Origin of the sequence: Corynebacterium evansiae, from assembly GCF_027570065.1 — a bacterium.
Lineage (GTDB): Bacteria > Actinomycetota > Actinomycetes > Mycobacteriales > Mycobacteriaceae > Corynebacterium > Corynebacterium evansiae.
Window position 1 is genome coordinate 56521 of sequence record NZ_JAKMUT010000005.1, and the last position, 57671, is coordinate 114191.

52 protein-coding genes and 1 pseudogene (1 of these 53 running past the window's edge) are annotated in these 57671 nt (G+C 62.4%); 14 read left to right on the forward strand and 39 right to left on the reverse strand.

What is annotated here, in order from left to right; genetic code table 11:
- Positions 1–16: 16 nt before the first annotated feature.
- The 7 genes from L8V00_RS06510 to L8V00_RS06540 form a co-directional block, all read right to left on the reverse strand.
- Positions 17–889 carry an HtaA domain-containing protein gene (locus L8V00_RS06510; protein ID WP_269944549.1) on the reverse strand — a complete coding sequence of 291 codons (873 nt, stop codon included), beginning with the start codon at positions 887–889 and terminating at the stop codon, positions 17–19.
- A complete protein-coding gene (locus L8V00_RS06515) occupies positions 886–1560 on the reverse strand; it encodes a biliverdin-producing heme oxygenase (protein WP_011273032.1) in 675 nt (224 codons plus the stop codon). The genes L8V00_RS06510 and L8V00_RS06515 overlap by 4 nt, the downstream gene beginning before the upstream one ends.
- Positions 1561–1640: 80 nt before the next feature.
- Positions 1641–2720 (reverse strand): HtaA domain-containing protein, encoded by a 1080-nt coding sequence (locus L8V00_RS06520; RefSeq protein ID WP_051901674.1) that lies wholly within the window; start codon positions 2718–2720, stop codon positions 1641–1643.
- A gap of 5 nt (positions 2721–2725) precedes the next feature.
- A complete protein-coding gene (locus L8V00_RS06525; RefSeq protein ID WP_011273030.1) occupies positions 2726–3634 on the reverse strand; it encodes a heme ABC transporter ATP-binding protein in 909 nt (302 codons plus the stop codon).
- Complete coding sequence (locus L8V00_RS06530; RefSeq protein WP_011273029.1) at positions 3631–4680, reverse strand: FecCD family ABC transporter permease; 1050 nt, start codon at positions 4678–4680, stop codon at positions 3631–3633. The genes L8V00_RS06525 and L8V00_RS06530 overlap by 4 nt, the downstream gene beginning before the upstream one ends.
- Positions 4664–5755 carry a heme/hemin ABC transporter substrate-binding protein gene (locus tag L8V00_RS06535; RefSeq protein ID WP_035007512.1) on the reverse strand — a complete coding sequence of 364 codons (1092 nt, stop codon included), beginning with the start codon at positions 5753–5755 and terminating at the stop codon, positions 4664–4666. Before L8V00_RS06535 ends, L8V00_RS06530 begins: the two co-directional genes overlap by 17 nt.
- A gap of 48 nt (positions 5756–5803) precedes the next feature.
- Positions 5804–7738: an HtaA domain-containing protein gene (locus L8V00_RS06540; protein ID WP_269944550.1), complete on the reverse strand. Its 1935-nt coding sequence runs from the start codon at positions 7736–7738 to the stop codon at positions 5804–5806.
- Between the two features lie 210 nt (positions 7739–7948).
- Between L8V00_RS06540 and L8V00_RS06545 the strand changes: the two genes are divergently transcribed.
- Positions 7949–8536: a hypothetical protein gene (locus L8V00_RS06545; RefSeq protein ID WP_011273026.1), complete on the forward strand. Its 588-nt coding sequence runs from the start codon at positions 7949–7951 to the stop codon at positions 8534–8536.
- On the opposite strand, the gene cysS is transcribed toward L8V00_RS06545, so the two are convergent.
- Positions 8493–9929: a cysteine--tRNA ligase gene (gene cysS / locus L8V00_RS06550; RefSeq protein WP_269944551.1), complete on the reverse strand. Its 1437-nt coding sequence runs from the start codon at positions 9927–9929 to the stop codon at positions 8493–8495. The genes L8V00_RS06545 and cysS overlap by 44 nt on opposite strands.
- Before the next feature lie 62 nt (positions 9930–9991).
- On the opposite strand from cysS, the gene L8V00_RS06555 reads away from it, so the two are divergent.
- Complete coding sequence (locus tag L8V00_RS06555; protein ID WP_269944552.1) at positions 9992–10810, forward strand: fumarylacetoacetate hydrolase family protein; 819 nt, start codon at positions 9992–9994, stop codon at positions 10808–10810.
- Here the strand turns inward: L8V00_RS06555 and L8V00_RS06560 are convergent.
- The 6 genes from L8V00_RS06560 to L8V00_RS06585 form a co-directional block, all read right to left on the reverse strand.
- Positions 10800–11393: a hypothetical protein gene (locus L8V00_RS06560; RefSeq protein ID WP_269944553.1), complete on the reverse strand. Its 594-nt coding sequence runs from the start codon at positions 11391–11393 to the stop codon at positions 10800–10802. The two genes, L8V00_RS06555 and L8V00_RS06560, sit on opposite strands and share 11 nt — an antisense overlap.
- A complete protein-coding gene (locus L8V00_RS06565) occupies positions 11393–12580 on the reverse strand; it encodes an ABC transporter permease (RefSeq protein ID WP_269944554.1) in 1188 nt (395 codons plus the stop codon). Before L8V00_RS06565 ends, L8V00_RS06560 begins: the two co-directional genes overlap by 1 nt.
- Positions 12567–13298, reverse strand: a complete 732-nt coding sequence (locus L8V00_RS06570) for an ATP-binding cassette domain-containing protein (RefSeq protein WP_049049583.1) — start codon at positions 13296–13298, stop codon at positions 12567–12569. The genes L8V00_RS06565 and L8V00_RS06570 overlap by 14 nt, the downstream gene beginning before the upstream one ends.
- 78 nt (positions 13299–13376) lie before the next feature.
- Entirely contained in the window at positions 13377–13868 is a 492-nt protein-coding gene (gene ispF / locus L8V00_RS06575) for a 2-C-methyl-D-erythritol 2,4-cyclodiphosphate synthase (RefSeq protein ID WP_269944555.1), read from the reverse strand.
- Positions 13869–13921: 53 nt separating this feature from the next.
- Positions 13922–14749 (reverse strand): IspD/TarI family cytidylyltransferase, encoded by an 828-nt coding sequence (locus tag L8V00_RS06580; RefSeq protein WP_269944556.1) that lies wholly within the window; start codon positions 14747–14749, stop codon positions 13922–13924.
- Between the two features lie 14 nt (positions 14750–14763).
- Complete coding sequence (locus tag L8V00_RS06585) at positions 14764–15354, reverse strand: CarD family transcriptional regulator (protein ID WP_269944557.1); 591 nt, start codon at positions 15352–15354, stop codon at positions 14764–14766.
- A 279-nt stretch (positions 15355–15633) separates the two neighbouring features.
- Here L8V00_RS06585 and L8V00_RS06590 point away from each other — a divergent pair, with 279 nt between their 5' ends.
- Positions 15634–16206, forward strand: a complete 573-nt coding sequence (locus L8V00_RS06590; RefSeq protein ID WP_269944558.1) for a hypothetical protein — start codon at positions 15634–15636, stop codon at positions 16204–16206.
- 94 nt (positions 16207–16300) lie between these two features.
- Positions 16301–17737, forward strand: a complete 1437-nt coding sequence (gene radA, locus L8V00_RS06595; protein ID WP_080722697.1) for a DNA repair protein RadA — start codon at positions 16301–16303, stop codon at positions 17735–17737.
- A 24-nt stretch (positions 17738–17761) separates the two neighbouring features.
- Here the strand turns inward: radA and L8V00_RS06600 are convergent, their stop codons facing one another.
- Together L8V00_RS06600 and L8V00_RS06605 are read right to left on the reverse strand one after the other, a co-directional pair.
- A complete protein-coding gene (locus L8V00_RS06600) occupies positions 17762–18475 on the reverse strand; it encodes a hypothetical protein (RefSeq protein WP_269944559.1) in 714 nt (237 codons plus the stop codon).
- Between the two features lie 67 nt (positions 18476–18542).
- Positions 18543–19187, reverse strand: coding sequence for a carbonic anhydrase (locus tag L8V00_RS06605; protein ID WP_034987350.1), 645 nt, complete (start codon positions 19185–19187; stop codon positions 18543–18545).
- Between the two features lie 36 nt (positions 19188–19223).
- Between L8V00_RS06605 and L8V00_RS06610 the strand changes: the two genes are divergently transcribed.
- The 3 genes from L8V00_RS06610 to L8V00_RS06620 all read left to right on the forward strand — a co-directional run bounded on the left by L8V00_RS06610 (position 19224) and on the right by L8V00_RS06620 (position 23238).
- Positions 19224–20273: an HhH-GPD family protein gene (locus L8V00_RS06610; RefSeq protein ID WP_269944560.1), complete on the forward strand. Its 1050-nt coding sequence runs from the start codon at positions 19224–19226 to the stop codon at positions 20271–20273.
- A gap of 82 nt (positions 20274–20355) precedes the next feature.
- Positions 20356–21822, forward strand: coding sequence for a branched-chain amino acid transport system II carrier protein (gene brnQ, locus L8V00_RS06615; RefSeq protein WP_269944561.1), 1467 nt, complete (start codon positions 20356–20358; stop codon positions 21820–21822).
- A 48-nt stretch (positions 21823–21870) separates the two neighbouring features.
- Positions 21871–23238: a lipase family protein gene (locus L8V00_RS06620; protein ID WP_071055972.1), complete on the forward strand. Its 1368-nt coding sequence runs from the start codon at positions 21871–21873 to the stop codon at positions 23236–23238.
- Here the strand turns inward: L8V00_RS06620 and L8V00_RS06625 are convergent, their stop codons facing one another.
- The gene (locus L8V00_RS06625) at positions 23239–25896 is read right to left on the reverse strand and encodes an ATP-dependent Clp protease ATP-binding subunit (RefSeq protein WP_269944562.1); all 2658 of its coding nucleotides are present in this window, start codon (positions 25894–25896) and stop codon (positions 23239–23241) included.
- 471 nt (positions 25897–26367) lie between these two features.
- On the opposite strand from L8V00_RS06625, the gene L8V00_RS06630 reads away from it, so the two are divergent.
- The gene (locus tag L8V00_RS06630) at positions 26368–28131 is read left to right on the forward strand and encodes an AMP-binding protein (protein ID WP_269944563.1); all 1764 of its coding nucleotides are present in this window, start codon (positions 26368–26370) and stop codon (positions 28129–28131) included.
- A gap of 292 nt (positions 28132–28423) precedes the next feature.
- A pseudogene (thiD, locus tag L8V00_RS06635) lies at positions 28424–29239 on the forward strand (bifunctional hydroxymethylpyrimidine kinase/phosphomethylpyrimidine kinase); the annotation flags it as partial.
- 134 nt (positions 29240–29373) lie between these two features.
- Here the strand turns inward: thiD and L8V00_RS06640 are convergent.
- The 3 genes from L8V00_RS06640 to lysS all read right to left on the reverse strand — a co-directional run bounded on the left by L8V00_RS06640 (position 29374) and on the right by lysS (position 33968).
- A complete protein-coding gene (locus tag L8V00_RS06640) occupies positions 29374–30582 on the reverse strand; it encodes an acyl-CoA dehydrogenase family protein (RefSeq protein WP_035004694.1) in 1209 nt (402 codons plus the stop codon).
- A 58-nt stretch (positions 30583–30640) separates the two neighbouring features.
- Positions 30641–32059, reverse strand: a complete 1419-nt coding sequence (locus tag L8V00_RS06645) for an acyl-CoA dehydrogenase family protein (RefSeq protein ID WP_049049742.1) — start codon at positions 32057–32059, stop codon at positions 30641–30643.
- Between the two features lie 301 nt (positions 32060–32360).
- Complete coding sequence (lysS, locus tag L8V00_RS06650; RefSeq protein ID WP_035004699.1) at positions 32361–33968, reverse strand: lysine--tRNA ligase; 1608 nt, start codon at positions 33966–33968, stop codon at positions 32361–32363.
- A 213-nt stretch (positions 33969–34181) separates the two neighbouring features.
- Here lysS and L8V00_RS06655 point away from each other — a divergent pair, with 213 nt between their 5' ends.
- On the forward strand, positions 34182–35429 hold the full coding sequence (locus L8V00_RS06655) for a hypothetical protein (RefSeq protein ID WP_269944564.1): 1248 nt from the start codon (positions 34182–34184) through the stop codon (positions 35427–35429).
- Here L8V00_RS06655 and panD read toward each other — a convergent pair.
- The 18 genes from panD to dacB all read right to left on the reverse strand — a co-directional run bounded on the left by panD (position 35426) and on the right by dacB (position 53070).
- Positions 35426–35842, reverse strand: a complete 417-nt coding sequence (gene panD, locus L8V00_RS06660; RefSeq protein WP_034965414.1) for an aspartate 1-decarboxylase — start codon at positions 35840–35842, stop codon at positions 35426–35428. The genes L8V00_RS06655 and panD overlap by 4 nt on opposite strands.
- Before the next feature lie 134 nt (positions 35843–35976).
- Positions 35977–37251 carry a galactokinase gene (gene galK / locus L8V00_RS06665; RefSeq protein WP_269944565.1) on the reverse strand — a complete coding sequence of 425 codons (1275 nt, stop codon included), beginning with the start codon at positions 37249–37251 and terminating at the stop codon, positions 35977–35979.
- Entirely contained in the window at positions 37241–38392 is a 1152-nt protein-coding gene (gene galT, locus L8V00_RS06670; RefSeq protein WP_035004704.1) for a galactose-1-phosphate uridylyltransferase, read from the reverse strand. The genes galK and galT overlap by 11 nt, the downstream gene beginning before the upstream one ends.
- A 73-nt stretch (positions 38393–38465) precedes the next feature.
- Complete coding sequence (locus tag L8V00_RS06675) at positions 38466–38783, reverse strand: hypothetical protein (protein ID WP_035004705.1); 318 nt, start codon at positions 38781–38783, stop codon at positions 38466–38468.
- Positions 38784–38820: 37 nt separating this feature from the next.
- A complete protein-coding gene (locus L8V00_RS06680) occupies positions 38821–40476 on the reverse strand; it encodes a sodium:solute symporter family protein (RefSeq protein WP_035004706.1) in 1656 nt (551 codons plus the stop codon).
- 151 nt (positions 40477–40627) lie between these two features.
- Positions 40628–41608 carry an aldose 1-epimerase family protein gene (locus tag L8V00_RS06685; protein WP_269944566.1) on the reverse strand — a complete coding sequence of 327 codons (981 nt, stop codon included), beginning with the start codon at positions 41606–41608 and terminating at the stop codon, positions 40628–40630.
- A 24-nt stretch (positions 41609–41632) separates the two neighbouring features.
- The gene (gene panC, locus L8V00_RS06690) at positions 41633–42553 is read right to left on the reverse strand and encodes a pantoate--beta-alanine ligase (RefSeq protein WP_070487259.1); all 921 of its coding nucleotides are present in this window, start codon (positions 42551–42553) and stop codon (positions 41633–41635) included.
- A gap of 5 nt (positions 42554–42558) precedes the next feature.
- Positions 42559–43464: a Rossmann-like and DUF2520 domain-containing protein gene (locus tag L8V00_RS06695; protein WP_071055965.1), complete on the reverse strand. Its 906-nt coding sequence runs from the start codon at positions 43462–43464 to the stop codon at positions 42559–42561.
- A gap of 9 nt (positions 43465–43473) precedes the next feature.
- The gene (locus L8V00_RS06700; protein ID WP_071055964.1) at positions 43474–44559 is read right to left on the reverse strand and encodes a DUF6779 domain-containing protein; all 1086 of its coding nucleotides are present in this window, start codon (positions 44557–44559) and stop codon (positions 43474–43476) included.
- Between the two features lie 10 nt (positions 44560–44569).
- Positions 44570–45064: a DUF3180 domain-containing protein gene (locus L8V00_RS06705; RefSeq protein ID WP_035004713.1), complete on the reverse strand. Its 495-nt coding sequence runs from the start codon at positions 45062–45064 to the stop codon at positions 44570–44572.
- A gap of 11 nt (positions 45065–45075) precedes the next feature.
- On the reverse strand, positions 45076–45678 hold the full coding sequence (folK, locus tag L8V00_RS06710; RefSeq protein ID WP_071055962.1) for a 2-amino-4-hydroxy-6-hydroxymethyldihydropteridine diphosphokinase: 603 nt from the start codon (positions 45676–45678) through the stop codon (positions 45076–45078).
- Positions 45675–46040 carry a dihydroneopterin aldolase gene (gene folB, locus L8V00_RS06715; protein WP_035004717.1) on the reverse strand — a complete coding sequence of 122 codons (366 nt, stop codon included), beginning with the start codon at positions 46038–46040 and terminating at the stop codon, positions 45675–45677. Before folB ends, folK begins: the two co-directional genes overlap by 4 nt.
- Positions 46033–46971 (reverse strand): dihydropteroate synthase, encoded by a 939-nt coding sequence (gene folP / locus L8V00_RS06720; RefSeq protein WP_071055961.1) that lies wholly within the window; start codon positions 46969–46971, stop codon positions 46033–46035. The genes folB and folP overlap by 8 nt, the downstream gene beginning before the upstream one ends.
- Positions 46968–47564 (reverse strand): GTP cyclohydrolase I FolE, encoded by a 597-nt coding sequence (gene folE / locus L8V00_RS06725; protein WP_269944567.1) that lies wholly within the window; start codon positions 47562–47564, stop codon positions 46968–46970. The genes folP and folE overlap by 4 nt, the downstream gene beginning before the upstream one ends.
- The gene (gene ftsH, locus L8V00_RS06730) at positions 47564–49954 is read right to left on the reverse strand and encodes an ATP-dependent zinc metalloprotease FtsH (RefSeq protein WP_269944568.1); all 2391 of its coding nucleotides are present in this window, start codon (positions 49952–49954) and stop codon (positions 47564–47566) included. The genes folE and ftsH overlap by 1 nt, the downstream gene beginning before the upstream one ends.
- Before the next feature lie 68 nt (positions 49955–50022).
- Positions 50023–50604, reverse strand: coding sequence for a hypoxanthine phosphoribosyltransferase (hpt, locus tag L8V00_RS06735; RefSeq protein ID WP_005296857.1), 582 nt, complete (start codon positions 50602–50604; stop codon positions 50023–50025).
- Between the two features lie 105 nt (positions 50605–50709).
- Positions 50710–51732, reverse strand: a complete 1023-nt coding sequence (gene tilS, locus L8V00_RS06740) for a tRNA lysidine(34) synthetase TilS (protein ID WP_269944569.1) — start codon at positions 51730–51732, stop codon at positions 50710–50712.
- Positions 51733–51735: 3 nt separating this feature from the next.
- Entirely contained in the window at positions 51736–53070 is a 1335-nt protein-coding gene (dacB, locus tag L8V00_RS06745) for a D-alanyl-D-alanine carboxypeptidase/D-alanyl-D-alanine endopeptidase (RefSeq protein WP_269944570.1), read from the reverse strand.
- 46 nt (positions 53071–53116) lie between these two features.
- On the opposite strand from dacB, the gene L8V00_RS06750 reads away from it, so the two are divergent.
- Positions 53117–53599, forward strand: coding sequence for an inorganic diphosphatase (locus L8V00_RS06750; RefSeq protein ID WP_049049743.1), 483 nt, complete (start codon positions 53117–53119; stop codon positions 53597–53599).
- Here the strand turns inward: L8V00_RS06750 and L8V00_RS06755 are convergent.
- The gene (locus tag L8V00_RS06755) at positions 53596–56028 is read right to left on the reverse strand and encodes an HAD-IC family P-type ATPase (RefSeq protein WP_269944571.1); all 2433 of its coding nucleotides are present in this window, start codon (positions 56026–56028) and stop codon (positions 53596–53598) included. The genes L8V00_RS06750 and L8V00_RS06755 overlap by 4 nt on opposite strands.
- Positions 56029–56152: 124 nt before the next feature.
- Here L8V00_RS06755 and L8V00_RS06760 point away from each other — a divergent pair, with 124 nt between their 5' ends.
- The 3 genes in view from L8V00_RS06760 to L8V00_RS06770 are tightly spaced (at most 32 nt apart) and all read left to right on the forward strand, a layout consistent with a single transcriptional unit that may run on beyond the window.
- A complete protein-coding gene (locus L8V00_RS06760; protein WP_005296869.1) occupies positions 56153–56464 on the forward strand; it encodes a rhodanese-like domain-containing protein in 312 nt (103 codons plus the stop codon).
- A gap of 32 nt (positions 56465–56496) precedes the next feature.
- Positions 56497–56943, forward strand: coding sequence for a MarR family winged helix-turn-helix transcriptional regulator (locus L8V00_RS06765; RefSeq protein WP_035004727.1), 447 nt, complete (start codon positions 56497–56499; stop codon positions 56941–56943).
- Between the two features lie 7 nt (positions 56944–56950).
- Positions 56951–57671, forward strand: partial view of a Pls/PosA family non-ribosomal peptide synthetase gene (locus L8V00_RS06770; RefSeq protein WP_269944572.1) — the 5' portion only. Its footprint extends 3179 nt past the window's final position; 721 of the gene's 3900 nt are visible here — the first part of the coding sequence; its start codon is at positions 56951–56953; its stop codon lies beyond the right edge, outside the window.

Sequence of the window (57671 nt, forward strand, 5' to 3'; positions counted from 1 at the left end):
GTACGATGCTTTCCTTCTAGGCAGTGATGCCGAAGTTCTTCAAAACTCCTCGCCAATCCACGGGCCCGAAGGCCAGTGCCCCTACCCCAATCACTGCCACAATGGCGGCGATCACACCGGCCGCGATGCCAAGGGACGAGTTTTTGGAACTGCCGCTAGAAGAACCGGAGAATCCGCTTGCACTTCCCTGCAGTTCCTGCGGGGTTACATCTTCTATCTGCTTGCCATCGTCATAGTCCAGCAGCAGGTCAACGTCCGCGCCCTCCAGCTGCTCGCCCTCGTTGTAGCGGAGTAGAGATCTCTGCAATCCGATACCGGCCGTTGTGGGACGGTTCTGGGCAACGAGATCCTTACCCGGATCAATCGGGACTTCCAGGGTGAAGGTCACGATTACTTCATCGTCGCCGCGCTTGTCTAGCTGTGTAGGATCGTTCGCCGTGTTACCGGAAAGGGAGTAGTCCCCAATAAGCGATACCGCCTGACCTGTGACATTCAACTTCAAGTCGAAGTAAGAGACATCCAAAGCTGGCCCGCCGTTCTTACCAAGACCTTTGTATGCGGTCACATGTGCGCTGCCGTCCAGGGCAATCGTGCCATTCCCCTGCGGGTCCAGCTTTGTTTCTTGGGTATTTACTGGGAACACAAACTGGTTTCCCTTAAACTCCGCGCCTCCATCGCCGATGACGGTTCCCCTGGCGATCGGCCCCTGCACATGCTTAAGGAAAGAGGTTTTGATCGGCCAGGCAAAAGCACCGGCTCCTAACACTGGGGCGGACACTTCCTCTGCCTGTGCTACAGGAACCGCCATGCCGCTTAACGCGACGGAACTGACCAGGGCGCTGGCAACGAAGTGGCGGGAATTGGACTTGGACAAGAATGGTGTATTCACGCGCAGACTCCGTAAAGATCTGTGAACAGGGAAAAATTCATACCAAAAGCATCGATGGCTTCCTCAATCAATTCGGAACGCTGCTGTGCTGTGAGTGGCAGGCTATCGAGGCGCTGACGGTAGCTGGTTCGGTACGGAGGGATCTTGCCAATAGCGGAGAAGTCATAGAACTTCAATGCCTCAGGAGCGACATTGTAGAGGTCTGCTACACGTACAGCGATGACCTGACCGCCGGAAATATCCCCGAGGTAGCGGACATAGTGATGAGCGATCACTCGTACAACGTCTTGTTCTCCGAAAGAGTCGAGGCGATCTACATACCGCCGGGTGGCGGGCAGTAGTTCAAGTTGTTCGCGCCAATCGGAGCCGAGGCAATACGTCAGATCGTGTTCCAACGCAGCGCAACGTTGCAGGCGCGGATCGGCAATAACCGACCCGATGGGAGTGCCGGAGACTCTTTCTACAGCGTTCTCTAGAGCGCTGTAGACAAACCAGAGTTGTCCCGAAAGCGCATACACCGCTTGAGCGTCAAGCTCGCCTTTGAAAAGGGTGCTCATGAACTCGGATCCTTCTGCGCGCCCGTGCGCCTCCGCAGTGGCATTGCGCAGTGCCTGAGAGATCGGCTCGGCTGTGTTAAAGCTTGTGTTTGAAAGTGTGGAGGTCGAAGCCATCACGTTATTCCTTTCGAAAGAGTTTCAAGATCCGCGTGGAATCTGGAATTTGTCGCTGAACGAGAAAAGGGAACTCGTTATTAGCGCAAGTTGTGGTGGCGTAGGAATTCATCAATCTTCTTGTGAATGCCATCGAGAGCGCCAGACACGTTGATCGCGTGGCCAATGATCGCCAGCATGCCTAGGATTCCGACCGTGCCAAGAATGTAGTTCCACACCTTTCCGAACTTGCCCAGCGAACCTTGGCCTTGCCCCTGGTCATCCGGGTTGTCTGGGTTGCTCGGGTTGTCCGGGTTGTCTGGGTTGTCCGGGTTGTTGGAGTTGTCCGGGTTGTCTGGGTTGCTCGGGTTGTCCGGGCCAGAACCACCTTCATCATCCGGATTCGGCTCCCCTGGCGTTGCACATTTCTTCTCGGTGGTCAGAGAAACATTGATGTCATCCAGCTCTGGCTTGTAGTCCGCCGAGTAAATGCCCATGAATAGGACGTCTACACCCTCCACAATGTTCTTGTCCCCATCCGTTCCTGGCTTAGGAACGTAGGTCATGCTGCTTGCATCAAGCGTGACAGTGTCCCCGTCAACCTTCCAGTTTCCGTGCCCCTTCGAGAACACGTCCCTGCCGGAAACCTTGTTCTCTTCGATACGGTCCTCAGGCGTATACTCAGTCATGTGCTTGCCAGGCACGTAGTATCCCTCATAGCTAGCGCCGCCCTGAATACTAGCCCCCTCGGCCGTGATGTAAGGGGACTTGAAGTTCGAGTACAAAGCACCATGATGGCCTTCAAAAACGACATCGGACGGCTTGGTGCCGATCTCTGCCTTGGTTACGTTGCCCTCGGAATCGACCTCAATGCTAGATACACTTGGGTCTACCTGGAATTGGAATTGGAAGTCCTTGGATTTCTTGTTGGCAGGATCAGATTCCTTAACCTCACCCTTCGTTTCCCAGCTTCCCTGAGCGATTCTCCCCAGGATGTAGCTGCGGAAGCTCTCCTTCAATCCCCAGTTGAAGGTACCGCCAGTGATAACAGTTTTGCATTCAGGTTTAGCCTGAGATGCGCCCTCCTGTGCCGATGCAACGGGTACGGAAAGTGCAGCAGTGCCCAGGGCGAAGGACATCACAGTGCCAAGCATGGCATTTCGAGTTGACTTAATAGACATGAGAATTACTCCTGATGAATGGATCCTAGGGACTTAGCCCTAGTGAATGGAATGGATTGATATGCAGAAAGCAGTCGAGCTACTGCAGCTGGCGGATCCCTCCGCCGCGGACGAACAGAGACGTCATTATCCGCACTGCGGACAACTTCGATGGGCCAGTCATAAACGCTGGAGAGAATCTCGTCGGTATAGACCGAATCAACCGATCCAGCGGCGGCAATTCGCCCATTCGATAGACAGACGATGTGATCGCAATACGCCGCAGCTGCGTCGAGGTCATGCAACACAATCACCACCGCAGTTCCAACTCTGTGAGCGATCTGCTGCATCAAGCTCAAGACTTGTTCCTGATGACGGATATCCATCGCCGCGGTCGGCTCGTCTAACAACACCACCGGTGTTTGCTGGGCCAAAACTCGGGACAACGCAACCCGAGCACGTTCGCCACCGGAAAGAGTGACGATGTCACGAACTGCCAACGCAGTGGAACCGGTGGCGTCCAGAGCAGCGTCAACAATGAGCTCATCCACACTGCTATCGACTGTCCCTCGCCACGGTCGCCGTCCCATCGCCACAACATCTCGAACAAGAAACTCAAACGCGACTTGGACATCCTGAAGCAACACCGCACGGCGCTGCGCCATTGCCCTTGCATCGGCCCGAGAGGGGTCTAATCCGGCGACGGAAACCACACCCTCAGTAGGTTTAATATCCCCAGACAGCGCGGCGAGCAGCGTCGACTTACCAGCACCATTCGGCCCAATGAGCCCTGTGACCTCGCCGGCACGAGCGACAAAACTAATGTCACTGAGCAACCGCTTGGCGCCAACGTCGACGGTAAGGCCAGATACCTCAATGGCCTTATCGCCGATAGCCATACTGTTAGTAGTCGCATCGCTACCGTGAGCACTCATGCATGAATCCCCTTTCGCATCATTCGGCGCAGCAGAACGAAGAAAGTCGGGCCGCCGACAAGGGCAGTGAAGATGCCAATCGGCAAATCTGCGAATTCAATCAACGTGCGGGCAGCCACATCAGCCAGACCAATCAAGACCGCCCCGCCAAGCGCAGAAGCAGGGATGAGGAGATAATTCTCCGGCCCCATGACCGTTCGCAACAGGTGCGGGATAATCAGCCCTACGAAGCCGATGAGCCCAGCAAAGGCAACTGCACCTGCAGTGAGTACGGTCGCAGCGATGATCACAATCGCTCTCAATTGACTTACATTGATCCCTGTGTGACCAGCGGCTTTCTCACCCAAAGCAAGCACGTCTAGTGCCCCACCCATCCGTAGGGCTACGGCAATTCCAACCATCGTGATCGGCAAAACCGCCCAAACGTGCTTCCACTGGGCACCATTTAGGGATCCCATCTGCCAAAAGATGATCTCTTCCCGACTGGCGGTCGGAGCCAAATAGACCATGAAGGAGATAATTGCTCCACACACGGCATTGACCGCGATACCTGTGAGAACCAGATTGATAACCACAACTCGGCCTTGACTTCGTGCTAGCTGGTAAATCAGGCCAGCGGCAACCAATGCGGAAAGAAAGGCGAAGAACGGAACGGTGAACGTGCCGAAGAAAGCAAGGTTAAAGACGATTGCCAACGCCGCACCAACCCCGGCGCCCGAGGTCACGCCAATAATCGATGGCTCGGCCAGAGGGTTGGCAAACACCGCCTGCATCAATGTTCCAGCCACACCCAAACATGCGCCGACTAGGAACCCCAGCAGGATGCGCGGCAAGCGAATATCCCACACTACGCTGGAGGCCAGACCTGAATGATGGTCTTTCCCCAGCAAGATTGAACCTAAATCCTGCAGTGGCACGTAGTACTGTCCAAGCACGATCGATAGCACCGCAGCAACAAGCATTAGCACCACCAGTGCACCGAAAATCCCTACCCATCGGCGCGTTCGCGCCCGGAGAAACTCGTTCGTATTAACCGTGTGGGTCATATAACGCCTTCGCTGTCCGCAAAAGTGTTTGCCCAGTCATAGGGCCGAACGCCAACGATTGACCATCTGGAATCGTGATTACGCGCCGCTTCTGTCCTGCCGTGGTTTGAGCTATGCCGGGGCGTTTGAGCAGGCCTTCGATCCCTCCGGTGGATTCCAACCCGCCGGTCATCATGATGAACGCATCTGGGTTTAACCTAGCTAGCGACTCCGCATTGGCTGGTTCGATGTAGGAAAGGTTGTTCTCCGTCCCCACGTCAACCGCACCAACGCCCTCGATCAGGTCTTTTGCTCCGGTCCCTTCGCCCATGATGAAGAACACTCCACCATTTCCACGGGCATAAAGGAATGCCACCCGCATCGGTGTAGAGGGCACCATCTTCTTGATGGTCTCTTTATCCAGATCTATTTCCTCGACTGTGCGATCTGCAAGCTTTTCCGCATCCTCCGGGAGGCCCACGACAGCACCGAGCGTGGTGATGTCCTCGGCCACCGAATCGATTGTGCGGGTCGGTTCCATGACCACGGTGGTCACGCCCGCCTGACGAATCTGATCGATAGCGTCCCGTGGTCCGATGGAGTGGTCCACGATGACGATATCCGGCTCCAACGACAACACGGCTTCCACGTTGATGTTGTGCCCACCCTGAGTGACCACTGGCCTGTCGGCCAAGATGTTTTCAGTAGAAGAGACCGTGCGGCCTACAATCCGGTCGGCAAGCCCCAGGCCAGTAAGGGTTTTAGTGTAAGTGCCATACAGGTCTAGAGCCAGAATCCGATCTAGCTTATTAACCTTGACATCGTGGCCGTCTGCGTCGGTCAGCTCCACCGGCAGCTTCGGGGATGGATTCTTGGTCACAGGCTCCACATCCGTGAAGTCCTTGACCTCCGAAACTCCCTCAAAGCTACGGGGGTCCTGCAGATCAGCAGCATTCTTGATGTCGTTTCGCAGAGCAGCATCAGCTTCGGATTCATAGGCGCCCTTAACGCCACACGCAGCGAGGCTGGCCGTGCAGATAAACAACACACAGGTGCGGAACGCTAACCGCACAGTTCGATTAGGAACAATGGACATTAAAACGCGCTTTCTAACTGAACAGTGTTTTGCCATCTAGTAGGCGGATTAAGACGGATTACTTACAACCAGTCGACCGATGCTTCCACCTGCGACGATGACTCCTACGATCAATCCGAGAAGGTAAGAAGTCGGGTTCTCATCCTGGCCCTCAGCCGCAGCAGGCTTAACCTTGAATTTGCTCGATCCGTTTTCGTACCCAGCCGATGATGAATCGCCGTCGACGCCATTGCCGAAACCGTCCTTATTGTCGGCGAGCTTCGCGGCGGCAGCATTGTGCGCGGCAGAAGAACCACCGCCCGATCCACCCGCATTCGATCCAGATGCTGAAGTACCGCCCACTGCGTCGCAGTCACCCTGGCCACCTAGCTGGGCGCTGAAAGATATCGGCGCTAGCTGGGTTCCCGGATCGTAGAATTCAGCGAAAGCTACGGAACCATCCTGGGTCAGCGATACACTCGCCTCTCCGCTTACTGAGTTTTCCGAGACATCAAGGGAACTAAAGCTCAGGTCTCCCAGCACTGTGCGCCCGAAGTCTCGTTTCTCGCCTTCCATGTTTGAAGAACGAACATCGGCAACAAGCCTTCCTGTTCCACCGTTGAACTGGATCTCCGGATTAGCAATGTTCAGGTCGAGAATTCCGTTGTGACCGGTGAATTGCATCGCGCCACCATAGGAAATCGTTCCCTGCTGAGAAGACGTATCAACGTTGCCACCGTTGCCGGTGAACTGATACTTGCCGCCGCTGTATCCGACCCCGCTCAAATCCCATTTGCCCTTAGCGATAGAGCCGGTGATGTACGACTGGAAGGATTCCTTCAGAGCCCACGATGCCTTGGCGCTTTCGACTGCCTTGACCGACTCGCAGTGCAGATCCCCACCGCCACCAGCTGCTCCACCTGCTGCGGCACCGCCCCGGGTTGTTCCGCCTCCGCTGGAGGCCGACCCGCCGCCTGTTCCGCCGTTTCGCGCACCACTGTTTCCGGATCCAAGCGATGCTCCACCAGAGGCCGATCCACCACCGGAACCGGAGTTGGAGTTGGAGCTCGTTCCGGAGGTGGAGCTAGTTCCGGAGTCGCTTCCGCTAGAAGATCCGTTCTTACCGCGCCCGCGATTGACGAAAGATTCATACTCGTCCAAGAAGGCTTGGGAGTTACCCATGAAAGTGGTCAGGGCGTTCATCGTGTCGTTCGTCTCAGACAGAATTCCCATAGCTTCCTTGTTAAAGCCGGTGAAGTTGCCATCGATCGTGGTCAGCGTGCGCTTTTCGCCCGATCCCGAGCCACTGCCCGAATCTGATCCACAGCTGCCGTCCAAAGCCACTGAGCCACTGGTTGGATCCATCGAGGTTCCCGCATTGTAAGCGAGAAACAGCCGGCTGCCACCTTGAGTAAGTGTCGTAGAACCAGAAAGGTTCACGCTCCCTGAGCCTGGGTTCACCGGAGTGGACAGGTTCACCTTGGCGATGACTTCATCGTCGCCAGTGATTTTGGCTCCTCGCTTACTCTTATTGACCATGTCCGACTCATAGGAGACATAGTCCACCAGGATCTCGGCGGTTTTTCCCTTTGCGCGCACCTTCCAATCGGAGAGCGTCATATCTAGCAGGTCATCACCGCCATAGTTGTGACCGTTGAAACGGAGAACTCCGTTGAGCGGAACCGTCACCGTATCACCGTTTACCTGGGGCTTTTGGGGGCGGAACTGGAAGGCTCCATTCGGGCCGGTCTTATCGCCATTAAAGCCGATACCGTCGCCACCCCATCCGCCTTTAGCAACAGGGCCTTGGATATAGGCACGGTAGCTCTGCTTGATACCCCAATTAAATTCACAGGTTCCCGCCGCTGAGGCAACGGGAGTTGCGACCGTAGTAAATGCTACGGGAGCGAAGGCAAGTACGGAGGCGGCAGCCACGGCCGTGGATGTACGGCCGAACGACCGTCGCACCGAGCCTCGACGTGATCCAAACAGTGAAAGGTGCATGCTGATCCTACTCAGAACTGAAACATCAAAAGACTTACGCAGCCTTACCTTCTACCCAGGATTTACCACTACCTTAGGATAGTGTTACCTTAATTAGGTAAGGCTCGACTTAACTGAAAGTATCATGACGTCAGCCTAAGAGACAGAAGCATCTTGTGTTTAGCTTCGTCCCCCACCCCCACCTCTCACCCCCGAGAAAGGACACGAAGGATGACCGCATACACCCCGGCCCCTCTAGCCAACCTCTATCCTGAAGTAGACCCCCACCAGGCAATTCCGCTTTCCGCGACCGAACGCTTTGCCCTAACCGTATCGATCGGCGTGATGGCATACGGCGCAGTAGTCGGCGACTTCATTATCGCCGGAGTCGGGCTGGCACTAGTCGCCATCGCATGCGTCGTATGTTCTCAGAAAACGCAGCGCCGGATCCGCTCCCAAGCCCGCAGCCGCTTCCCCAGCGAGGACTGGGTCGAATACAGAACCGCAAACAGGTTGAATCTGAACCTCTTCCTCCCCCTGTGTATCGGCTCCATCGGCGCCCTGATTGTGGCCGGTTTTTGGTACATCCCGCCGGAGCACGCAACACTGGGCGGCATCATCATCGCCATCGTTTCTGCCGCCACCATTTGGTTCTTGCCAGGCCTGAACCCCATGTGGTCGAACGACGAAGAATATTTCGTACCCGAAGAAATGTATGACGACGAGGTCGAGCTTCCGGGATCAGAGTTACAACCCGACGAGTACGTCTATGGAACTACCCCTTCAGCGACCACTTCGCGCCATCGGCTGTATCCGTAACCTCAATGCCGGCCTCGGCCAGGCGGTCGCGCACCTCGTCGGCGGTGGCCCAGTCCTTGGCTGCGCGGGCCTCAGCACGGCGCTCCAGCTCGGCCTTCACCAGCACGTCCAGGGCGCCCATCGCCACGTCGGAACCACCGGCAGCAGCCTTGGTAGATTCCAGCCAGGTCTCGCTCAGCGGATCCACACCCAACACAGCGGCCATCGCGCGAACCTGCCCGGAGATCTCCTTAACCTGCTGCTTCGCCTCATCCGTGGGCTTTGCGTCCAGTAGCTTGTTACCCTCGCGGACCACGTCGTGGATTATTGCCAGCGACTGCGGCACGGCCAGGTCGTCATCCATCTTCTCCGCGAACTGCGCCGGCACCTCCCCGACCGGCAGCACCTGCGGATCCACCGCAGTCTCGCCGGTGACGAACTCGGTGGCGCGCACCAGGGACTTTTCGATGCGGCGGTAGCCCGCAGCGGCTTCACCCAACGCTGCCTCGGAGTACTCCAGCATCGAGCGGTAGTGCGCGCTGCCCAGGTAGTAGCGCAGCTCAACCGGACGCACCAGCTTCAGCACGTTCGGGATAGAAAGCACGTTGCCTAGGGACTTCGACATCTTCTCGCCGGACATCGTCACCCAGCCGTTGTGCATCCAATAGCGCGCGAACCCATCGCCCGCTGCCGACGCCTGTGCGGCCTCGTTCTCGTGGTGCGGGAACTGCAGGTCCAGACCACCGCAGTGGATGTCGAACTCGCTACCCAGGTAGGTCGTGGCCATCGCGGAGCACTCAATGTGCCAGCCAGGGCGCCCGCGCCCCCACGGGGTATCCCAGGCCGGTTCGCCTGGCTTGGCTGCCTTCCACATGGTGAAGTCGCGCGGGTCGCGCTTGCCGGTTCCCGCGGACTCGCCCTGGTCCATCTCATCCAGCTTCTGGCCGGACAGGAATCCGTAGTGATCGATCGTCGCGGGTTGCGCGTACACATTGCCGTCTGCGGCGTAGCCGTGGCCGTTGTCGATGATGCGCTGCATGTACTCGATCATCTGCGGTACGTGCCCTGTGGCGCGGGGCTCGATGGAAGGTGGGGTGACGCCCAACTGGTCATAGGCCCAGTTAAACGCGCGCTCGTGCGTGGCGGCCCACTCCCACCACGGGCGGTTGTTCTCCGCGGCCTTGGTCAGGATCTTGTCGTCAATGTCAGTGACGTTCCTTACGAATGCGACGTCCAGCCCCTTGGCCTCTAGCCAGTTGCGCAGGATGTCGAAAGCAACTCCGCTGCGCACATGCCCGATGTGCGGGATCGACTGCACGGTCGCTCCACACAAATAGATCGAGGCATGGCCTTCACGGATGGGCTCAAAGTCGCGGAGCTGGCGGGCGGCAGTGTCGTAAATTCGCAAAGTCACACCACACAGTATAGGCATGCGCATCCGGCCTCTTTCCCCTGCGTGTCAGTATCGTGGAGTACATGAGCACTCAGAACACCCCGAGATTCGCCACCATCCGCCTCAATGACCGGGGTGCATGGCGCCCAATCGCAGTCACTTCCTTCACTGCCGATGGCGGTGAGGGCAAGCTCCTTGCCGAATTCCCCTACAAAGCGCAGATCAGCAGCACGGAGCTGGATTCCCTCCCCTCCGTTTCCTTCACCGCCGACCAGCTGGGGCCGGTCGTGCCGAACCCGGGGAAAATTTTTTGTGTCGGCCTGAACTATCGGGAACACATCGCGGAGATGGGCCACCCGATTCCGGATCACCCCACCCTGTTCGTGAAGTACGCCTCCGCCTTGGCGGGTCCGTATGACGAGGTCGTTGTGCCTCCGGAGCTCTCCGCACAGGCGGACTACGAGGGCGAGCTCGCCGTCATTATGGGCGAGGCTGGCCAGATCGCGGGCTACGCCGTGATGAATGATTTCTCTCAGCGCGATTGGCAGTACCGCACCCAGCAGTGGCTGCAGGGCAAGAACCTGGATCGCTCCAGCGGTTTCGGTCCGTGGATGATGCCGGCCGAACACTTCGATCCGATTGCGGAAGGGGCCTTGTTACGCACCTGGGTCAACGGCGAACTCCGCCAGGAGCACAGCGTTGCCGACCTGGTGTTTAAGCCACAGGATCTGGTGGATTACATCAGCAATTTCGCCTCGTTGGCACCTGGTGACGTCATCGTGACGGGCACACCAGAGGGCGTCGGCCACGGCATGACCCCACCGCAGTACCTAGCCGATGGCGACGAGGTGCGCATCGCTATCGACGGCATTGGGGAAATATGCAACCGCATTAACTGCTGAGCTGAGCCAAACCCGGCTCGGCTTTCTTGATGGCGCTCCGCACTGCCGCGAAAAGTAGCAGGCAGATGGGAAGCGCAATCACAATCACATCGATCCTGGGCGACCAGAACAATGGGAGGTATCTACTAGGCAATACCGATATGAGCAGGCACTGGGCGGCAGTTAGCAGAAGCAGTCCATAGAAGCTCTTTCGCAGGTCCGCTACGAGGCATGCACCGAAAATCACCGACAATGCAATAAGCGTGTACTGCAGCATGCCTGGGTTGCCCAGGATCGCGACAACGCCGCATTCGCCCAGGCAAAGCCCGAGGAAAAGCCAGTCGCAGGCCGCCCACGTGCGAACAGTTAGTTCTTCCAGCTGGGAAAGCCGATTATCCCAGAACATCACCGCGGAGCTAACGATGGCGATGGAGAACACAAAGTTAAACGGAACGACTCCGGACGAACTCCACGAAGCCCAGGGAATGGGAATCGTGGTCGTACCGAACAGGACGGCACCCACGACGCCGAATACCTGAAGCATCACCGCATAGGTCGCGGAATGACCGCGCCAATAAATTTGTGCTCGATGCTGGGCAGACACTATCCCTCCCAACACTCGGAGTTCGCCCGATCAAGGATGAACTTCACGTCCACTCCCTCATTCGTGCCATGCACCCCGCGCCATTGTCCGGAAGTTGTCAGGGTGGCCCGTTCCAGTTCTTTCTGCGTCAGATCGGGAAGAGCCTCCGCGACTGATACTGGTTCCTGCGGAGTTCCCCAACACGATGGTGCCCCCTTAAGCGCAGGTTCGTTGCTGAGGAGATCGACCAGGAGCGCGTGCTTTACTTCCGGTTGTTGACTCGAGCGGGCGAGCCGGATGTCGCCGTCCCGTTGCGGTTCGGCGTCGATCAGCCTATAGGTAGTGACGCCCAAAGATTCCCACACCTTGCGGTTAGCGTCTACCTGCCCAGATGGAGTTTCGCGCCAGTAACACACCGCTCCCTCGCAGATCATGTGCTCTTGGGGGCGGGGCACCGCGGAACTGTAGTTTCCGTCTTGGGCGATTCCGTAGCCTAAACTACAGCTCACGCCGAATAGACCAATGGCTGCCACGCGAAGTGGCCACGCCGACAACCCCGGAAGCCAGTTTCCATGAAAAGCCGCGATCAACAGCAACGAGCAAACGCATATGGCCCCCAGCACCAGAGCCGAAGCCTTCCACAGAATCGGGTCCACGCTCTGAGATACTTGGCAACAGGAGCTGAACGGCTGCCCGAACATTTGTCGCCACGCCACGTTTGAGAGCGACACCGGGTAAGCGACCAGGATATAAGGAAGAAGCAAGCCGACAGCGATCGCCACAATTGCTGGTAGGTACAGCCCTAAAGTTGCCCCCAAGCTCAGCCATGCCACGCCGTGAAGAGCAATAAAGACCAACCCTGTTGCAAGGAACCGTCCGGACTCTACGTAGCCGATATCCGCCAACTGCACTGCGAGGTACGCCAGCACCACTACCACCGCAAGCAATAGTGGCAGCGCCAAGGATCTGAGCCAGACTTTAAAAACATCCTGCACAGACCCGCGGGACTTAAAAAAGGAACGGAAGCGTGCCATCTCTTTGGCGCCGATAAAGCCAAGGATTGGCCCCAGCGAATAGTAGAGGGCCAAGCTATTGGAGATCGCGTTGTCCTGCGTAGGCACCGGGTTTGCGTTGAGTGTAATGCTCAGCAATCCAAGCACAGAAGCCGCGAGCACCAAAGCAACGTTGAGAGCGTTAATCCTCGCCATGACCACCATCCCTGGAAAATGCCTCCGCAAGGTTTCTCACAGTCTCGGAATAACGATGTGACTTCTCCGACTCTAGTGATTCACGCCCAATTCGTAGAAAATCGCCCATCGGCCCCTGGAATTCAACTCTGCCTTCATGCAACACGAGCACATGCCCGAACGGCTTCTCTACTTCCAAGGGCTGATGGCTAGAAACCCAAAGACCAACGCCCGATTCCGCGATGGATCGATAGAGCCCTTGAAGTTCCCGTTTCGCCAGCGGGTCGAGTGCAGCGCTAGGTTCGTCTAGCAGAATGTGCTCCGCGTTAGAGTTCAGGGCTGTAGCGATTTGCACGCGGGCTTGCTGCCCGCCAGACAGCTTGCTGCATTGCTTATGTGCGTGTGCTTTAAGTCCGACGAATTCAATCCAATAGGCTGCGGACCTCTTACTCTCCGCCCAACCGGCACCGTTAAGCCAGGCGACGTAGGAAACATAGTCGACCACACGCGCCCCATTGATGCTTTCGAAATGCTGCGGGACGTACACCGCTCGGCCCAACTTAGGCACAGCGCCCTTGGACGGTTTTAGCTGCCCGGCAAGCAACTTCATAAGCGTGGTCTTACCGGCACCATTGACACCCAGGATCACTGTTGGGCTAGCAGGAACCTCGAGGGAGCGGACCTCGATCCCTTCATCGGAACGCGGGTAGCTAAAGGAAAACGAGTAGCTATTCGACAAGGAAGTTCCAGACCTTTAGTGCACGGAGTTTCTGTTTGATGGAACAAACCTACGAAGGCATAAAAAGATTGTCAATAACTAATTCTGCGACTGCCACACGACCGCCGTCGCCACAGCCGCCACGCCCTCGCCGCGGCCGGTGAAACCCATGTGATCGGTCGTGGTTGCAGAGACGGAGACCGGCGCGCCGATCAGCTCCCCCATCACCTTCTCGGCCTCTTCGCGCCGGGTGCCCATCTTCGGGCGGTTCCCCACCATCTGCACCGCCGCGTTGCCGATCACGAAACCCTTGGATTCCAACAGCTCGCGGCACTCGCGCAGGAGGCGCTCGCCGGATACGTTGTCGTATTCTTGGCGCCCCACCCCGACGAAGCTGCCCAGATCCCCCAGTCCTGCGGCGGAGAGCAACGCATCCACTACCGCGTGCGCCACCACGTCGCCATCTGAGTGCCCCTCGCAGCCATCCTGCCCTTCCCACAGCAGGCAGGCCATCCAGCAGTCTTTACCGGGCTGCACCTGGTGAGCATCCGTCGCAATGCCGACGCGGGGAATGATGTGTGGGGTATTCAATTGCGGTCTGCCTCTCGCCTCTGGTTGCGTTCTACTTGTCTATTTCGGGCCTTCTAGCCCTTGCTGCCATTCAGAATCATCTGCGCCACGCGGTAATCCTGGGGCGTGGTGATCTTCATAGCCAACGGATCGGCATCCACCGCCACCACCGGGAAACCTGCCATCTCCATCAGCGAGGCATCGTCCGTCACCAATGGCAGCGGCGAGGCACCCACGCGATCCACCGCGTGCGCGGAGCTGATTTCCGTGGTGCGCAGGTACTGCTCGTTAGCCTCGATCAGCTTCTCCAAGTCGAATACCTGTGGCGTAGCCGCCGCCCGCAGGCTGGCACGGTCGGGGGTTTGCTCCACGACCGTCTGCCCTGCGCGCGGGCCGGAGGTGGGGGCGTCAATAACTTTAATAGTGTCTACCACCGGCAACACCGGGATCGCCCCGTACCAGGAACCATCCGCGACACCACGGCGCGCGCGGTCGACAACCTCGGCGACCATGGCGGGCGGGGTGAGGCAGCGGGCGGCATCGTGGACAGCAACGAAGCACCCCTCGGTGGCCTCGCCCGCAGCGCTTAATCGCCGTTGGATTGCAACGAGGCCCGCGTAAACAGAATCAAAACGCTCTCCACCACCGAGCTCCACGCTGACGGTCATGGGCGCCCACTCCGCGACGTTGATGGGATCGCCGACGATGCTTTCGGCGTGGTCGCGCATGTTCTCGCTGACCAGCACGATCGCTTCTTCGATGTTTTGGGACGCCGCCAGGCCGTCCAACGACCTTTCCAGCAACGACCGACCGTTGAGCTCGACGAAAGCCTTCGGGGTGTCGAAGCCCAGGCGGGTACCGCTACCGGCAGCGGCGACGAGTGCGTAGACGTTCGCTGTCACAGCGCCTGCCCGGCTTAGTCTTCGCCGTCCAGCTCGTCGTCCAGATCAATGGAGCCGCCGGACTTGGAGTCCTCGTCCACGCCTGCGGCACGGGCTGCAGCGGCGGCCTCGCGGTGGCGCTTGATGGCGGCCTGCATCTCGGCCAGCAGCGCGTCGGTCTTCTTGTCGTCCACGCCCTCGGCCAGGGCGAGTTCGCCCACGAGGATCTGGCGGGCCTTGGCCAGCATGCGCTTCTCACCGGCAGACAGGCCGCGGTCCTGGTCGCGGCGCCACAGGTCGCGCACGACCTCGGCGACCTTGTTCACGTCTCCACTGGTCAGGCGCTCCTGGTTCGCCTTGTAGCGGCGGGACCAGTTGCCAGCCTCTTCGACGTCGGTCTCGCGCAGCACGGAGAAGACCTTGCGCAGGCCTTCCTCGCCCACCACGTCACGCACGCCAACATTCTCGGCATTCGCGGCCGGGACGCGGACGGAAAGATCACCCTGGTTGATGCGCAGCACCAGGTAGTCGACGGTTTCCCCCTTGAACTCCCGCTGCTCGATGCCCTCGATGACGGCGGCGCCGTGGTGCGGGTAAACGACCGTATCTCCGACTGCGAACTCCATAAGTGTTCCTCTAACGTCCTTCCGAAAGGCTGTGACAGGCTGTGCCGGGCACTGACAGGCACGGCGTAAATACCCGAGTAAATACCCGATAGATTCTACCGTAATCGACCGCGCTACCCGCATTTGGGGCATAAAATCCCCAGCAAGTACGCACTAGGGGGCACTAATTAACCTTAAAGGCCTCCTTGGCTAGGTGTACCGGCCCCCTACAGGCTAGGCTGGGTGCAGACGTTTTTATTCAACTGCTTTTAAGACATGCCTCAGATGGAGGAACGCATCGTGAAGACCCTCAAGGCCCAGCCGCTGAAGACGACCTTTGCCCGTGGTGCGCTGGCGCTGGTCGCAGCAGGTTCCGCACTCGCGCTGTCCGCGTGTGGTGCAGGTCAGATTTCCCAGACTTCCAGCCAGGTTGCCGCTGTCAACGGTGCTAGCGGCACCGCCGAGCACGCTGACGTTCAGGACGTCACCGTGGTTGTCGGCCCGGATAACGCTCTGGCCCTGAAGTTCACTATCACCAACGAGGACACCCACGGTAAGCCCGTCAAGGTTGAGTCCGTGAAGGTGGAGGGCAAGGAGGTCTCCGGCCTGGACGAGACCGAGATTCCGGCTGGCGGCTCCCTGGTTGCTGATGGCAAGTTCGCTATGGAAGACATTGAGGCCAAGGAGCAGAAGCAGCTGCAGTACGCCACCACCTCCATCAAGGGACTGGATGACGTTTACGTCGGCGGCCACAAGAAGGTCACCTTCAAGCTGAATGTCGGCGAGGTTGAGCTGAGCGTTCCAGTTTCCGCTTACGTTCCGGAGGCCGGCAAGCTGCACCGTGACGAGGACGGCAGCCTGACCGACAAGTAGCCCCAAGAGCAAGCTTCAGCGTAGGCGTCCTCAAAATCGAACAAACGCCGCCGCCGGACATTGGTTGTCCGGGGCGGCGTTTATTGTTGTGAGCATGGCAAGTAAGTCGAGCAAAGCAAGCCGGGTTTTCGTCTGCACCTCCTGCGACCACCAGCTGTCGAAGTGGATGGGCCGCTGCCCGCAGTGTGGGGAATGGGGATCGCTGGAGGAGCGGGACACGCGCTCCTTAGGCTTGGGCGCAATGGGGCTCGCCGGAGTTGCGGGTGCTGGCGCTAGTGCGGGGCGCCGCGGTGGAGGACGCGGATCCGGTGGCCTAGTTCCAGGAGCCAGCGCCCAACCGGTCACCCAAGTGGATCCGACCATCGCCAAGCACCGCCCCACAGGCATCGGGGAACTAGACCGCGTTCTAGGCGGCGGCATTGTCCCAGGCAGCGCTGTGCTACTGGCGGGCGAACCGGGCGTGGGCAAATCCACCCTGCTGCTAGAGGTCGCCGCGGCGTGGGCCAAGAAGGGGCATACGGTGCTGATCCTCACCGCGGAGGAGTCCGTGGGGCAGGTGCGCCACCGGGCGGAACGCACCGGTGCACTGCACGACAAGCTCTATTTGGCCAGCGAGAACGACCTGGAGAATGGCCTGGCGCAGGTCGATGCACTAAACCCAGAGCTGATCATCGTGGATTCCCTCCAGACCATGCAGGCCACTGGGGTGGAAGGCGTTGCTGGTGGCGTGGCCCAAACCCGCGCGGTCACCAGCACGCTGACGACCCTGGCGAAGATGTCGGGCACGCCCGTCATCGCGGTGGGGCACGTGACGAAGGAGGGCACGGTCGCCGGCCCCCGCACCATCGAGCACCTGGTGGATGTTGTGCTGAATTTCGAGGGCGACAAACACTCCTCCATGCGCTTCCTGCGCGGCATCAAGAATCGCTTCGGTGCCACGGACGAGGTCGGCTGCTTCGAGCAGACCGCCCACGGCATCCAGGAGGTTGCGGACCCCAGCGGGTTGTTCCTGCATCACCGCACCGAATCCGTGACCGGCACCGCAGTAACCGTCGTGATGGACGGGCGCCGCGCCATGGTCGGCGAGCTGCAAACTTTGGCGCTTAACAGCGAGTTTAAGAATCCGAAGCGCTACATGACGGGCATGGATGCCTCGCGAGTGTCGATGGTGCTGGCCGTGCTCTCCGAACGCTGCGGGTTGCCGCTGGCGGACAAGGAGGTTTACGCCGCCACGGTCGGCGGAATGAGGATTCTGGAACCCTCCGCGGACCTCGCCACCGGGCTTGCGCTGGCCTCCACCGCAAAACGTACCCCGCTCCCCCTTGGGCTGATTGCCCTCGGCGAAGTGGGCTTAGGCGGGGAAGTGCGGCGCATTCCGCAGCTCACTCAAAGGCTGGCAGAAGCCCACCGGCTGGGATTCCACACCGCACTGGTGCCGAAGAACTGCCACTACGAGGCGCCGAAGGGCATGAAGGTAAAGGAGGTCTCCACGCTCTGCCAGGCGGTCAACTACTGCCTATCTACTGACTAGGCCACCGGCCGGGCCATTTACTGGCTACTGCAAGTTAAACGAGGCCGGCTGGGACGTATTGTCGCCCACGTGGGCGTACAGCAGGTAGCTTCCCGGATCGACCGGCTTGCGGTCCTCGCACTTACCCGGAGCGGATGTGGTACGGGACCAGGCGGCCATCTCGTAGTTCGCAGACTCGCCGGCCTTGATCTTCGTATCGCCTACGACCTCCGGCTCGTTGCAGTCGATGTCGCCCCACACGCGCTCATAGTTGCCCATGGTGAAGACCTCGAACTTCAGCGGGGAATCATCGAAGTTGATGTCGCAATCCGCGTTCGTCGGGTTCTCGATCTTCACGAAGAAGTTCGGCTGCTGCTCCGCGTTAAACGTCGGAGCACCCGGCCGAGCGGTGACGCGCAGGTCGGCAAGCGAGCAAGAATCCTTCTTCTCGTCCTTGTTCTCGTCGCTCTCGTCGTCCTTGCCTTTATCTTTGTCCTTTTCTTCGGACGCCTTCTCTTCCTCCGAATCGCTCGGTTCCGTACCCTTCGGCGGCTCCGGCGAGCTAGTCATATCCTGCTGCTCGGAGGTAGTGATGGCAGTCTCGGTGGACGCCGTGTTCTCGGAGTCCCCTCCCCCACTGACCAGGCTGATCAAAGCCCAGATCACACCGATCACAACGACCAAGATCACCACCGCAGCAATACGGCGGCGGATATACACTTCGCGTGGCAACGGGCGCCTGTTGTCTTCATCAGTCACGCAACTAATGCTAAGGGCTGCCCGCTAAAAGACGGCGCATAGACACGGGATGAACCCCGCAAAACTCCTAGTGAACGCGCTGCGCACCCTCAATATCCAACCCGTAGCTGACCAGCGGCTCGGCCAGGCCATCGGACAGGCGGTAGCGCAGCCCCACAACGGCACAACGGTTGTCGGCCAATCGCGCCTGAATCTCCGGCGAACGATCCACGATGTGGTCGGCGATCTCCGCCACGTGGTTGCGTTCGAAGGCGTCACTACTTTCCATGCCGCGCTTCTTCGCGGACAGCAACGAGGGCGTGACCTTCTCCACGAGCACGCGCTGGAAGCCCGCAGGCATGTCGCCGCCGTTCAACGCCTGGGAGGCAGCCGCAACCGCGCCGCACTTCTCGTGCCCCAGCACCACAACCAGCGGTACTTCCAGGGAGTCCACCGCGAACTCCAGGGAGGCCAGCACGGACAGGTCGGTGATCTCGCCGGCAGTGCGGATCACGAAGACATCGCCGAGCCCCTGGTCGAAGAGGATCTCCACCGGCGCGCGGGAGTCAGAACACGCCAACACCACGGCCTGGGGCTTCTGCCCCTCCTGCAGGGAAATACGGCGGCTCAGATCCTGGTGCGGGTGGTCGGAATCGCCGCGCATGAAACGTTCGTTGCCTTCGCGCAGGCTATCCCAAGCCTGCTGCGGGGTCTGATGTTGGCTGGAAGTCATGGTTCCATTGTGCACCGCGCTACAGTGATTCGTGCAATGAACTCCCCTTCCGCCGCCTCCCCCAACCTGCCCACCGGCTCGCATAGCAGCCTGCCTGCCAAGTTGAATTATTGGTACGCGCGCAACGCCCGCGACCTGCCGTGGCGCCATCCGGACACCACCCCGTGGGCGATTCTGCTGAGCGAAGTCATGAGCCAGCAGACGCCCGTCGCCCGCGTGATTCCCCTCTGGCAAGCTTGGCTGGAACGCTGGCCCACCCCGGCGGATCTGGCCGAGGCGCCGCGGTCCGAGATCCTAAAAATGTGGGCCAACCTGGGCTATCCCCGGCGCGCGCTGCGCCTAAAGGAGTGCGCGCTCGCCTGCGTGGAACGCCACGGCGGCGAGGTTCCCAGCGACATCGCCGAGCTCGAGGCCCTGCCGGGTATCGGCCACTACACCGCCCGCGCCGTCGCGGCCTTCGCCTTCGGCCAGGCCGTGCCGGTTGTGGATACGAATGTGCGCCGCGTCTACCGCCGCCTCGTCGACGGACGCTACCTGCAGGGCCCCGCCCGCGCGCGCGACTTGGCGGATGTGGCCTCGTTGCTGCCCCACGTCGATCCAGACCCTCGTTTAGTTGGACGCCAACTGCCTCCACCGCCCCAACCCCAGCCCACTGACACGGGCACCGGCTCCTGGGAGGGCACAGACACGGGCACTGACGCCACAAGAGACGCAGACCGAGACGCCGCGAATCTGATGTGCGCCGCACTCATGGAACTCGGCGCTTTGATCTGCACTGCGAAAAGCCCAGCGTGCGACCAGTGCCCCGTAATCGACGACTGTGCGTGGGTGCAGTCGGGCAAGCCGCAGCCGACGGAGGCGGAGGCGCAAGCCGCGGCCCGGCGCGTGCAGAAGTTCGTGGGGACCGATCGCCAGGTCCGCGGAAAGATTATGGGGCTACTGCGGGAAGCGGGGGAAGGTGGCGTCACAAAGAAAGAGATAGACCTACTGTGGCCCGCAACCGAGCAGCTCGAGCGAGCCCTGCAATCGCTGCTCGACGACGGGCTGGTAGCTCGCGACGGCGCAACGTACCAGCTACCGCACTAGAAGCGGGCGGGAGCGCTTAGGTTCTACGGGGATGCGTGCATTAGAGTGATCTACGTTACCCAGATCACAATAGGAATGTTTTATGTCGACTCCACCCTCCTCGACGGCCAAGCAGCCAAACACAACTACCACTGTGGCGGCCGTTGGCCTCATGTTGTTTTCCATGTTCTTCGGCGCCGGCAACCTCATCTTCCCGCCCATGCTCGGCGTGGAATCCGGCGAGAACTTCACCCCTGCCATGATCGGCTTCCTCCTAACCGGAGTGCTCATGCCGGTTTTGACGGTCATCGCCATCGCAATCTCCGGTAATGGTGTACGCGACCTCGCCTCCCGCGCGGGAGCACTGTTCGGCCTGGTCTTTGCTATCGTTGCCTACCTTTCCATCGGTGCGCTCTACGCCGTACCGCGCGCCGCAGCGATCGGCTACGAGCTGGGCATCGAATCCACCTTCGATCTCTCCGGTGGCTGGTGGCGCCTGGCGGGCACGTTCGCCTTCTTCCTGGTGTGCTACCTGCTGACGCTCTGGCCCGGCAAGGTCGTAGATACTCTAGGCAAGGCCCTAACCCCAGTACTGCTGATCCTGCTGGCCGTGCTGGCTATCGTCGGTCTGCAGAAGCTGAACTCCCCGAGCATTCCCGCCACTGAGGAGTACACCTCCAACCCGCTGGTCAGCGGCATCTCCCAGGGCTATTTCACAATGGACTCCATCGGCGCGCTAGCCTTCGCGCTTATCGTCGTGAGCGCTTTTAGCCAGAAGGGCGAGACCGACCACAAGCGCATCGTCAAGCTCTCCGGCATTGCGGCCTTCACCGCCGGTTTCTTCCTCATGCTGGTCTACCTGGGCCTCGGCCTGGTCGGCGCCCGCATGCCAGAGAAGGAAAGCTACAGCGACGGCGCAGCTATCCTGAGCTCCGCTGCGCATCTGACCATGGGCAACACAGGCGAGATCGTGTTCTCATTGATCGTTCTGCTGGCCTGCATTACCACCGTCGTTGGCCTGACCGCAGCATCGTCCACGTTCTTCCACGAGCTAGTTCCGGCCATCAGCTACCGCTGGTGGGCGACCATCTTGACGCTCGTTGGCCTCGCTATCGCCAACCTGGGTCTGGAAAAGATCCTGAACGTCTCCGGCCCGGTGATCGGCCTGATTTACCCGCCGGCGATCGTGCTTATCGCGCTTTCCTATGTGCACCTGCTGTGCCGCCAGCACAAGCTGGTGTTTTCCTACCGCATCGGCGTGGCCGTGGCCTTCCTGTTCTCCTTCATCGACTTCCTGGCCGCCCTGAACGTGCCGGTCGACGATCTGCAGAGCGCCTTGAGCTGGATCCCGCTGATGGATGCAGGCATGGGCTGGCTGCTGCCCACCATCTTCCTCACCGCCATTGGCTTGGTCATCGACCTGACCCGCAAGGTGCCAAATGACGAGGACAAGGACGTGGACCTGGAGGCGCTGGATCCGTTCACGGCGAATGTGGACACCGAAGGCACAGAAGACAGCGCCGAAGTAGCCGCAGACAGCGCAACCGATACCCCCACTTCACGGGGCTAATTAGCAATACCTAATACTTCGGACAGAGAAAACGCTTAGGATTCCCCTATGACGTTTTCTCGTAGAAGCTCCAACCGTTCCCGTCCCCTCCGCTCCCGTACCCTAACCGCTACCTTCGCAGTTCTGCTGCCCGCCGCCATCGCCGCTTCCGGAATGGCCCCGGCCACCGCAGCACCCGGCGGACTATATGGTTCCGTCGAGGGATCCGCCTCCAAGGCCGCCGCCACTGGCAGCGGCAAGTCCGTAGTGGGTTCTCTGCCCAACTACGACCCGGATGGCTTTTACTCCTCCCTGCCCTTGCAGGTGAAGGGCAAGCCAGGGGAAATCATCAAGACTGCCCCCAGCAACTTTGCCCTCGGAATCCCCTTCGTCGACTGGACGAACAGCGAGGCCCAGCGCGTAGCCTACGTTTCCACCAATTCTCGCGGCGAGACCGTACCCGTCACCGGCACCGTGCTGGTGCCCCGCGCTCCCTACACCGGTGGCGGGGAGCGCCCACTGCTGGTCGTAGCTCCAGGCACTCAGGGCAGCGGAGATGCGTGCGCCCCAGGCAAGCTGCTGCCGATGGGCTTGGAGTATGAGGCCGCGCCCGTCGCCGCCGCCCTCTCCCGTGGCTGGGCTGTGGCGCTGACCGACCTGAACGGCCTGGGCACCCCGGCGCAGCACACATACATGAACCGTGTGGATCAGGGCAACGCCACCCTGGACATGGCTCGCGCGGCGAAGAACATGCCTCGAGTGCCGAAGGCCGCACCGGTCGCGGTGTGGGGTTACTCGCAGGGCGGCGGTTCCTCCGCTGCAGCTCTGGAGCTGGCTCACACTTACGCCCCGGAGATCAACCTGAAGGCGGGCTACGCGGGTGGTGTGCCGGCGGATTTGGCTATGACTGCCACCGCCATCGACAACGGCCCGCTGGCCGCCGCCCTGGGCTACACACTGAATGGTTTCCTCGTCTCCAACCCGGAGATCCGCGGCGCCGTGGAGGAAAAGATGAACGACAAGGGCAAGGAGTTCGTCCGCCAGACCGCCAGCGAATGCGTCCCCGAATCCCTCGCGCGCCACGCTTATACGGATACGCGCACGCTGACGAAGAACGGCGAGTCACTCACGGAGCTGCTGCAGCAGGAGCCATTCAAGAAGCTTGTTGACGCCCAACGCATCGGCAGCCGCCCACCCCAGGTCCCTGTGTACGTCGGCCATGGCACGAACGATGACACGATCCCGGTTGAGCAGAGCCGCCGTATGGCCCGCCAGTGGGCGGAGGGTGGCACGAAGGTGAACTACGCAGAACACAATATCCCGCGCACGTTCCCGCTGGGCGATCACATGCTGCCGATGTTCTCGCACCTGCTGCCTGCCCTGGACTGGGTAGATAACGTGATCCACGATCGCCCAGTGCAGTTCAACAAGGCCTAATTAGCCTTTCTGATTCCAGTCGTCGCTGGAATCTGCGGCGTCAAAACCCTTATCCTCCGGCACGTTGCCCTCGGCGGCGACGGACACCGCCTCCTGGGCCTCGTCGGCGGCGAAGTCCTCCTCACCGACCTCCGGCAGGGGCTTGGGCTTGGTGCCGAAGACGAACTTCGCATCGTCGCCCTTGGATTCGCCGTCCCAGTTTTCGACGTCGACGGTGACGATCTCGCCGGCGCCGATCTCGCCGAATAGGATCTTCTCGGACAGGTGATCCTCGATCTCGCGCTGGATCGTGCGGCGCAGCGGGCGGGCGCCCAGTACCGGGTCGAAGCCACGCTTGGCCAGCAGGGACTTCGCCTGCTCGGTGAGCTCCAGGTCCATGTCCTTCGCCTGCAGCGCGGTGCGCACGCGGCCCAGCAGCAGGTCCACCATCTGCACGATCTGCTCGCGGGTCAGCTGGTGGAAGACCACGATGTCGTCGATACGGTTCAAGAACTCCGGGCGGAAGTGCTTCTTCAGCTCGTCGTCGACCTTCTGCTTCATCCGCTCGTACTGGGTGTCCTCGTCGGCCTCACCAGAGGAACTGAAGCCCATGCCCACAGCCTTGGAGATGTCCCTGGTGCCCAGGTTGGAGGTGAAGATCAGAACGGTGTTCTTGAAGTCCACCATGCGGCCCTGGCCGTCGGTCAGGCGACCGTCTTCCAGCACCTGCAGCAGGGTGTTGTAGATCTCCGTGTGGGCCTTCTCGATCTCGTCGAACAGCACCACGGAGAACGGCTTGCGGCGGACCTTCTCGGTCAGCTGGCCGCCCTCGTCGTAGCCGACATATCCCGGAGGCGCACCGAACAGGCGGGATGCCGTGAACTTGTCGTGGAACTCGCCCATGTCGATCTGGATCAGCGCGTCGTCGTCGCCGAACAGGAACTCGGCCAGTGCCTTCGACAGCTCGGTCTTACCCACACCGGACGGGCCGGCGAAGATGAACGAACCGGACGGGCGCTTCGGGTCCTTCAGGCCGGCGCGGGTGCGGCGGATGGCGCGGGAGACCGCCTTGACGGCATCGTCCTGGCCGATGATGCGCTTGTGCAGCTCGTCTTCCATGTGCAGCAGGCGGGTGGACTCTTCCTCGGTGAGCTTGAACACGGGGATGCCGGTCCAGGTGCCCATGACCTCGGCGATCTGCTCCTCGCCCACCTCGGCGACCTCGTCCAGCTCGCCGGCGCGCCAGGCCTTTTCCTTCTCCGCGCGCTCTTCACCCAGCTTGCGCTCGTCGTCGCGCAGGGCTGCTGCCTTCTCGAAGTCCTGGTCGTCGATGGCAGCTTCCTTCTTACGGCGCACCTCGGCGATCTTGTCGTCGATGTCCTGGATGGCCTTCGGGGCGGTCATGCGCTTGATGCGCATGCGGGCTCCGGCCTCGTCGATCAGGTCCACGGCCTTATCCGGCAGGAAGCGGTCGTTGATGTAGCGATCCGCCAGCTGGGCGGCGGCCTTCAGCGCACCGTCGGTGATGGATACGCGGTGGTGTGCCTCGTAGCGGTCGCGCAGACCCTTCAGGATCTCCACGGTCAGCTCCACGGAGGGCTCCGGGACCTGCACCGGCTGGAAGCGACGCTCCAGCGCGGCATCCTTCTCGATGTGCTTGCGGTACTCGTCCAGGGTGGTGGCACCGATGGTCTGCAGCTCGCCGCGGGCCAGCTTCGGCTTCAGGATGCTGGCAGCGTCGATCGCGCCCTCGGCGGCACCTGCGCCGACCAGGGTGTGGATCTCGTCGATGAACAGGATGATGTCTCCGCGCTGGTTGATCTCCTTCAGCACCTTCTTCAGGCGCTCCTCGAAGTCACCACGGTAGCGGGAGCCCGCCACGAGGGAGCCCAGGTCCAGGGAGTACAGCTGCTTATCCTTCAGCGTCTCCGGCACCTTGCCGTTGACGATGTCCAGCGCCAGGCCCTCGACCACGGCGGTCTTACCCACACCGGGCTCGCCGATCAGAACCGGGTTGTTCTTGGTGCGGCGGGACAGCACCTGCATAACGCGCTCGATCTCGTTCTCGCGGCCCACGACCGGGTCCAGCTTGCCATCCTTGGCTGCCTGAGTGAGGTTGCGGCCGAACTGGTCCAAAACCAGGGAGTTGGACTTCTGGCCCGGGCGGCTCGGCGCGCCCTCCGGGCTGCTGCCCACACCGGCGGTAGCGGGCTCGCCGCCACCGCTTTCTTCCTCGTTTCCCTCGTAGCCGCTGAGCAGCTGGATTACCTGCTGGCGCACGCGGGACAGGTCTGCACCGAGCTTGACCAGCACCTGTGCCGCCACGCCTTCACCCTCGCGGATGAGGCCCAGCAGGATGTGCTCGGTGCCGATGTACTTGTGGCCCAATTGCAGCGCTTCGCGCAGCGCGAGCTCCAGTACCTTCTTGGCGCGCGGGGTGAACGGGATGTAGCCGCTCGGCGGGTGGCCACCGGTGCCGATGATGTCCTTGACCTCGGTGCGTACGGCGTCCAGGGAGATGCCCATGGATTCCAGGGCCTTCGCTGCGACACCTTCGCCTTCTTGGATCAAGCCGAGCAGGATGTGCTCGGTGCCGATGTAGTTGTGATTCAGCGCGCGTGCTTCCTCCTGCGCCAACACAACGACGCGGCGCGCGCGATCCGTGAACCTCTCGAACATGGTGTGCTCCCTTTTTCAAAAGATGTAGCTTGCGTATTCGCCAATGTTGCCCACCTTAGCCGTGAGCGTGGACAACTCATATCGCCTTTCACACAACACTGTGTTGTTGTTGCTTTATTCCGACGCCACCTCGGCCTCAACCACCCACATACCAGCAGGTCAACAGGCATTCTGAGCTTAAGTTTCTAAGCTGTACGCCGTCAGCGAACGCCCCCTATAAACCCCTATTCCCCGGCTCCCCCACAACCTGTTGCTTCATAGTTATTTTTTCAAACCGAGAACTTTTTAGTCCAGAAACATTAAAGTGATGCACGCCACTAAAACTTCGAGGCAGTGGTACTTGAGAACCCCTCCAAGAGGGCGCCTCAGGAGAAAACCGCCACGGAGAGAGCACCCCAGAGATACCAACCCAGAGAAACCAGCCCAAAGAAACCAGCTCAGAGAGACTGACCCAAGGAGAGTCACCCAGAAATGAACGCAGCAGCAGCCGCCCAGTTGCCCAAGCCCTCCCTCACCGAACAGATCGGGACCGCCGGCACACTTCTCAAAGGCACACTGCCCCTGTTCAAATCGGGCGTCCTGGGATCCATGGGTCCCGTCGCAGCCGGCAAAGCCCTCAAGGGCATCATCCAGTGGAGCTTCCTGCCCGCAGGCCTGCTGGCCATCGGCGCCGCGCGCGACCCGTACCACACGGCCATCATCGACGACGCCGGCTCGATGACCTACCAAGAACTGCACGAGCAGTCCACCGCCCTGGCGCAAGCCCTCTTCCGCACCGGCGTCCGCGAGCGTGACCGCATCGGCGTCCTGTGCCGTAACCACCGCGGATTCATTCTCACCCTGTGTGCACACGGTCGGTTGGGTACGGACATTGTGCTATTCAATACTGGGGCGTCAGCAAAGCAGACCCAGGCCGTGCTACAGGAACAAAAGATCGACATTCTTTTCATCGACGAGGAATTCCTGCCGCTTCTACCGAAGGATTTCGACGCCTGCCCGGTCGTCGTCGCCTGGGAAAACGGAGACACGCTAGGGCTTACCCGTGAGGCGGAGGAAGCACTGAAGAAGGCCTCCAACGTTCGGGATGCGATCAACAGTGGCGACTACGCCACCCGTAGTGAGGACTGGCCCTCCCTGCACGAGGTGCTGAGCACCACCCCGGAAAATCTCTCTATCCCCGCCCGCCCGCGTCAGGGAAGCACCATCATCCTGACCTCCGGAACTACCGGCACCCCGAAGGGAGCGCGTCGACCGGAGCCGAAGACGTACATGCCAGCGTCCTCCATCATGAGCCGCATCCCGATGCGCCACCACAGGCCGTCGTTCCTCTCCGCGCCGATGTTTCACACCTGGGGCTTCGCACAGATCCAGTTGGCGCTCGCGCTGCGCAACACCATGATCATGCAGCGCCGCTTCTCCCCCGAAGCTGCAGTGAAGCTGATCGAGAAGAACCGCCCGTACACCATTGCAATGGTGCCGACGATGCTGCGCCGCATGCTGGAGGTCGTGCCGGAGAACTTCAACTCTGGCACGAAGATCATCGCCACCTCCGGCGAGGCACTGCCGCCGAAGGTAGTGCGCGAGACGCAGGAGAAGTTCGGCGACGTGCTGTACAACCTCTACGGTTCGACGGAAGTCAGCTGGGCTTCCATCGCCACTCCGGAGGATCTGCGCAAGCACATCAACACTGCCGGGAAGCCGCCGATGGCAACGACACTGAAGGTTCTGGACGATAACGGCAACGAGCTGCCGAACGGCGAGATCGGGCGCATCTTCGTGAAGAACGACATGCTGTTCGAGGGCTACACGCGCCCCGGCTCCGACAAGGAGATCATCGACGGCATGGTGGCCACCGGAGACCTGGGCTACTACAACGACGAGGGTCTGCTGTTCATCTCTGGCCGTAGCGACGACATGATCGTCTCCGGCGGTGAGAATGTCTTCCCGCAGGAGACCGAGGACGTGATCAACTCCATGGATTGCGTCGCCGAGTCCGCCGTGCGTGGCGTGGACGACCCGGAGTTTGGCCAGGCACTGTGCGCGTGGGTCGTGCCGGAGGACAAGAGCGCCGCCGAACTGACCGACGAAGAGAAGGCGGAATTCGAGGAGAAGGCTAAGACGGAGGTTAAGGCTCACCTGGCTCGCCACAGTGTGCCGCGCTACTTCGTCTACCTGGACAAGCTCCCCCGCAACGCGGTGGGCAAGGTGGTCCCGCGCGAGCTGCCACAGCCTTAGCCCTCCCGGCCGCAGCCGTGGCCGCCCACCAGTCACGGCCTCGCCCCTAGGCCTGTAGCCACCCCGCAGCCCATCCAAAAAGGCTTAAATGTCGTTAGAACGAGAATACGTTATCGGAAACGTTTTTCGTTTTAGCAAAACTGCTGGTCAGAGCATTGCCGTCAGGGCTACACAGGTAGCAAATGTGACACTTTCTCGTTCTAACGACATTTAGCGCTGCGTAAAGCCAACCGAGGCGGTGGGCGCAAGCAAATGCGCCATAATGAGGGGCATGACCAACAACAGTCCCGACATCAACCCCAGCAACCCAAACCCCAGTAACCCCAGCCCCCTCCGCCCCCGCGTGCTGTCCATCGCCGGCACCGACCCAACAGGCGGAGCGGGCGCGCAGGCGGACCTGAAGTCCATCATGGCGGCGGGCGGCTACGGCATGTCCGTCATCACCGCGCTGGTCGCGCAGAACACGCAGGGCGTGCGCGAGATCCACACTCCCCCGCTGGATTTCCTTCGCGCGCAGCTGGACTCTGTCTTCGACGACGTCACCGTCGATGCCGTGAAGATCGGCATGCTCGGCGACACGGAGACCATCCAGACCATCCGCGATTACCTACAGAACCACCAGGTCACGACGGTGCTGGATCCGGTAGCGGTGGCTTCCTCGGGCGACCGGCTGCTCACTGCGGATGCCGAGGACGCACTGCGGGACTTCGCTGCCGCTTCTTCGGTTGTGACGCCGAACCTCCCCGAACTCTCACTCCTGACCAAGACCGAACTGGCCACCAGCGAGCAGGAGGCCGTGGAGGTTGCCGCAAAGTGGGCGCAGGAAACCGACACCACCGTCATCGTGAAGCTGGGTCACCTGGCCGGGCCGGAGGCCGGCAACATTGCAGTATCCCCTGCCGGGAAGACGCATAAGGTCAGCTCCCCGCGCGTGGAAACAAAAAACACCCACGGTACGGGGTGTTCTTTGTCTTCCGCCCTAGCCACTCGGCTGGGCGCGGGTGATTCGCTAGAGGATGCGCTGGATTGGTCCACTAAATGGCTCAACGAGGCCATCGCCAATGCCGACCGTTTGCTTGTCGGTAAAGGCCATGGCCCCGTTGATCACTCGGTGCGCCTGTCCTAGGCAGCTAGGCGAGGGCGCAGACTCGAGCGCGCAGCTCGCAGCCAGGCTGTTAGCCAGCTAGGCGCGGGCGGCAGCGCGCAACGTAGCCGCTGCCTGCGCTCTCGCGCAGCCAGCTACTACTTGAGCTCCTTGGAGGAAAGACCCAGCTCGCGGCGAGCAACAACCAGCTGCTGAATCTGCTGGGTGCCCTCGAAGATGTCCAGGATCTTGGAGTCGCGGGACCACTTCTCCAGCAGGTCGCGCTCGGAGTAGCCATAAGCGCCGGCGATCTCAACCGCACGCAGGGTCAGGTCAGTAGCCATGCGGCCGGCCTTCGCCTTGCACTCGGAGGCTTCCTTGCTGTTCGGCTGCTTGTTGTCGGCCATCCAGCCTGCGCGCAGGGTCATCAGGTATGCAGCTTCCCAGTCGCTCTCCAGGCGAATGTACTCGCTGGCAGCTGCGGGCTGGTTCCACGCGGGGGCGTCATAATCGATCTCTACACCTGCGTCGGTGAGGATCTCGCGCAGCTTCTCCAGAGAAGCGCGGGCAACACCAACGGCCATGGCGGCAACCATCGGGCGGGTGTTGTCGAAGGTGGCCATCACGCCGCCGAAGCCCTTCTTGGTGTCCACCTCCGGGGAGCCCAGCAGGTTCTCCTTCGGGATGCGGACGTTGTCCAGGATGAAGTGCGCGGTGTCGGAGGAGCGGATGCCCAGCTTGTGCTCCAGGCGGACCAGCTCGAAGCCCGGGGTGTCGCGCGGGACGACGAAGGACTTGATGGCTGCGCGGCCTGCGGACTTGTCGACGGATGCCCAGACGACAACGTGGGTGCAGCGCTCGCCAGCGGTGACGAAGATCTTCTCACCGTTCAGCACGTACTCGTCGCCATCCAGCTTGGCGGTGGCGGCGACGGCTGCGGAGTCGGAGCCGAACTGCGGCTCGGTGATGGCCATGGCGGCCCAGATCTTGCCGAAGCGCTCGAGCTGCTCGTCGTCGGCGACGGCTGCTACGGCTGCGTTGCCCAGGCCCTGGTAGGGGATGGACAGGGTGAGTCCCACGTCGCCCCAGCAGGTCTCGATGACGTTGAGGATGGAGGCCATGTTGCCGCCATTCTTGACGCCCTCAGTCTTCTTCTTGTCATCGCCGCGGCCACCGGAGGCGCCAGCCATTGCCTGGCCGGCGTCTGCCATGCCTTCGACCAGGCTGGCCATGGTGTCCAGCTCGACGGGGCGCTCGTGCTCCGCGAGGTCGTACTTGCGGGAGATGGGGCGGAAGATTTCGGCGGCGGCCTGGTGCGCTTGGTTCTGGCCCGCCTTCAAACGCTTGGGGAGTTCCAGATTAATCATGATGTGGTTCCTTCAAGTTCCTTGTGCTTATTCGATATGGATTCGAATTGTGGCGGGGTTAGACGACGACTACGCCCTCGGCGATGCCGATGGCGCGCATGTCGCGGTACCAGCGCTCGACCGGGTGCTCCTTGGTGAAGCCGTGGCCACCGAGCAGCTGCACGCCGTCGAGACCCATGACCATGCCCTTGTCGGATGCGTAGCGGCGGGCAAGGCCGGCTTCGCGGTTGAAGGACAGGCCTTGATCCAGGCGGGAAACACCGCGCAGCAGGATCAGGCGCAGGCCGTCGAGCTCGATGCGCAGGTTGGCGACCATGAAGGCCACTGCCTGGCGGTGCGAGATCGGCTCGCCGAATGCTTCGCGCTCGTTGACGTACTTCTTGGTGTATTCGAGGATGGCCTCGCCGGTGCCGGCTGCCAGTGCGGCCCAGCCCAGGCGGGAGCGGCGGATGATCTCCGCGTAGTTTTCCTTGCGCTCGTCGGCGGGCAGGTCCTTGCCACCCAGCAGCTGGCTGGCGGGAACGCGGACGTCCTTCAGCAGCAGGCGACCCAGGGCGGCGGCACGCAGACCCATGGACGGGTCAGCTTCGACGACCAGCCCCTCAGTGTCGGACTCGACGATGACGAAGGTGTTCTCGCCGTCGAGATTCACTGCGATGACGAACAGCTCGGCCTTGCCTGCGTTCGGAACCATGGTCTTCACGCCGTTGATGACGATGTCGTCGCCCTCGCGGACGGCGGTGGTCTGCAGAGTGAACGGGTCGAACAGCGGGCGGGACTCGGAGACGACCACTGCGGAAGCCGGGACGGACTCGCCCGCGAACTCCGGCAGGTAGGTCTTCTGCTGAGAGTCGTCACCGTAGTTGGTGATGACGTTGGCCACGCCGGCCGGTGCCAGGATGGCGACGGCCTGGCCCATGTCGCCGAATGCCAGGGCCTCGGCGATCAGAGCGTTGGTGGTGGCACCGGAGGCGGAGGCGATGCCCTCGTACTCTTCCGGCAGGTTGATCAGGGCAACGCCCAGCTCGGCGGCAGCTTCCAGCAGGCCCTCTGCCGGCTCGGATGCCTCGTTCTGGTCGTGGCCGGTCGGGCGCAGGCGCTCTTCAGCGAACTCGCGCACGGCGGCGACGATCATTTCCTGATCCTCGGTCGGGGTCAGGTCGAACGGTGCCTTGCCCGGTGCCGGTGCCTCGGTCGGGACGGGCTGATTGTTCTCGTCGGTGGTCTGGTTGGCCAGGCGTACCGGCTTGCCGGAGCCCTTGATCTTCTTGAACTGGCGGTTCACGGCACCGAGGGTGCGCATGCCGGTCTTGGTGGACTGGTAGGCAACGCGGTCCACCTTCTTGCTCAGACCGTACTTCTCTGCCAGGTCGGAGCCGGTGAACTTCGTCAAGACTCCCATGACGGTACCGATTGCGTCTCGCTTGATGTTGTTCAGGCCAGGGGTTGAATCGGCACGCTTGCTTCGGTCGCTCATTTCGTGCGGCCACCTTTCACTGGTTGTCAGCGCAAATCTCATATCTGCATGTGCGGATAATTATGTACGTAGCATAAACCAGGATAATGGCGCGCATCACATCTTGGGCCAAAATATTGATTGAATTACACCCACACGGGCGAGCTGCACGCCAGCTACTCCCCAACTATTCGAGGCACCGGTGCCCGCCTTTCACGCGCGCAGCCCCCGAACCACCCCCGAAGAACTCCCTCTAGCTCCCCCTCGAGCCAACCGGCCCCGGCAGTAGATCCCACCGCAATCTACTGCCGGTGTTTGGCCGTTAGTTCTCGCGCTCCGGCTTCACGATCGGGAACAGCACGGTCTCGCGGATGCCCAGGCCGGTCAGGGCCATCAGCAGTCGGTCGATGCCCATGCCGGTACCGGCTGTCGGCGGCATGCCCTGCTCCATGGCAGCCAGGAAGTCCTCGTCCAGGCGCATGGCTTCATCGTCGCCGTTGGCGGCCAGGCGTGCCTGATCCTCGAAGCGCTCGCGCTGGATAACCGGGTCGATCAGCTCGGAATAGCCGGTGGCCAACTCAAAGCCGCGGACGTACAGGTCCCACTTCTCAGTGACACCCGGCTTGCTGCGGTGCTGGCGGGTCAGCGGGGAGGTCTCCACGGGGAAGTTACGCACGAAGATGGGGCCTTCCAGCTGGTCCTCGCACAGGACCTCCCAGATCTCCTCTACTAGCTTGCCGTGGCCCCAGCCGCCCTTGGCGGGAACGTCTAGGCCGATAACCTTGGCGATCTCCTTCAGTTCCTCAACGGTGGAGTCGATCGTTACCTCTGGCTGGCCGGGGTACTTGCGTGCAAGCGCCTCGTTCAGCGAGGGGTACATCTCGATTTCCTTCCATTCCCCGCCGAAGTCGTACTCGGTGCCGTCGGCGAGGCGAACCTTGCCGGTGCCCTCCAGGTCGGTGCCCTTGGTCAGCTGGTCCACGATGTACTGGATGGATTCGCGGGTGGTACGGGCGCAATCGTCGTAGTCGCCCCATGCAGCGTAGGTCTCCAGCATTGCGAACTCCGGGGAGTGGGACTTGTCCACGCCCTCGTTACGGAAGTTCCGGTTGATCTCGAAGACGCGGTCAATGCCGCCCACCACGGCGCGCTTCAGGAACAGCTCCGGTGCGATGCGCAGGTACAGGTCGATGTCCAGCGCGTTGGAGTGCGTGACGAACGGGCGGGCTGCCGCGCCGCCGTGCAGGGTCTGCAGCATTGGGGTTTCGATCTCTACGAAGCCCTCGCCCTCCATGTAGTCGCGCAGCGCACGGATGACCTTCACGCGCGTCATTGCGTTCTTGCGGGCCTCCTCGCGCACGATCAGGTCGTTGTAGCGCTGGCGCACGCGGGTTTCTTCGTTCATTTCTGCGAAAGCTACGGGCAGCGGGCGCAGAGACTTGGCAGCCATGACCCACTCGCTGGCCATGACGGACAGCTCACCGCGGCGGGAGGCGATCACGCGACCGGTCACACCGATGAAGTCGCCGAGGTCCACGTCAGCCTTCCAGGCCGCGAGTGCGTCCTCGCCAACCTCCGCCAGGGAGAGCATGGCCTGCAGCTGCGTGCCGTCGCCGTCCTGCAGGGTGGCGAAGCACAGCTTGCCGGTGTTGCGCATGAAGATCAGGCGCCCGGTCACGCTCACTACGTCCTGGGTTTCTTCGCCTGCGGCGAGGTAAGTGACGCCCTCTGCCTCAACCGGCTGCTCTTCAGCTTCACCGTCAGTCTTCTTCACTGCCCACTTTGCGCGCACCTCGGCCAGGGAGTGGGTGCGTGGCACCTCTACCGGGTAAGCGTCCTTGCCGGATTCGAGGATGCGCTGCCGCTTTTCACGGCGGATGCGTAGCTGTTCGGGCAGGTCTTGTACGGGGGTATTTGCTGCGTCAGTCACGCTTACAAAGCCTAGCGCATGAGGGGTACGGGTAATCGATTGAGGCATGCAGGTCGCCCGGGAGTGTTAGCTTTAGGGAACATAAGACGTTTTGTCCCCCTTACTCCTAGGTAACTCCCTCCAGTCATTTAGTTTCACCAGCCACAACCGGTAATGATCCGGAAATAGTCATAACTAGAAATCCATAACTAGAAAACAAAGGAAGCACTCGACATGCCTTCTTCACGCCCCACTACCCGCACCCGCAGCCACGCTAGTACTTACGCCCGAACCCGCGGCCACGCTCGTACTTACGCCCGCACCCTGGCAGCCTGCCTAGCTGCGGGCGCTTTGACTTTCACCGCCAGCTGCTCCGCCTTCCAGCGCCCGGAGGGCGCCAGCGAAGAGATCTCCTACGGGGGACAAAAGGGCGGATCCGGCGGTAACGAAGGGCAGCCCGCTCCGAGCAGCTATTCGGAAGTTTCACAGGAGATCAGCGATGACCAGCTGCGGGAGATCTTCGCCGACGGGAAGTTCAACGACTGCAAGCTGGACCAGAAGTTTTACGATAGCGCCTACTTGGATGGCGGGAAGATGATTCCTCTGGATTCGGCCGATGCCTATGTCAATGCGGAGACTTGTTCTGGTTATGTAAAGCCACAGATCAGTGGTGACCAGCCCGAGGAACTCAAAGATACGTCGATCTACATCGGACTATCCGCTACCAAGTTTGGCTCCCAGCTCGAGGAGTTGGCCAGCAACGATACCGAGCGGAATGAGCTATCCGATGAGGGCCTCAAGGGGTGGCAATCCATCGAGCTGCAAGACATGTGCGTACTTGCCGGCCCGGAGGGCACTCCGCTGGAGTACGCGGAGATTATCTCCACCTACACCTGCGACCCCGTCAAGCCTCTGCTGCGTTCGCTGACTAACCTGGCTAACCGCTACCAGGAGCTAAAGGGCGAGGAAGCGAAGATCGGCGGAGCTGAAGACCCGTTGGAGATCGGCGATCGCGTCGAGATGGATCTCGTGGACGATGGCTTCCGCGAAGCTCGCGACAAGGCCAAGTCCAAGGATGAGCCGACCACTGAAGAGGTGGGAATCGGCAAGGTGGAGATGAAGCTGAAGGATTCTGAGATCCTCATCGACAATCCACGGGACTACAGCAAGCTCTGTGTCGAAGTGGAGTATGACTACGAGGACAGGGCCCCGCTCGTTCCCCCGACCGAGATCGGCATGCAGTCTCCCAACGGCGAGTTCGAGGTGATGAAGGTCGCAGACAACACCATCAGGGCTCTTTCCGATGGCAAGGGTAGCCAGCGTTACTGCTCGGAGGTTGGCATACGATTCGGCAACACCGACTTCGTCGTTACCGGCTTGAAGACTCTCTCGGCGACTAAAGAAGCACTAGAGAAAGAAGGAATCCCGCTGTGGCGCATCCACGTAGAGCGCCGCGACGACGGGAAGTACGAGATCAGCTAAGCCTCCGGGTGGCGCGGGTTCTTCAGCCCCGAGCCGTCCGGCACGTGAGCCGGGTCGCCGCCGAGCTCCACCTGCTTGTTGTTCTCGTCCACGAAGACCACGCGCGAAGCGTAGTTCTTCAGGTCTTCCTCGCTGTACTGGGCGTAGCCGATGATGATGACAAGGTCGCCGGGGCTGATCAGACGCGCGGCGGCACCGTTGATGCCGATCACGCCGGTACCCCGGTCGCCGGTGATGGCGTAGGTCGTCAGGCGATTGCCGTTATCGATATCGACGATATCGATCTGCTCGCCCTCGAGGATGTCGGCAGCTTCCATCAGATCAGCGTCGATGGTGCACGAGCCGACGTAGTGCAAGTCGGCCTGCGTGACCGTCGCACGGTGGATCTTTGATTTCAGCATTGTTCGCAACACGGGTGAACACCTTACTCGGGGCTAACCAAATAAGCTATTTAGCTGTTACTTTGCTCGGCGCCAATATGGCGCCCGGGCAACGCGCGAGCGGCGCGCGAGCGCTGCTCGCGCAAGCGTTACTCAATGCGAGCCACTTAAGCATTCCGGTGCGCGCCGTCGCTCGGCAGTGCAACCACGAACTCGGGCTCGTTGAAGCCCTTCTCCGCGAAGGCCCTGGCCACCGCTGCGGCGGTCGCCTCCACCTGATCCTCGCGCAGCAGCGCAATCGCGGAGCCACCGAAGCCACCGCCGGTCATGCGGGCGCCCAGCGCGCCTTCGGCCATCGCAACGTCCACAGCAGTATCCAGCTCCGGAACGGTGACCTCGTAGTCATCGCGCAGGGAGGCGTGGCTGCCCTGCATCGACCGCCCGAAGGCCTCCATGTCCCCGGCGCTGACCTGGCGGATCGCCTCAGCGGTGCGGTCGATCTCGCTGACCACGTGGCGCACGCGGGCGGCCACCACCACCGGATCCATGTTGTTGGCCTTGGCCCAGCCCACGGAGGCATCCTCGGCCTCCTCGGCGAAACGCAGGCTGCTAACGCCCAGGTCGGCGGTCACTCCGTCGATCACGGCGCGCCGCGCGGCGTATTGCCCGTCGTTCAGCTGGTGTGGGGCGTTCGTGTTCATAATGAGGATCGCCAATCCGCGCGCCGCGATGTCGAAAGGCACCTGGGTGGCGCTGTCTTCGGCGAAGTCGATGGCCAGCGCGTGGCCGGCTTGGCCGAACAGCGAAATACGCTGGTCAAGCCCGCCCGTCGAGGCGCCGACTACCTCGTTTTCTGCTCTTATGGACGCCCCCATGAGCCCGTTGCGAGCCGCATCATCAAGGGACTCGCCGCCGTATAGGTCGAAGGCCGCCAGAGCCGCCGAGCACTCCAGCGCTGCGGAGCTGGAAAGCCCCGCACCGACGGGAACGTCGGACTCGATGGCGAGGTCCAGGCCACCGGCGGGCATCAGGCCGGCCTCGGTGGCCGCCCAAATAGCACCCACTGCGTAACCCGCCCAGTTGGCGGGGTTACCGGGACCGACCTCGGCGACGGGGATCTCAAAGTGAACAACCTCCGCGGGGTCGCCGAAGCGGGAGGCCACGCGGTACACGCCGTCTTCGTTCTTGGCGGCTGCCACGTAGGTGCGCTGGGAAAGCGCGAAGGGCAGGCTGATGCCATCGGCGTAATCGACGTGCTCGCCGATCAAGTTCACGCGCCCCGGCGCGGACCACACGCCCGCCGGTTCATAGCCGTAGACCTGCTGGAAAAGGGATTGCACGTCGGCAGTGCCCTGCTCCTCGGAGCGGGTCTGCAGCCACCGCGGAGTACCAGCGTTCTGTGCTGCGTTGGTTTGGTTAGTTGGGGTTTCGTTAGTTGGCATTGTCGGCGACCTCCCGGAAGCGCTCGGCGATCCTCTCCGGGGTGGTGTCGGAGATCCAGGCCTCCTGGCCCGACTCGCTACCGGCCAGGAACTTCATGCGGCCCGGCGAGCGCATCATCGAATACAGCTGCAAGTACAGGCGACCGTTCTCCCGGTCCTCCCCCACCGGCGCCTGGTTCCAGGCGGCGATGTAGGGGGTGCGTTCCACACCCTCGAAGAAGCGATCCATGCGCCCCAACAGATCCAGGTAGAAGCGGGTCAGCTCGTCCTTTTCCTCGTCGCTCAGCGCCGCGAAGTCTGGAACCGCCCGGTTAGCCATGAGGATGACCTCCACCGGCCACTTCGCCGCCGCCGGCACATAGGCCGTGAAGTGCTCACCGGCCAAAAGTACACGGGTGCCGGATGCCTTCTCGGCGGACAAGGTGGCGTCAAAAAGATCCTTTCCGGTTTGCTCCCTAAACGCCCGAGCGCGTGCAGCTACCTCGGCGGCGCGCGGCGGGACGAAGGGATAGGAGTAGATCTGACCGTGCGGGTGCTGCAAGGTCACGCCGATCTCCTTGCCGCGGTTCTCGAAGGGGAACACGTAGCGGATGCCTTCGATGGCGGAGAGCTCGGCGGTGCGGTGCGCCCAGGCCTCAACAACCGTGCGGGCGCGCTCGTAGGGCAGATCCCTAAACGAGGAATTCACGTCCGGGGTGAAGCAGACAACCTCGCAGCGGCCGATAGCGGGCTTGCGGGGGAAGAGCTCCTGGCCGTCGACGTTGGTGGCGAAGTCCTCCGGCACCTCCATGTGGACCGACAGGGACGGGAAGCGGTTCTCGAAGACCACCACGTTGTAGTCGTCGGCGGGCACCTCGGTGGGCAGCTCGCCGGGCTTGGTGGGCGCCAGCGGGTTCTCGTTGGCCGGGGGCATGAACGTGCGGTTCATGCGGTGTGCGGCGTAGACGTACCACTGGCCGGTCAGGGGGTCCTGGCGCATCTCAGATTCCGTGGTGGCCTGCGGCAGATCGCGGGAATCGTGCAGCTCGCGCTGCTTCTCCCCCGCAACGTAGGCCGGCTCGTCGTCGAAGTACAGCAGCTCGCGGCCGTCCGCCAGCGTGGTTCGGGTTACTTTGAATTCGTGCTGCACAGCGTGGATCACTTCCTAAAAGGTCCTTGGGTGGGATGGTGCTTAGGTTGAAAATGCCCGCCTCCGGGTGGGGCGGGCATGTGCGTTATTTAGCTTGCGAAGCTGGTGAGTCAGCAGAGTCGGCAGAGTCCACAGTGTCCGCAGGTTCGTCGATCTTGATCGGATCCAGCTTGGTCCACAGGAAGAAGACCGCCGCCACAGCGACCATGGCAAGCCCGCAAACCAGGTTATACGTTTCGTTCTTCGGCTCGCCGGTGGTCACATCCATGCCCGGATCCAGCAGGAAGTAGCTGATCAAAAGCACAAGTCCGTACAGGCCCATGAGGGAACCGATGACATTGCGGATGTCGAAAGCGCCGGCCATGTGGGAACGCTTGGTTTTCTTAGCCGTGTTGTTAGCCATTGTGTCCGTTCACTCCTTTCTGAAAGTTTAAGCGCTCTTAGGCGAACACGATGTTGAGGACGAGTGCCATAGCCAGGCAGAGGATGCCCAGCGGAACCGTGCGGCGGTACCACGGCAGGGTGGCCTCGGCGGCGTCCGTGAGGTTCTCCTTCGGGGTGACGGACTTGACGAAGCCCACCAGCTCCTCGTCCGGCTTCGGCTCGGTGACCAGGGAGACCAGGACGGAAACGATGATGTCCGTGACGAACGCCAGGGAGGCGGCAACGAAGGCCGTACCCTGCCCCGGCAGGTTGAAGAAGGTTGCGTCGGTGCTGCCGAAGGTGGCCACAGCCCAGTAGACGATTGCCACACCCGTACCGGAAACCAGGCCCACCCAACCTGCTGTGGGCGTCATACGCTTCCAGAACATACCCAGGATGAAGGTGGCGAACAGCGGCGCGTTGAAGAAGCCGAACAGCGTCTGCAGGTAGTCCATGATATTGCCGAAGTTGGATGCCAGCAGGGCGGTGAACACGGCAATGACTGTAGCGCCGACGGTCGCGATACGTCCGACCTTCAGGTAGTACTCGTCGTCGCGATCCTTGACGATGTAGGACTCCCAAATGTCGAAGGAGAACACGGTGTTGAAGGCGGAAATGTTAGCCGCCATGCCGGCCATGAACGCTGCCAGCAGACCCGCGATAGCCACGCCCAGCAGGCCGTTCGGCAGCAGGTCGCGCATCAGGTACAGGATCGCGTCGTTCGGCTCGGCGGAACCATCCATAATCGGGGTGACGGTCGCACCCGCAACCATGCCCGGGATGACCACCAGGAACGGGATGAACATCTTCGGGAACGCACCGATGATCGGGGTCTTGCGCGCGGACGACAGCGAATCAGCCGCCATGGAGCGCTGCACCTCTACGAAGTTGGTAGTCCAGTAACCGAAGGACAGCACGAAGCCCAGGCCAAAGACCAGGCCGATGGCGGAGACGATCGGGTTTTCGAAGCCCGAAATCTCAGTACCCGGCCAGGTGTGGAAGTGCGACGGGTCCGCGACCTTCTCCTGCAGGCCGGACCAACCGCCGACCTGGTGTAGGCCGATCATCGTCAGCGGCAGCAGGGCCGCGATGATCACGAAGAACTGCAGCACCTCGTTGTAGATGGCGGCCGACAGGCCACCAAGGGTGATGTACGACAGCACGATGGCCGCGGCCACCACCAGCGTGACCCACAGCGGCCAGCCGAGCAGGGAGTTAACCACCTTGGCCAGCAGCAGCAGGTTCACGCCGGCAATCAGCAGCTGGGCAACGGCGAAGGAAAGGCCGTTGACCAGGTGTGCGCCCTTGCCGAAGCGGCGGAGCATGAACTCCGGCACGGAACGCACCTTGGAGCCGTAGTAGAAGGGCATCATCACGATGCCGAGGAACACCATCGCTGGGATCGCGCCGATCCAGAAATAGTGCATGGTCTCGAAGCCATACTGCACGCCGTTAGCCGAGTGGCCCACGATTTCTACGGCGCCCAGGTTGGCGGAAATGAAGGCCAGGCCCGTCACCCATGCGGGTAGCGAGCGGCCGGAGAGGAAGAAGTCGATTGAGCTGGACACTTTGGACTTTGCGGCCCAACCGATGCCCAGGACGAACGCGAAGTAGAGGGCGACCAGCGCGTAGTCTACCCAGCTCGCGTCCAGGCGTAGTCCTTCAGCCGTCATAGCTGCGAACCTCCAGGAACGTCATGTTCCCGTCCCAGGCGCCAACGGTCACGTTTTCCAACTACCAGCGACGAGAACTATTGGATATATATGCGTCGCTAATTTTAACGCCGCGGGGTGCGTTAAAGGAAATTTTTTTCTATTTCTGAAACTACTTCGGTTCTTGGGTTGTGACGCCCTCACGCGGCACGAAAGAGATCCCGCATTCGAAGCTGTGATTCTCGCCTGGTTGCAGGCGAATGAGGTCCCTACCGGAGCGTAGAGCGTCCGGCGGGCACGTCATCGGCTCGACGGCCAGAGCCCGGCCCACGCCAGGGTAGCCCTCGCGGCGGGCCGGGTCGGCGGTGAAGACCTGGAACCAGTCGAAGCCCTCTCCCACCCAGAGGCGCACGCCCTCGCCGTCCGGGTTGAGTAGTCGCACTTCGGCCAGCGCTTTCTCCTGCACATCGATCTCGCCGAAGCAGTGGTCCAGCCACACCCCGGCCATACGCTGGCCGAATTCCACATCTGGCAGCACCCGGCGAGCCGGAAACTCCGGCCCGGCGGGCAGGTTACGCACGGAATCCAGAGGCAGATTCGTACCGACAGGCAGGTGTAGAACGCAGTCGTCCAGTGGAGCGCCCAGGGCACTCAGGTATGGGTGCCATCCCAGGCCGAAGGGGCAGGAGGCATCGGCCTCGTTGCGGACGTCGAAGGTGGCGCGCAGACCCTCATTCGCATCGAGCGACCACGTCATCCGCATGCGCAGCGGCCACGGCCACCCTTGGCGCAAGCCGGTGGACAGCTCCAGCGCTACGAAGTCCTCCCCCTGGTCGGCGACGTGCCAGGCCATCTGCCCCACGAATCCGTGGATCGCGGTGGCGCGGGCCGGCTCCGTGATGTCCAAACGGTGCAGCACGCCGTCGTGGGCGAAGACCCCGTCGGCGGTTCGGTTCGGCCATGGGGCCAGCACAATTCCGGAGGATAGCGGCGGGTAGGCGCCCTCTGGGTAGGAAACCACCAGGGGCTTGCCCGCGTAATCCAGGCTGCGTAGCCCGCCGCCGAAGGTGGAGATGCTGGCGCGGTACTCCCCGGCGGAGATGTCCACGAAGGAGTGCGAGTGTCGCTTCAAAGTTTCGAGTTCGTCGCTCATGGTCCTACTCAGCTCTACTCAGTTCTACTCACCTGCGTTGTCCGCGGGCTCGCCGCCCTCGCCGCCGTCGTCCAGGCCCTTGAAGCCGGTGCCCAGGGGCACGCCCACGTTGTCGATCAGGCGTGTGGTTCCAACGCGCGCCGCCACCAGCAGGCGGGCCTCGCCGTCCTCCGGGGTGTCGGAAAGGTCCGTACCGCGCAGCTCAAGATAGTCGACGTCGATGCCCGAGGCGGCGTCCAGAATAGATCCGGCAGTCTGCAGCACCACCGCAGGGCCCTGCTCGGCCACGAAGGCGCCGGCGGTCAGGGCGGCGGACAGGGTGAGGGCGAGCTCGCGCTCCTCATCGGAAAGGTAAACGTTGCGGGAGGACTTCGCCAGGCCATCAGCCTCGCGCACGATCGGCACGCCGTGGACCTGCACCTCCATGTTCAGATCCGTGACCATTTGCTGGATCAGCAGCAGCTGCTGATAGTCCTTCTCCCCGAAGAAGGCGTGATCGCAGTGCGTGATGGTGAAGAGTTTGTTCACGACCGTCAGCACGCCAGCGAAGTGGGTCGGGCGGTGGGCACCCTCCAGGATGCGGCCGGCCTCGCCCGGGTGGATAGTCGTGCGCGGACCGTTGGGGTACATCTCGCGGGGGTTGGGGGCGAATACCGCGTCCACGCCCGCGGCCTTCAGCTTCGCCACATCCTCGTCGAGGGTGCGCGGGTAGGCATCCAGGTCCTCCCCTTCGGCGAATTGCAGGGGGTTCACGAAAATACTGACCACAACCAGCGCGCCCGGAATCTGCTGGGCGGCCTGCACCAGCGAGAGGTGCCCCTCGTGCAGCGCGCCCATCGTGGGCACCAGCGCCACGGGGCGGCCCGCCTTGCGCATGGCGCGGGTGAGCTGCCCGATCTTCTCGATCTCGGTGAAAACCTCTGCTTGGCCAGGTGTGAACGTCATGGCTCTTACTCTAGATCCAGCAGCCTTTCGACCTCAATAGCCCCCGCTTTAAGCGCAGTGCGGCGGGCCATCGCGGTGTAGGCGGCCTCGGCTGACCCTTCCTCGGCTGAGTCTGGCCCGTCCTCCAGCTCCCGCAGCGCTGCACGGTGGCGCATCACAGCCTCCGCGTCGTCGCGGGCTACTGGGCCGGTCAGCCCGTCCATGCGTTTTTCCAGCGCGTTATCCACCGCGGCGTGGGCGATACGGCGCAGCAGCAGGGCGCTATCGGGGCTCTCCCCCGGCGCTTCCAACACGCGGTCCAGGATCTCCTGGGCATCAGTCAGCAGGGTCACCAGGTGGTTGGCCGCGTGCGCCATCGCCGCGTGGTAGGCCGCCCGGCGGTGTTCGGGGATGGCAACGGGAACCCCACCCAGGCTGGCCACTAGGGTTTGCGCGACCACATCGCCGACCTCGGAATCGCTAGTCACACCCCATGCGCAGCCGTCCAGCCGCTCGCTATCTGCCGGGGTGCCGGTGAAGGTCATCGCCGGGTGCAGAGCCAACGGCAGCGCGCCAGTATCGGTGATCGGCTGCAGGATCTCGCAGCCAAACGCCCCGGAGACGTGCGCCACGATCTGCCCGTCGCGCGTGTGCTGCGCGACTTCCTCCACCACCTCGGGCAGCTTCGGGTCCGGCACCGCCAGCACCACGAGCGCGGCGTGGGCGGTGCTGTCTAGGTTGATGCGGGGTATGTTCGGGATTCTTTCTGACGCCAACTTTTCCGAACGTGCCGAATGCGCATAGATGCCATGCACGTGGTGGCCGGCGCGTGCAAAGGCCTCCGCCAAAGCCACGCCTACTTTCCCGGCGGAGATGATGCCGACGGAGAGGCGTGGCTGTTGAATGTCCGAGTTGGTTGTCGGGCCTGTCACAGGTGGTTTTTACTTCTCTCGATTCTTGAAGCGCTGCATCAGCTCTGCGACAGTGAGGCCGTTTTCCACCTCATCGGCGCGACGGCGACCGTGGGTGGTTGCCGTTGCCTCAGTCTGCTCGCCCTGCTTCGCGGCAGCGTCCTGGGCGCCAGCGTCCTGGGCGGCGCCAGTGCGGGCACGGCTGGGGCGAACGGCCTCGGCGCTCGGCATCTGCGCGCGGCGCTTCTGGGCGGGCTTGGGCTGAGTGGGCTTTTGCTGAGTGGCCTTGTGCTCTGCGCGCTTGGCCTCGTCCATCGCCGTTGTGTCCACGACCAGTGGCAGCTGGGAGGTCTCCTCGGAGTCCTGGCCGGTCCAGTTCACGGCGGCGAAAGTGCCGGTGTTGAACTTCGGCTTGCTGCGGTGCTGTGCCTTGTGCGGCTGGGCTTCCTGCTGGCCCGCCGACTGCTGCTGTCCTGCGGTCTGTCCGGCAGAGCTGCCTGCAGCTTGCGGCGCCTGGCCACCCACGCTGTGCCCCAGCTCGCGGACTCGCTCGGCAGTCGCGCGCACCGCGCGCTGCTCGCCCTCGTCGAAGTTCTCGCCGGTCAGCTCCGCCAGCTGCTTGCGCATGTGAGCCAGCTCCGCACGCAGCTCCTCCAGGTGCTTATCGCGCTGATCCTGGGACTTCTTGGCCTCTGCGGCGTACTTCGCCTGCGTCGCAGCCTCGCGCTTTTCCAGCTGTGCGCGCTCGTGTTCCAGCTGCGACTGGAAGTAGCTCTCCTGGTTCTCCGCCTGCTCGCGCGCCAGCTTCAAGGCGCCTGAGTAGCGCAGCACCAGCACCATGCCGAAGAAGGCAGCCCAGAGGGCGGCGATAAGCGCCACCTTCAGCCAACCATCGGAATCCATGAACAGCATCAGCACGCTGGCCAGCAGCGCCAGAACCACCAGGCCGAACATGAGGAAGCGGGAGAGTCCCGAAGGCTCGTTGGAAGCCACGGAAGATCCCTGGAAGTTGGAGTCGTCCTCGTACCCCAGGGATTCCGGGGACTGGTGCCCGTCGAAGGGCTGCGACTGCGGCTGGTGAGACTGCTGTGGCTTAGGAGACTGCTGGAAGCTCATGGACAACACACTACCCAACGTCGAGCCCGTTGGGCGTTAATGGCGCATCCGGCGGTGGCGCTTCGCAGCTGCGTTCCAGCCAAACCCCGGCCACGACGGCCGCCAGAGCTCCCAGCGCTCCGGCGATCACGCCCGGCACATCGGCCTCCGCGGCCATAAGGTGCCCCGCGTTCGGCAGAACATAAATTCCCACCCCGACAAACATTCCCAGGAACACCGCCCCGGCCCATGCCGTGGCCTGGCCAAGCGCCAGCCACTGAACCACCGTCGTCGGCTGCATCTGTGTGCGATCCATCCCCACCCCGCTGCTGCTGCCGATGCGCTTGCGGATCACCCAACCCGCCACAGCGCACACGATTGCGAAAATCCACAGCAGCACGGAGCCGGTGGTCTTAATTGGCGGGAAGCTTCCATAGAAACTCAGCGTGCTGACCCAGGCGATGAGGGCGCCCACGATCGCCACGACAGCCAGCGTGGAGATCTTCGTGCGCTTCAGCGGGCTCATGTGCTGCCTCTTTATCCCTCGTCTTTGGTCCTAGTATTTGTTCCTAGGCTTTGGTCCTCGCCAGGGACCGATAGTTCGGACCGATCCGCCGGGACGATAGCCTTCCGCTCGGCCGGATCAACCTCTTCTAGCCACTCCAGGATGCCTCGCCCGCCCAAGGTACACCAGGGTTCCCGGGCCAGCTGCAGGTCGCTCAGCGGCACCAGCACAAACGCCCGCTCGTGGGCGTAGGGGTGCGGAATAACCAGCTCAAACCCCCACTTTCCCTGGGACTGCAGGGGCTGGGACTGGGCGTCAAAACAAAAAAGAATGTCCACATCGACGGTGCGCGGGCCCCACCGGACCTCGCGCTCCCGCCCCGCAACGGCCTCGGCGAATTGGCAGTGGTGCAGCAGCGCGAGCGGGTCCAGCGACGTGCGCACGGCCACCACGGAGTTGCGGAACTCCTGCTGCTCCACCCCACCCCATGGCGGGGTGACGAAGATCCGCGACTTCTCCACAATCTCGATGGCCGGGTGCATCGCCAGCAGCTCGTAGGCGCGTTCGATCTGTGCGGTGGGGCTGCCCACGTCGCCGGGCATGTTCGAGCCGATTCCTAGGAAGGCCGTGATCATCGCTTGGACCTCCGAGCTACCACCCGCACGTCGCCGAATGGGTGGGCGATCGGCGCCTGCGGCTTGTGCACCGTGACCTCCACGGCGTACACCCCGCCCAGCTCCGCGATCTGGTCCGCGATGTTCGAGGCCAGAGTTTCGATCAGATCGTGACCCTCCTGCACCTCGACCGCGTTCACCGCGATGTCGGCCAGCTGCACGTAGTTGATCGTGTCTTCCAACGAGTCCGAATCCGCCGCAGCGCGGAAGTCCGTCCACACCACCATGTCCACGATGAACTTCTGGCCGGTGTCCTTTTCGTGCGAAAACACGCCGTGGTGGCCGAAAGCCTCCACGCCGATGAGCTCGATGCGGTCAGCCACGTCGCGCCCTCCATTGCTCGTCGATGTCGGGGCCGCGTCCGGTGGCCATGGCGTGTGCAACGTCCACTGCGGCCCGTGTCGGGGCTACTTTATGCACCCGGACGGCCCATGCGCCAACTGCCGCCGCCAGCGCGGAGGTGGCCGCCGTCGCATCGTCCGCCGATTCTGGGGTGCCGGGGTTGCCGTCGCTCGCGGGGCGCAGCGCCGTGAGGAAGCGCTTGCGCGAGGCCCCCACCAGCACCGGATAGCCCATCTGCACCAGCCGGTCGGTGGCGCCGAGCAGCTGCCAGTTTTCCTGCGGAGTCTTCGCGAACCCGATGCCGGGGTCCAGGTAGATCTGTTTCTTTGTGACGCCTACCGCCTCCGCCGCTTCGATCCTCTGCTCTAGCCAACGGATGACGTGGCCGACGATGTCCTCGCCGTGGTCGTGGTAGCCCTCGGCTCCGGCGAAGTCCGCGGCGTTTCCCTTGTTCCAGTGCATCAGAATGATCGGCAGTCCGGATTCTGCAGCCAGCGGGAGCATGTCCGGGTCCGCCAGGCCACCGGAGACGTCGTTGAGGTAGGTGACGCCCGCTTTCCAGGCGGCCCGGGCCGTGGATGCCCGCATCGTATCGATACTGGTGGCGATGCCCCGGCGGGATAACTCCTCGATGACGGGGGTGACGCGGGCGGCCTCGACCTCCGGGGCGACGCGGGTGGCGCCCGGACGGGTGGATTCCCCGCCGACGTCGATGATGTCCGCGCCGTCGGCGACCATCGCCTCGGCGTGCGCCAGCGCGGCCGCGGTGTCCGGGTAGGCCCCGCCGTCGGAGAAGGAATCCTCGGTGACGTTGAGGATGCCCATCACGAGGGTGCGCTGGGGGTTGGTCGCGCTGGGCTTGTTTGCGTTGGGGTTGTTTGCGCTGGGGTCAGTCACAGCAGAACCCGTCACGGCCGAATCAGCGCCATTGCCTCTGCACGGGAGGCCGCATTGCTCTGGAAACCGCCACGGACCGCGGAGGTCACCGTGTTGGCGCCGGGCTTACGGATGCCGCGCATGGCCATGCACAGGTGCTCGGCCTCCAGGACAACGATCACTGCGGAGGGGGCCAGCTTGTCCACCAGCGCGTCGGCCACCTGCGAGGTCAAGCGTTCCTGAACCTGCGGGCGCTTCGCCAGGCCGTCGATCAGGCGGGCCAGCTTGGACAGGCCTGTGACCTTGCCGGATTCACCGGGGATGTATCCGATGTGCGCCTTGCCGAAGAAGGGCACCAGGTGGTGCTCACACATGGAGTAGAAGGTGATGTCGCGCACGAGCACCAGCTCGCGGTGATCCTCGCTGAAGGTCTTGCTGAGAACCTCCGTGGGGTCCTCGTACAGCCCGGCGCACGTCTCGCGGTAGGCGCGAGCCACACGGGCCGGTGTTTCCTGCAGACCTTCGCGGTCGGGGTCTTCGCCGATGGCGAAAAGGAGTTCGCGGATGGCCGCCTCTGCCCGCTCCTGATCGAAGGAGCCAGGGTCGAGCGGCTGCTGTGGGTTATTCACTACTTGTCTTCCTGCCTGTGCTGGCCACCGGACTCGTTGCCGTTGTAGCCACCGTTGTGCTTATCCCAAGGGAACGTCTGCTCCGGCATCTCGCCGCGGCGGTAACGCACCTGCGATTCCTGTGAGTCTTGCGGACGCTGCTGCTCTGCCTGCGGCTCCTGCTCGGGCTGCACAGCTTGCTTCTGCTGCGCGGGCTTCTCCGGCTGGTGATCCGGCTGCTCGTTGTCGGGCAGGCGGAAGCCGCGCTCCTCCTCCGGCGGAACCGGGCCGGCGGTGCCTTGACCCTGCTGGCCGTGCAGCGCCTGCTGGGCGTGCTGGCCCTGCTGGGTCTGTGGGAACTGCTGCTGGCCCTGCTGCAGGCGCTCGGCCTGGCGCTGCTCGTTCTGCGCCTTGCGCTTTTCCATGCGGGCACGGCGGGCAGCGGAGAAGAAATTGGTCTTCTCCGGTGGCTCCTCGCCACGCTCGCGGGCCAGCTCGACCGGGGTCTTCACCGGCTCGCGGTGATCGCACGGGCGATCCAGATCCTGCATCGGGAAGATGTCCGAGACCTCGCGGGTATCGATGCCCTCGAAGATGGCCTCCAGGTCCGGGCGGCGCAGAGTCTCCTTCTCCAGCAGCTTGGAAGCCAGGGTATCCAGATAGTCCCGGTTCTCGCGCAGCACGTCGTAGGCCACCTGCTGGGCCTTGTTCATCAGCATGCGCACCTGCTCGTCGATCTGGTTGGCCACATTCTGGGACGGCTGGTTGCCGCCCTGGCCGCCACGGCCGACAAACGGGTCGCCGTCGTCCTGGCCGTACTTCACGGCACCAACAACGGGGCTCATGCCGTACTCCACCACCATCGCGCGGGCGATGTTCGTGGCCATCTCAATATCCGCAGAAGCACCAGTGGTCGGGTTGCCGAAGACCAGTTCCTCAGCGGCGCGGCCGCCCATGGCGAAGACCAGGCGGGCGAACAGCTCGGAGCGGTTGTACATGCCCTTGTCGTCCTCGGGGGCGGTCATGGCGTGGCCACCGGTGCGGCCGCGCGCCAGGATCGTCACCTTGTAGACGCGGTCGATGTCCTTCATCGCCCAGGCAGCCAGCGTGTGGCCGCCCTCGTGGTAGGCGGTGACCTTCTTCTCGTGCTCAGAGATGATCTTCGAGCTACGGCGCGGTCCACCCACCACGCGGTCGGTGGCCTCTTCCAGCGCGTCGGCGGTAATCACGTTGCCGTCCACGCGGGCGGTCAGCAGGGCGGCCTCGTTCAGCACGTTCTCCAGATCCGCGCCGGACATGCCCGCAGTGCGCTTGGCCAGCGACTTCAGGTCCACGTCCTTGGCTAGCGGCTTATTCTTCGCGTGCACGTTCAGGATCTGCTCGCGGCCCGCCAGGTCCGGGTTGGTCACCGGGATCTGGCGGTCGAAGCGGCCCGGGCGCAGCAGCGCCGGGTCCAGAATGTCCGGACGGTTGGTGGCGGCCATCAGGATCACTCCGTCGCGGTCGCCGAAGCCGTCCATCTCCACCAGTAGCTGGTTCAGGGTCTGTTCACGCTCGTCGTGACCGCCGCCCATGCCGGCACCACGCTGACGGCCGACCGCGTCGATCTCATCGACGAAGATGATGCACGGCGAGTTCTCCTTAGCCTGCTTAAACAGGTCGCGCACGCGGGAGGCGCCCACACCGACGAACATCTCCACGAAGTCGGAACCGGAAATGGTAAAGAAGGGCACGCCAGCCTCGCCGGCCACGGCGCGGGCCAGCAGCGTCTTACCCGTACCGGGCGGGCCGTACAGCAGCACGCCGCGTGGGATCTTTGCCCCCAAGGCTTCATAGCGGCTCGGGTCGGTCAGGAAGTCGCGGATCTCGTCCAGCTCCTCCACGGCCTCGTCGGCACCGGCTACGTCGTCGAAGGTTGTATCCGGGTTGTCCTTGTTCAGCTGCTTGGCGGTGGATTTACCGAAGCCGAAGGCACCCATGCCGCTGCCGCCCTGCATGCGGGACAGCATGAACATCAGCAGGCCGAAGATCAGCAGCATCGGCAGCAGCATCACCAGCAGGCTGCCCAGGAAGCTATCCTCGGTGACCTTGGTGTTGTACTTTTCCGCCTCGGACTTCTTCACCGCGTCGAAAATCTCGGGCGCCGCCCGGCCGGGGTACTTCGCGATGACCTGCTCGATGCCCTTCTTGCCTTCGACCTCGATAGAGTCCTTCAGCTTCAGCTGTACCTGCTGCTCACGATCGTTGATCTGAGCTTCCTTGACGTTCTTGTCTTCCAGCTGCTTCAGCGCTATCGAGGTCTCGACCTCGTCATAGCCGCGGGCGTCATCAGTTAAAACACCGAACGCATAGATCGCGATGAGGATCACGGCGACAATGCCCGCGATCCTCAGTACCTTCTTCTTGTCCATATTTCCTAGAGTGTTGTTGGTTTTATATGCCGTGCGAACAGCGCTCTATGTCGCTTAAATGTAGCGCTTTACTGGTAAACGCGAGGGTGCAGGGTGCCCACGTAGGGCAGGTCGCGGTAGCGCTCGGCAAAGTCCAGGCCATAGCCCACAACGAACTCGTTGGGGATGTCAAAGCCGACCTCGGCCAGGTCGATCTGCACCTTCTGCGCCTCCGGCTTGCGCAGCAGCGTAACGACGGACAGCGACTTCGGGTTGCGGTTGCGCAGGTTCTTCAGCAGCCAGGAAAGGGTCAGGCCGGAGTCGATGATGTCCTCGACGATCACCACGTTGCGGCCCTCGATGTCGCGGTCCAGGTCCTTCAGGATGCGCACCACGCCGGAGGAGCTGGTGGAGTTTCCGTAGGAGCTCACGGCCATGAACTCCAGCTGCGTCGGGATGTCGATCGCCCGCGCGAAGTCGGTGATGAAGAACACCGCGCCCTTCAGCACGCAGATCAGGATGAGGTCGTCTTCCTCGTCGCGGAAGCGGTCAGCGGTGGCCTTGGCCAGCTCGTTGATGCGGGCGTGCAGCGTTTCCTCGTCGATGAGGATACTTTCTAGATCGTCGCCGTAAGGGTTTTCCGGGACATTGAAGTTCTTCTCGCTGTGCATCGCAGACCTCGTTTTCCTCGTTTGTTTCGCTGTTCTGGCTTCGCTGTCTTGGCTCCGCTGCATTGGCTTCGCCGTTTTGTGCCTGCCTGGCATTCTAGCGCGCAGCTACGACCTGGGGACAGTCGCTAACTGCAGGTACCCATAGCGACGTTGCACGACCAGGCGGTGGGTGCGCCGTTGCTCGGTGTATGCAGGTTGGTTCTGTGGCCACGGCACTGCTGCCCCTCCTTGCCCTTTCCATGCGATGACCAGCGCGTCTATCGCGTTGAGGTGCGCGCTCGTGAGGGGTCCGGCTTTGTCTGCCAGCCATTGTTTGAGCACCCTACGCCGCAGTGCCGCTGGTTGCTGTTGTAGTTCGGTGCAGTTTAATGACGCCCCCTCCTCCGCCGCCTGCAGCTCCCGTCCAGCGAGCTCGTCGAGTAGCTCGACGTCTTCGCGGAGCATCCGAGCGGTGCGGGCCATGTTCGCACCGATGTGCTCCCCGAGCACATTCTGCAGGTAAGGCAGCACGCGGGTGCGGATGCGGCTGCGCAGGTAGGCATCGCTGGAGTTGTGCGGATCCTCCCACCAGCTAAGACCTGCGGCACGGCACTCGGCCTCTGTCTCCGCGCGGGTGCAGTTCAGCAGCGGGCGACCGAGCCACGCGGCCCCTGCGGCCACGGCCGCGTGGTCGGTGTGTACGGATCGCATCCCGGCGATGGCTTCCGCCCCGGATCCGCGGACCAGCCCGATGAGCATCCCTTCTGCGTCGTCATCCGCCGTGTGAGCCACCAAGAGGGGCCGCCCGGCGGCTGCCGCGCCGAGGGCTTCGTAGCGCGCCTGGCGCGCCGGCCCCTCCCCTGGGCCTTCCACTTCGACGGTGCGGATCTCCGCCGTCGCCCCTAGGGACAGCGCGGTATCCGCGGCCTGCCGCGCCACCTGTGCGGAGCCTTCCTGCAGCTGATGGTCCACCACCACCGCGTGTACCTTCACCCCGCAGCGCAGCAGGCCGTGCACCAGTGCCAGGGAGTCCGCCCCGCCGGAGAGCCCCACTGCCACCCCGGCGCGAACCTGTTCCGCGCACGCTGCGGACTCGGGGCCGGTTTCCAGCTCTCGCAGCCAGGCTCGGATCTGCGACTGCACACTCATGGCCTACTTGGCTGAACGCACCGCGTTCGCCAGCCGATCCAGCGCCGGACGGGCGGAGTTGGGGTCGGACTCATTGGAGAGGAACGCAAACGTCAGCGCTCGCCCCGAGTCCGTCATAACCGTCCCGGCCAGGGCGTTCACGCCGGAAAGAGTGCCGGTCTTGGCACGCACCCAGCCGGCGGAGTCTTCCGAGCCGGAGCCGGAACCATAGCGCGCCTCCAGTGTGCCTTCCACGCTGGATACCGGCAGCATGTCCAGGATGCCGCGCACCTCCTTATTGGAGAGCACCCCGTCTAGTTCGTGGGCAGTCAGGCGGTTCTTCTCGCTCATGCCGGAGTTATCGAAGAGGGTCGCATCCTTGGTATCGATCCCGTGCTCCTTCAGCACGTCGAGGGTCGCACTCGTGGCGCCCTCGAAGGTCCGCGGCTTGCCCTGGGACTCCGCAATCTCCCGGCCAATGGCCTCGGCCATGATGTTGTCGCTGTGCACCAGCATGTCGCGCAAGCGCACGTTCAGCGGCGCGGACTGAACGGTTGCGATGGGGCCTTGGTCGCAGAGACTGGGCGTCACTTCCTTAGAAACAGTGACCTCCGCATCCGCGCCGAGCGCATCAGCGAGGGCGCGCCCCACATCCTCGCCAGGGTTGTGGGAGCGGGCAGAGTCGGAGGTATAAGGATCGAGGCGACCGGCATCGAGCATGACGGCATCCAGGTTGGCGATGTTGCCGCCGTCGATGTCCTCACGGTCCCAGGTCTTGTTGAAAAGGTCGCCGGAGCGAATCGAGTTATCCACGACGATGGAGGTCACGGCCTGGCCGCCCAGCTTCTTCTTCGCCTTCTCGGCCAGCTTGGCTACCGAGGCGGCATCGGTGAAGAAGCCCTCGCCATCGCGGGACAGCGACACATCGCCATCGCTGCGCAGGATCAGCCGACCCGGATCGTTCGGATCCTGCAGTAGGTCGGTGGACCAGCGGCTATCTTCGTCCAGCGCCAGGATCGCGGCGGCCGCCGTGTACAGCTTGGTGGCAGAAGCCGGAGTGAGCTTCCGGTTCTCATCCTTCGCCCACAGCACCTCGCCGGTCTCAACATCGGTGACGGAGGCTGACAGTACCCCCAGCGCCGGATCCGCCGCGGCGCGCTGAATAGCGGCCTGCACGTCCGGCACATCCCCCTCGGGCGCGTGCATCACCGGGGTGGGCTCCGCCAGCTGCTCGGCGGCCTGCACCTCGTAGCGGCCATTCATCGACCACACCACAGCAGCCCCCACTACGACCGCCACGACGATCACGAAGGCGAGGATGCTCCACAGCCATACTTTCAGGGACTTCTGCTCACTCACTCGTTTCACCCTAGCCGAAAAAAGGCGCTCGGTTAGAATGGTGCGCATGAGCAAAAAAATCGAAGTAACCGTTGAAATCCCGAAGGGTTCCCGCAACAAGTACGAGGTCGACCACGAGACCGGCAAGGTCTACCTCGACCGCTACCTGTTCACCCCGATGGCATACCCGGCCGACTACGGCTTCATCGACCACACCCTGGGCGAGGACGGCGACCCGCTGGACGCACTGGTGATCCTGCCGGAGCCGGTCTTCCCCGGCGTGATCGTTGAGGCCCGCCCGGTTGGCGTGTTCAAGATGACCGACGAGGCCGGCGGCGACGACAAGCTGCTGTGCGTGCTGGACGACGTGCGTTTCGAGCAGTTCCAGGACATCGAGGACATCGACCAGTTCACCAAGAACGAGATCGAGCACTTCTTCGTCCACTACAAGGACCTGGAGCCGGGCAAGGAAGTCAACGGCTCCGGTTGGGGCAACGCCGAGGAAGCAGTGAAGATCCTCGACGAGGCCATCGAACGCTACAAGGGCTAACTCACAGCCGCTTGCCGGCGGGCGGCGATCTGGTGCACAACCTCAATGAGCACCGCCCCGCCCGCACCCACGGCCAACCCCGTAAGCATCAGCTTCAGGTTGCCCGTGTGCAGAATCAACAACTCACGTAGCGGCGGCACCAGAAAGATCACCAGGTAGCCGCCCACACAGCCGGCCAGCAGAAGCACCTTCCACCAATTCAGCGGCCGCGCCACAATCCCCAGCACCCACAACCCCATGACGATCAGCGCCAGCAGCACCGCAGTACCGGCCTGTTGCCGCTGAATTTCCGGCACCTCCGCTCCGGGGTAGATGATGATCCACATCGTCACGCAGATGCCGCCGATGAGCACACCGGAGGGAATCGCCAATGACAGCACGCGCCTGACGAAACCGTCCCGCGGACGTTCCGTGTTCGGAGCCAGCGAAAGTATGAACGCCGGAATGCCGATGGTGAACCAACCGGTGATCGTCACGTGAATCGGCTGGAACGGGAAAGAGATTCCCAGCACCGCCACCACCAGCGCCAGCACCACCGAGTAGACCGTTTTCGTCAGAAACAGGTGCGCCACGCGCTCGATATTGCCGATCACCCGGCGCCCCTCGGCCACCACGCGGGGCAACGCGGAGAACTTGTTCGTCAGCAGCACTAGCTGCGCCACGCTGCGCGTTGCGGGTGCGCCCGAGCCCATGGCCACGCCAATGTCTGCCTTTTTCAGCGCCAGCACGTCGTTGACGCCGTCGCCGGTCATGGCCACCGTGCGGTTCTGACGGTGCAAAGATTCCACCATCTGCTGCTTTTGCTCCGGGCTGACCCGCCCGAAGACATTTCCGCGTTTGATCTCCGCATCGAAGGCTTCGTCGTCCAGGCCGTTCAGCGTGCGGGCATCCACCGCCACGAGATCCCGGTCGGTTGCCTTGCGCGCGACCGCCGCCACGGAATCCGAGTTGTCGCCGGAGATCACCTTGATGTCCACGTTCTGCTCGTCGAAGTACGCGAGCGTTTCGCGGGCGTCGGAGCGCAGTTGCTGGCGAAGCACCACGAGCACCGGTTCATTCAGTTGCGGGGCGGAATCCATGCTGAGGTCGTCCGTGTTGGCCCAGGCCTCCCCATCGGCGCCTTCGAGCTTGCCGAACACCAGGATGCGCAAACCCTGATCGCCCAGATCCTTGGCTGTTTCTGCAGCACGACCACCTTCGCGCAAAAGCACGTCGGGGGCGCCCATGATCCAGGCGGTGGCGTCAGAGCAGGCGAACCCAGAGAACTTGTAGCGGGAGTTAAAAGGAATCTCGTGGCCCTGCCACTGTTCGGGTTCCACGCCGCGCTCGCGTAGCCCGGCCACGATAGAGCGGGCGGTGTCGTTCAGATCATCCTGGGCGTTCAGCATGGAGGCGAGGTTGCGCGCCCAGGTTTCGTCCTCTTCGCTCCCGTCAGCAGGGCTTCCGTCGGCGGCGACGATGGAATCCAGCTCCATCTCATTGGTGGTGAGGGTGCCGGTCTTGTCGGTGCATACCGTATCGACGCGCGCGAGCCCTTCGATGGCGACGAGCTCATTGACCAGGGCTTTGTACTTGCCAAGGCGGATCACGCCCGCAGCGAAGGCGATGGAGGTCATAAGAACCAGCCCCTCCGGCACCATCGGGACGATCGCCGCAGCCATGGAAAGGATGGATTCGCGCAGACCCGTATCGGAGCGGACCAGCTGGGTCCAGATCGTGAGGATGCCGGTGGGGATCAGCAGCCAGGTGATTACCTTGAGGATGCTGTTGATGCCGTTCATAAGCACGGAGTCGGTCAGCGAAAACTCGCTGGCCTGGGAGGCCAGGCGTGCCGCATAGGCCTCGTCGCCCACCTTATCGGCGCGGAAGACGGCGGAGCCTTCGTTGACGAAGGACCCGGAGAGGATCTCGTCACCCTCGCCCTTGCTCACAGCATCGGCCTCGCCGGTCAGCTGGGATTCGTCGACGCGCAGTGAGCCGGCCACCACCGTGCCGTCCACCACGACCTCGTCCCCGCTGCGCAGCTTGATGATGTCCCCGAGGACGACCTCGTGCTGCGGGATGGTCTTTTCCTCGCCATCGCGGATGACGGTGGGTTCCGATTCGCCGACGATGCGCAGTTTGTCGAGGGTCTTCTTCGCACGCAGCTCCTGGATCACACCCACCGCGGAATTAGCGATGATGAGCAGGCCGAAGGCGGCGTTGATGACCGAACCGGTGGACAGGACGATCGCGCACAGAACGCCGAGGATGGCATTGACGCGGGTGAAGATGTTGGCGCGCAGAATCTGTGCCACGCTTCGGCCGGTTCCGCGGCTCTGCGCATTCACCTCGCCGCGTTGCTTGCGCTCCTCTACCTCGGCGGCCGTGAGTCCCCGCGAAGGGTCAGCCTGCACTTCGGCGCTAGCTTGCTCGCTGGCGTGCGCCAATTCGACCTCCTGCGTAAACGGCCCGGCAGGTCCCCACCGGGGTGTCCCTTCTATTTAACTCCACGCTATTCAACTCCACCTCGCTGGCTGCCCAACTTTGCCACCTTGCCTACAATGGGGCGCCATGAGTGAATTCGAAACAGTACAGCCCACCGATGTTCCTGCTGGCGCCCAGCTAATCGACATCCGTGAGGTGGACGAATACAACCAGTGGCACGCCGAGGGCGCGACCAACCTGCCCCTCTCCGAGCTGCAGGCTCGCTACGGCGAGCTGGACCTGAACGAGGATATTTACCTGATCTGCCTCTCCGGTGGTCGCTCCGCGCGCGCCTGCCAGTGGCTGGAGCAGAATGGCATCGACGCAATCAACGTTGCTAACGGCACGGCCGGCTGGCGAGACGCCGGACTACCTATCGTGGGGCAACCCCACAATTAGACAACCCCCATAGTCAGCGTTATATTTATGGCATGTCCGAAAACACGCCGCTACCCGCTGACTTGTTGTCTTCGCCCTCATTCCAGCTTGAGCGCCTACGCCGCCGCACCCGCGACTTCGTAGAGACCGCGCTCGCGGAAAAGGGCTTCAACCTGCGCGAATTCTGGGTTCTTGCCTGCCTCGTCGATGGCGATGCAGCAAGCCAGGCCACGCTAGGCGAAATTCTTGGGGTGGACCGCTCCGACATGGTTCGCCTGGTCGACTCCCTGGAAAAGCGCTCCCTCGCCAAGAGGGTTAAGGATCCGAAGGATCGTCGCCGCCAGATCATTTCGGTGACCAAGAAGGGCACTAAGACCTACAACAGTCTCTCCCCTCTGGTCGCCTCCGCAGAGGATAAGGCGCTAGACGAATCCACTTCCAAGCAGCTTAAGCACTTGAGCAAGCTGGCCAAGGCCATCATCTCTACCGAGGAGGCCTAGGCGAAAAGTGCAAATCCCTTCCCGGTACCTCCGTTCCCACGAGGCACCGGAGCCGCGCACGCTCATCGACATTGTGCGTGCGACGGCTTCGGCGTGCCCAGAAGCCCCCGCCATCGACGACGGCAAGGGGGTTATTACCTATTCCGAGCTGCTCGACGAAATCAACGAAACCGCCGAGTGGCTGCATAACCGTGGCCTCGGGCGCGGCGACCGCATCGGCATTCGTATGCCCAGCGGCGATCGCTCGCTCTACATCGCTATTTTGTCCACCCTGGCCGTCGGTGCTGCCTATGTACCTGTTGACGCCGACGACCCCGAGGAACGAGCTTCCCTTGTCTTCGGCGAGGCCGGCGTGGCCGCAATTTACGGTGCCGACGGGCTGCAGCTAGTCGACGAAAACTTGCAGGCAAATCCTGGGGCAGCCGCCACTAAGGAGTTCGGCCCGGACTTGGAAGCTGATGCGTGGATCATCTTCACCTCCGGTTCCACAGGCAAGCCAAAGGGCGTGGCGGTCACCCACCGCAACGCGGCTGCCTTCGTGGACGCGGAAGCAGAGATGTTCCTGCAGGAGGAACCACTGGCTCCGGGCGACCGCGTTCTAGCGGGACTGTCCGTCGCCTTCGATGCTTCCTGCGAGGAAATGTGGCTGGCTTGGCGCCACGGCGCCTGCCTAGTACCCGCCCCACGCGCCCTGGTGCGCTCCGGCGTGGACCTAGGGCCTTGGCTGG

Coding starts and splice junctions, on each gene's coding strand:
- L8V00_RS06515 (WP_011273032.1), bottom strand. CDS start 1,560: ATGGCTTCGACCTCCACACTTTCAAACACAAGCTTTAACACAGCCGAG.
- L8V00_RS06520 (WP_051901674.1), bottom strand. CDS start 2,720: ATGTCTATTAAGTCAACTCGAAATGCCATGCTTGGCACTGTGATGTCC.
- L8V00_RS06525 (WP_011273030.1), bottom strand. CDS start 3,634: ATGAGTGCTCACGGTAGCGATGCGACTACTAACAGTATGGCTATCGGC.
- L8V00_RS06530 (WP_011273029.1), bottom strand. CDS start 4,680: ATGACCCACACGGTTAATACGAACGAGTTTCTCCGGGCGCGAACGCGC.
- L8V00_RS06535 (WP_035007512.1), bottom strand. CDS start 5,755: ATGTCCATTGTTCCTAATCGAACTGTGCGGTTAGCGTTCCGCACCTGT.
- L8V00_RS06540 (WP_269944550.1), bottom strand. CDS start 7,738: ATGCACCTTTCACTGTTTGGATCACGTCGAGGCTCGGTGCGACGGTCG.
- L8V00_RS06545 (WP_011273026.1), top strand. CDS start 7,949: ATGACCGCATACACCCCGGCCCCTCTAGCCAACCTCTATCCTGAAGTA.
- L8V00_RS06555 (WP_269944552.1), top strand. CDS start 9,992: ATGAGCACTCAGAACACCCCGAGATTCGCCACCATCCGCCTCAATGAC.
- L8V00_RS06565 (WP_269944554.1), bottom strand. CDS start 12,580: ATGGCGAGGATTAACGCTCTCAACGTTGCTTTGGTGCTCGCGGCTTCT.
- L8V00_RS06585 (WP_269944557.1), bottom strand. CDS start 15,354: ATGGAGTTCGCAGTCGGAGATACGGTCGTTTACCCGCACCACGGCGCC.
- radA (WP_080722697.1), top strand. CDS start 16,301: ATGGCAAGTAAGTCGAGCAAAGCAAGCCGGGTTTTCGTCTGCACCTCC.
- L8V00_RS06605 (WP_034987350.1), bottom strand. CDS start 19,187: ATGACTTCCAGCCAACATCAGACCCCGCAGCAGGCTTGGGATAGCCTG.
- L8V00_RS06610 (WP_269944560.1), top strand. CDS start 19,224: ATGAACTCCCCTTCCGCCGCCTCCCCCAACCTGCCCACCGGCTCGCAT.
- brnQ (WP_269944561.1), top strand. CDS start 20,356: ATGTCGACTCCACCCTCCTCGACGGCCAAGCAGCCAAACACAACTACC.
- L8V00_RS06620 (WP_071055972.1), top strand. CDS start 21,871: ATGACGTTTTCTCGTAGAAGCTCCAACCGTTCCCGTCCCCTCCGCTCC.
- L8V00_RS06625 (WP_269944562.1), bottom strand. CDS start 25,896: ATGTTCGAGAGGTTCACGGATCGCGCGCGCCGCGTCGTTGTGTTGGCG.
- L8V00_RS06630 (WP_269944563.1), top strand. CDS start 26,368: ATGAACGCAGCAGCAGCCGCCCAGTTGCCCAAGCCCTCCCTCACCGAA.
- L8V00_RS06640 (WP_035004694.1), bottom strand. CDS start 30,582: ATGATTAATCTGGAACTCCCCAAGCGTTTGAAGGCGGGCCAGAACCAA.
- L8V00_RS06645 (WP_049049742.1), bottom strand. CDS start 32,059: ATGAGCGACCGAAGCAAGCGTGCCGATTCAACCCCTGGCCTGAACAAC.
- L8V00_RS06655 (WP_269944564.1), top strand. CDS start 34,182: ATGCCTTCTTCACGCCCCACTACCCGCACCCGCAGCCACGCTAGTACT.
- galK (WP_269944565.1), bottom strand. CDS start 37,251: ATGCCAACTAACGAAACCCCAACTAACCAAACCAACGCAGCACAGAAC.
- L8V00_RS06675 (WP_035004705.1), bottom strand. CDS start 38,783: ATGGCTAACAACACGGCTAAGAAAACCAAGCGTTCCCACATGGCCGGC.
- L8V00_RS06680 (WP_035004706.1), bottom strand. CDS start 40,476: ATGACGGCTGAAGGACTACGCCTGGACGCGAGCTGGGTAGACTACGCG.
- L8V00_RS06685 (WP_269944566.1), bottom strand. CDS start 41,608: ATGAGCGACGAACTCGAAACTTTGAAGCGACACTCGCACTCCTTCGTG.
- panC (WP_070487259.1), bottom strand. CDS start 42,553: ATGACGTTCACACCTGGCCAAGCAGAGGTTTTCACCGAGATCGAGAAG.
- L8V00_RS06700 (WP_071055964.1), bottom strand. CDS start 44,559: ATGAGCTTCCAGCAGTCTCCTAAGCCACAGCAGTCTCACCAGCCGCAG.
- L8V00_RS06705 (WP_035004713.1), bottom strand. CDS start 45,064: ATGAGCCCGCTGAAGCGCACGAAGATCTCCACGCTGGCTGTCGTGGCG.
- folK (WP_071055962.1), bottom strand. CDS start 45,678: ATGATCACGGCCTTCCTAGGAATCGGCTCGAACATGCCCGGCGACGTG.
- ftsH (WP_269944568.1), bottom strand. CDS start 49,954: ATGGACAAGAAGAAGGTACTGAGGATCGCGGGCATTGTCGCCGTGATC.
- hpt (WP_005296857.1), bottom strand. CDS start 50,604: ATGCACAGCGAGAAGAACTTCAATGTCCCGGAAAACCCTTACGGCGAC.
- tilS (WP_269944569.1), bottom strand. CDS start 51,732: ATGAGTGTGCAGTCGCAGATCCGAGCCTGGCTGCGAGAGCTGGAAACC.
- L8V00_RS06750 (WP_049049743.1), top strand. CDS start 53,117: ATGAGCAAAAAAATCGAAGTAACCGTTGAAATCCCGAAGGGTTCCCGC.
- L8V00_RS06760 (WP_005296869.1), top strand. CDS start 56,153: ATGAGTGAATTCGAAACAGTACAGCCCACCGATGTTCCTGCTGGCGCC.
- L8V00_RS06765 (WP_035004727.1), top strand. CDS start 56,497: ATGTCCGAAAACACGCCGCTACCCGCTGACTTGTTGTCTTCGCCCTCA.